We start from the raw sequence: 44,453 nt of genomic DNA on the forward strand, positions 1-44,453 counted from the left end.
ACCCACTCTTCATGAGAACGCTTAGTCATATTAACTCCTGATATCATAGTCAGGGGTTAACATAAGGGATCGATGAACACGGTTGAAGATGTACTTGCTCGGACGGTTACCCCTTGTGGATATTATGACATCTATTCATAATCCTGGAGATTATGAGGTGCGTGTGGACTGCTCAAAAAATGTATTTATTGGAGAAGGTAGATGTGAAGTGAGTCCAGGTCGTTATATGGAAGTTAAAGTTACTAAGAAAAACGCACTTCCTGGACAAGGAGGGAGTAAAACTCGAGTCTATAAAGTGACCGCACATAATAATAATAGTGCCTATATTTGTGATAAAAAAGGTGCGATAAAACGAGGTTATGCAGCAACATTCGAAGATTTTTTGTATGGTGAGGTAGAATATATGGCTGATGTTTGTACAACTGTAGCTGTCGTTGGTCAAACAGATACAAGATCAACCATAGTTGTTACAGAAAAAAAGAGTGGCCTTTACATAAAGTTTGAAAATGCTGGTCAACATTGGAAGTCAGTTGGATCGTTTCCTGATGAATCCAAAGACGTTGCCGTTAATTTCGATGAAGTAAGAAAAGGCTAAAAGAGAAAGGAATACTCTAGGTAGGCGTAGGTTCGTAATAGGGTCTACTTTACTACATGTATTACGTGAGCTTACGAGACGTTTTCTTTTTGCCTCTGCTGAGGGCTTGAAACACCTCCGTAGGGGTGAATTTAATATCCACGTCTTCCGACATACGGAGTATTTTGACATTGGATTTAGCAAGCGCTACGTCAGGCGGCATAGGCGAGTGTTGCACTTGCGAGTTGAATTCGCCTTTCAAGTTCAACTAGTAGTGCGACGACCCAGTAACCTTTTTCAATAATAGCAGGGTTTCCGAACACTAATACATCGGAAACCTCTAAGAACTGTTGTTTTAGTTTTTTCATAGTCAACTTAGTGCGTTCAACACTCTGTTACCAACAACCAACCTGCGATTGAAATGCTTTGGATCCCACGAGTAATGGACTGATGAAAGAATTTAGGTAATACGTTAAAAAAGAAACCATGATTTGATGAATCTTAATCTGTTAACTAGGCTTGAATGGATCACTGTGAAATTGATGTAATACCAATAACCATCATGATTTGCCCCCTTAAACTTTTAAAATAACTGACGGACTAATAAGTCATATAAAAAATTACTTAACACTATTATTAAAAACAAAAAGTTAATAAAGATGAGTGCCTTTTCTATGCTGTATTAGGCTAGATTTCACATGTAGCCTAATACAGCATAGAAAAGGAATAGCAATGAAAAAAAAGTATAGGAAATACTTGATAACGGCAAACTTCATCCTATTTTCAACAGGGAGCATGGCACAAGAGACTAATGCTCTGACGACCCAAGAACAATTGCAACAATTAAAAACACAAATGGCATTAATGCAAAAAAATTATCAACAACAAATAGAAACCATTACCCAACAGCTTAATGCGTTAGAAAAAAACGTGGTACTTCAATCTCAGCAGACCAAGCAAGATAAAAAAGATAATCAACAATCAAGCACTCATCAAGAAAATAAACTTTTTACAGCCCATCCAGATCAACAACATACTCAAGTAAAAAGCGATCAAGAAGATGATGAAAATATGACTCAAGAAGCGAGTCAATCTTCGGCTTATGCCGATCAATTAACCTCAGTAGAACATTTTATTTATGGGGGTTACTTTCGTTCTGGTTATGGCATAAATAAGCTTAGCACCGTCATGACAGCTTTTAAAAACCCCGATGCCCCCACAAAGTATCGGTTAGGTAATGAAGCAGAAACCTATGGGGAACTCATTTTAGGCTATAACAGTAGTATATTAGACCAACCTATTGACCCCTATTGGAAAGCTCAAGTGCGCTTAGCTTACCTGTACTCCCCTCCTTCTTCCGCTCCCTATAAAAGGGATGTAAATCATATTTATATCGCTGAATCGTTTGTTTCAGGAGCGAATATGTTTACATCTGATCCCGATGCGTCTGTGTGGGGTGGACAACGTTTTTATCGACTCGATGAATCGCTCATCAATGATTTCTACTTTCTTGATCTGAGTGGAGTAGGGGCAGGGGCTGAAAATATTGCTTTAGGAGAGACAGCAAAACTCAATGTGGCGTTTATTGGAGGACCTGATATTCCCGCTGATTCAACAACCGACTACTTAGGCAGTAATAATGGTAATCTGTCTAAAAGTAATCTCGATGTTCAAATTCATAATATTCAGATGGGAGATACCCATAGCATGATCTGGCTGAATGCCTCCTATGCCCGTGGTGGCACAGAACTGGCCTATAATTCAACCAATGGCAATACCTACTCCTATCAAACCAAAGCAGCGTCGGGTTTTGGGGTGGGGTTCTTTAATTTTAATGATCACTTTTTGGGAGGAAAAAATACTTTTGCAGCCATGTACGGAATAGGCAGCTCTTCCAACTTTAAAGCGGGTACCGATCAACTCACGCTGTCAGGTGAAAATGTTACCCCTGATATTTACGATTTAAATGAAGCCTATAGTTTTCGAACGCTGGACTTCTTTACCGTCCCTATCAGCCCCCAATGGACGTTAATCACATTGGGAATTTATCAATATGATCGCAATGGTAACATTGACCCCACTTATGGCAGTACCCGCCATTGGTATTCTTTTGGTATGCGGCCCACTTATATGTTCGACGACGTTTTTGGCCTACAGTTCGAATTAGGTATGGATTATGTTCGCTCAGATCAACTGAGAACATCGATTCGAGAGGGAGCATTAACCAAGTTCACCATTGATCCTTTTATGCAACTTGGGCTCAATACGCAACTTCGAAGCTATATCACCTTTGCCACTTGGTCAAAAGACTATGAGGCCGATGATATTGGTGGTAATGCCTATGAAGATGATACTTCTGGCTTTAACGCTGGTGTACAAATCACCACTTCTTGGTAAAAATTAATACCACGATGATAAAAACATTCTCACTCGAAATAACCTTACTGTGCTTAATCAGCTTTAAAGCAATCGGCTTGCCCTTCATGGTTATCGATGACACGATAATCGATCCTCAAGGGGACCCTTTTATTGCAAAAGGAGTCAACATCTTCGCCGATCGTAATGAAGACTATCACGCTATCGTCAATTGCTGGGGCTTTAATGCGATTAGAGTGGCACACTTCCCAGATAATCATTGGTATAACCCCACATGGGAATTTGATTTACTCGTCAACGATTTTGCCAACAAAAACATTGTCGTCATCTTTAATTTAGCCATGGATAGCCAACATAAAGGGCTAGGGATCGGCAGCTACTGGCCTGGATATTGGTCTGAATTAGTCCACCTTTATTCGCACTTTGCTTTACGGTATAAAGATAACCCTTACGTTTGGTTTGAAACCAGCAACGAACCGGGTACCACAGAGAGTTTAACCGCCAATCCAATAACGGAAGCGACAACTTGGCTCAATTTGAATAAAACGCTCATTCAAGCTATTCGAGAAACGGGCAATATCAACCCGATATTAGTGCAGGGTTGGTGCTGGGGACAAGATGCTTGTGATTGGTCAAGTAGCCTTGTCTCTAATAACAAAAGTGCCCTATTGTCTCAAAGCGATCCGTTACTCTCATCCAATGTGGACCCATTAAACAACCTCATTTTCAGCCAACATGTCTATGAGCAGTGGAATCATACCCGTCAAAATAAACTTTATCATTTTCAACACGCTATTCTTGACGCCAATAAGGCCTTAATTGTGACCGAATACGGCTCAGAAAATGCGTCAACACCGACCTTAAAAGCCACCAATGCCATGTTCGATTCGGCCCAAAAATTGGGAATTGGTCGTTTTGTTTGGCATTGGGGGGCCGATGATAACAACGATCTCACCCTCAGTGAAAAAGGCCACGGTGGTGCCATCAATCATTGCAAACACCCCACCAATTTAACGCCATTAGGTAAAAAGGTCTGGAACGACAATCATTCAAACTCAATGATACCTGCAATCATTGCTAAATAAACAAAGAAAAGCTGCATTTTTAATGACTAATGCTTTACCACTTCCCTTAGCCAACCTTTCTTTAACAAGCTATACGAAGACAAAATACAACCTTAACTTTCAACAAGTTAAATGCAGCTAATGTTAATGAGTATTGCCTTTAACAGGATCATTATTCCAGCCCATAACGTTATACACAAAATACCTCGCGATCCCGATATACTCATGGATAGCAAAATCTGTTATCGCAAAGTTATACCAAAGCGGTAACGGGGATATTTTTGCCGCCATATAATCCGCTCTAATTGGAATGGCATGAATACCAAAGTGAGTGAAATAAAGTTCACTACGGCGCAGATGAAAACCAGAGGTGATCAGCACCAAGTTATCAAAATGATCCGCCTCTAGAATACGATGAGTAAACTTAGCATTTTGCCAAGTATTCATACTGTTAGCTTCAGTGATAATATCGTTATCAGCCACTCCTGATAACGTGAGCGTTGCTTTATAAACCTCCGCTTCTGACAGACCATTGTTCATGGGATCTCCCCCACTGACAATGACTTTACACACTTGTTTTGAGCGCTGACAAAGCTGATACTGGATCACTGTTTCGCTGAGCCTGCCATAGGCAAAAAAAGGAGGCTCGATTTGATGGGTATAGGGTATTTTTTGCGTCCCAGCTCCCAGTAGAATAATGGCATTATTCTTTTGCCACTGCACCTCAGGTTTAAGCCGATAATCTTGTTGCAATTTATCTAAAAGATATTGTGGGATAATCCCTGTACCAACTAATAAAAAAAGTGCTAACGTAATAAAAAGTAAACTATAAAATATACCGCGCCAGCGGATAAAATAAGCCACTAACATCAATAGTGTGAGAACGGCAAATAAAATAAAACTCATGAAAAGCTATTTCCAATTTAAATAGACATCATTGAATATACATCGTCGGTGTAATAACCTCCACGTTATATCCCTTTTTAGGGCTCTTTTCTATCCCCCAATACTTAATAAAAAACCAATATTTAGTAAAAAATACAGTAATGAGTCATGATAGGCTGTTTTCCAATAACGGATAAGCCCATGCGGGCCAACAACAAGTAGAGTCCATTGTTTTTTTCATCAAACGGTCCTTTTTATTATTACTTTTCTTTAGTAGATTGACCGTTGAAATACCAGAATATTCATTGGATAATTAAATGAGAAAATTAACTAATAAAATTCAAAACGTAAGCCCTTTATAACCAGTCTTTCTTCAATAAAGCATACAGTGATAAATCATGATATTCCCCTTTCCAATAGCTATGCTCTCTCAATATCCCTTCCATCGTAAAACCTAACTTATTCAGAATGGTTTCCGAAGCAAGATTTCCCTGCATGACATAGGCTTCAATGCGATTCACTCGGTGCATACTATTTTGTGAAAACAAAAAATCAATCACTTCCGTTAGGGCTTCTGTGGCGTAGCCCATGCTGCTTGGCATAACTCATAGCCAATCACTGCCACATGCTTATCATGTTCAAAATGATTAACCCCACAGCCCCCTAAATAGTCAAGCGAGACTTTGCCCCTGATTGCCCACCTCAACATCTGCTTATTATGCTGCTTCCAAATATCATGATGAATAAAATCGCGTACAGCAGCCAGAGAGTCGAATGCCCCTAAATCATAAAACTGAGTCACTTTGGGATCAGAGAAAAGCGCAAATATATTATCGCTATCATCAAGAATTGTCTCATCTAATCTAAGACGCATGCTTTCTAGGATAGGCGTATCTAAAATGGGCGTTTCACCAATAGCCGTTTCTTGATCAGCCCCCCTATAACGACCGTGTTCAAAATCGGAGTGTTATTGCTCATATCCATCTTTACTTTCTTCCTTCCTCAAACTGACCACAGTGTCTGTCAGCTTACCCATTGTCTTTTTACTTTAAATTCATCGAGTAACGATGCACTAACCAATCACTCTCTTGAAGTTCTTTCACAAAGTGCATGCCTAACTTTTGTAATACATTAATGGATGCTTGATTATCCGCGACCGCGTCCCCTACCACTAAATCCAGTGGCATATGCTGTTTTGCATATTCAATACAGGCTAAATTGGCTTCGGTGGCGAAGCCTTTTCCCCAAAAATCAGGATGAAAACGATAACCAATATCGACTTCATCGATACGAGTCTCTTGCTTGAATCCACAAAAACCAATGACATCGCCAGTTTCTTTGAGTACTACCGCCCAGCGACCAAAGCCGATGGTTTGATACTCTTTAAGCCAAATATCAGTAATGATATTTTTGGCATCCTCAAGGCTTTCACACATGCCTGCATCGCCCGTATATAAATTCACTTCTTTCGGCGCATTAAAGTCATACACGGCTTGCACATCATCAAGATCGAACTCTCGAATAATCAATCTGGGAGTTTGGGTGATTATTTTCATTGTATTACGTCCTTTTATGCCTAATTCCAGTACAGCAAAATGACAACACTGACTGTTTATCTGTATTGGGTTTTATCTTATATAGTATTAATAAAGCAAAACATATACAGTTGGGTACAATAAAACCCAATACAGATCCATATGCTAACGCCCCCATTGTCCATCGAACTGTATTCTAGAAGGTAATGATTATGCCCGAGTTTAAATACCGTCTTATTGTTAATGATATTATTGAAAAAATTGAACAAAAAAAGTTAACGGGTAAACTGCAATCGGTCAGGCTGTTGGCAAAAAAACAAGGCGTTGGGGTATCAACGGTTGTGCAAGCCTATTATGAACTCGAAAAACTCGGATGGATTGAAGCGCAAGCTAAAGTCGGCTATTTTGTCATCGGTAAAAAGAGCATTCCTCGACCTAATTACGGCAAAAAGATACACTATATTAAAGCCGATCTCAGCTTAGACAGAGCGGTACAATTCTCCTTTAACGATCCCAACATTTTACCCTTATCTTGTACTGCTCCAAGCAGTGTTATTGACAATGAACTGCTACTCAATCGACTGCATAAAAAAGCCTTAAAACATCGACCTTATCGACTATTAATGCAAGATCCCATTGAAGGTTTATATGCGCTTAGGCATGAAATTACGCGTCATTTACTTAAATCACAACAAGTGTTTAAAGCCGAACAGATCCTGATCACTAATGGCCGTAATAGAGTGTTTACTCATCTCCCTGATCGCCACTCAAGCCTTAAGTGGTAACATTGCGATTGAATCTCCTATCTCTTTCTACTTTCAGTCTATTTTGAAGCAATTTAATGCGGATATTATCGAAATCCCCATCCAAAATCATTATCAAGATGAGCTTGAGTTACTCTCAAAAGCCCATCAATCACAGCCCTTTAATACCTATTTAATCAATCCTAACTTTGGCGATCCCACAGGTAGAGTTCTTTCAAATAATGAGAAACAGGCCTTAATTCTGTGGGCTGAAAGCCATGATGTCACCATTATTGAATACGACAGAGGTGAACTCCACTTTGGTGGCAATAGACCCTGCAGTATCGCCAGTTTAGTCAAACAAGATTCTACCTGCCGTATTATCACCATTATTGATTTTTATGACACCGTCTCACACACCATTGCCCTAGGTTACTTAATATGCACTAATACCTTAGAGTCTTGTTTATTTTCCAAGCAGCTCATCACTGAAGAGCCAAGTATTAACTTACAATATATGATGATTGAGTTGATGCAATCGAAACAATATGACCCATTAATGCGCCAATTGCATAGCCGTTTAAAAACCTGTTATACCTCGGCCTTAGATTTACTGTTACCGTCTTTTAATCAAATAAAAAGCAGTGATTTTTATTACAACCAAGTGGAAGGCGGGCCTTGTTTATGGATCAAGTTACCCGATAATTTAAGCAGCGAAACCTTATGGGAGATAGCGATTTCAGCCCAGCTTTCTATCGCACCCGGCGCCATGTTTTCCTTCAATCAAGATTATGATAATTATTTTAGGCTCACCTTCGCTCTGCCTTGGAATGCGCAAATGACAGCTGGGATCAAGCGCCTTGGGGAGCTGGTTTTAGCATATACTCAAACGCGTTAAACATTAAATGATCACCATTGAATAGGCGCTAATAACTCTCCTTCTTTGGCTTCATCTTCTAAAAGTAAGGTTTTGACTATCTTATTATTTTCATCTAATAAAATAAATCGCGGGATCCCAGCATTAGCAAACTGACGATAAAGGCTTTTATCTTTATCAGCCACTAAAGAGAAGGGTAAATGATACTCTTCAGCAAACTGGCTCAATGATAAAACCGTCTCCTCACGTCCAATGCCAATAATATCGATATTCGCAGCATTGATAAGATCCGATTGAACCAGCGCCTTCATTGCACGTTGGGAGTCAGGGCACCAAGTGGCAAACAATATCAGTAACTTCTTATGTTTAGATTGGGCTAAGTTTATTTGTCGACCCTGAATATCTGTCAATTGCATCACGGGCACACGTTGCCCAACTTCCACATAAGTTTGATACTTTGCCTCTATTGGCGCGGGGGCGGGATGTGTTGCAGTTGTTAATTGCCCCGTTGAATGACTGCACGCTGTTATAGATAGCGCCACGACCAATACACTTATAGAGTGAGTCAATTTCATTTTTCTCATACCGATATCCTTTCTCGTGATCTTTAAACCTACTCGTTTTTAACGTTTATTATTCTTAAAAATTATGCTTTAACCCTACCATGAAAAATAATCAGCAAGCCAATAACAAACACACTTGCTAAGCCATTTTTAACTTGATACTTTAATAGAGCAAAAAAAGGAATTTATGTTAATTGTTACATCATATCCTCAAACCTCTTGGGTGTAAGGATATTAAAAAGGAGTTTACTATGACAAAAAATCTAATAGCTGCTCTGCTCGTATTGCTCTCGCCTTTTGCTTGGTCTCAACAATCAACGGGATCGGAACCCGCAAAGCAATGGCTCACCATCATCGATACAGGCGCCTACGCTGAAAGTTGGCAAAAAGCCGGTTCACTCTTTAAAACTCAATTATCACAACAGCGCTGGGTAGAAACACTACAAGGTATTCGAGCACCACTGGGTGAAGTCATTTCTCGCTCTGAATTTAGTGCTGGTAATTTTTCTTCACTTCCTGGTGCCCCTGATGGCGAATATGTAGTACTGCAATACCAAACCCGCTTTCAAAATAAAGCCGCATCGACTGAAATATTAACCTTGAGTAAAAAAAGTGGTCAATGGCTCACTGTCGGCTATTTTATTAAATAAGAAATCTATGAAGTTTCTCGTTCCAGATGATAAGGCAAGCTTCATTTAGAAGCTTGCCTTATTTGAAACCCAACACCTGAAAGGTATCTACATTCCTTCAATAATGCGCCTTAATTTGAACAATTTGATCGACTCTGAAACTCGTATATTCAACTGGCTTAGGTATACTCACATTTTGATTATGTTTTATGTGATAAAAACACACTGCAAGTCGTTGCGGTTATTGAACTCGACGATAAAAGCCACCAGCGTAAAAAAGTGCAAGCTCGGGATGAATTTGTTAACCGAGCATGCATCTCAGCGGCTTTGCCCTTAATCCGCTTTAAGGCTAAAAGAGGCTATAGCATTCAGGAGATCATTCACGATATTAAGTCCGCAATTAAAACATGAATCCGGCTATCGATATCCCAGTGACATTAAAATATGAGTTTCATTTAGGAAAGATCTGTCATGTTAAGATGGTTCTTCTCGCTATTCCATCTTCTAGTAAAAACCAGCCTCTCTCTATTTTACTTCTCAACGCCGCATTCTTATTAACGCTATAATGAAACGAAGAATGAAAACTGACCATTGCAGGATTATCCCCCCATGAAGCAAAAAAACATCGACATCGAAACGTGGAAGCGCAAATCACATTTTAAATTTTTCACCAGTAGTGTTGGTTCCGTTCGCCTCAGCTTAACTCAGCCTTTAGATGTCACTCAATTAGTCACCTTTTGCCGACAGCAATCGCAGAAACAAAAAAAGTACCTTCCTATCGCAGACTTTATCCATCGCCATGATATTTTAAATATTAGCTGTTACCCATGGGGTGACTTTACCTGCATACAGGTAAAGCCGGTACAACAAGATACATGCGAGACTGGGATCCCTTTTATTGCTTGGGGGCAATATCAGCAACAAGACGAGCGCTTAATCATGTCTTTACATATGGAGGTAAATCATTGCTTCCTCGATGCCATTCATTTATATCAATATAAGGCAGCACTAGAAGCGAAGATTAATTCACTAGCCATTCGCCTATAGCATCAAATACCTCATCAATATACCGCTCAAATTAGTTATAATCACTGCCAGCTAACACTCGACCATCATATTCCCCATGGCTGTTAATATCACTTGCATTAAACGTCGCACATTCAATAGCATAGCCTGGCCAAAGCACAAAGGCATCAATAAAACCGGCAGAAATACTGTACTGAGAATACTGATCAAAATCAGGATCATGGTAGGATTTGAAATAATGACTATTAATATAATCTGCTGTGGTAGCCAGCTTACCCAGCCCAGTAAAACCTTGCACATTTTGTGCATAATTCATTAAAGACACTGGCGTGAATAATATCGGTGGCGTCCACTGCGGCAAAGTGGGATGCCCTCCTTGTTCAAAACTAGGCTGAGGAGCAATCACACAATAAAAATAGCTGGGGTTATGTATTGTGGTATGAGCACTTAGCATTAAACGAAACGATGTATCAGGGACTGAAGAACTAAGATTTGAACATCCTATTATCGGAAACGCAGCCATTAACGACGCTAAAAATAAAATCGATAAACTACTTTTCATTTTGTTTTCTATTGCCCATAAAAATAAAGATAAAATAAGCATAGACATAAATAATCGACTTCACAGAAAACCTTCATCTCTATGATTTTCCTTTCAAGCAGCATTATTAACAATCGAATATAAAACAATCAACATTTACAAAGTTGTAATATAAAAACATATCTACTTTAGTATACACTAATAACAATCCCCTACTACTAGACTAAATAACTACAAACAAGGTAATTAATGCATTATATCAACATATTAGTTTTAAGCTTATTTTCTGGCTTATTGATGAACCACGCAAATGCAAAGCAGCATGATCCATATCAAGAAACATTGAATATACTCACCAAAAATAACACTAATATACTCACTGAGATAATTAATGATACAACATTACAGAGCACAGTTAATGAAGATATTATATTAGGACAAGCAACTGACTCAAGCATTACGGTTAATTTGTTAGTCGAAGAAAATAGCCTCATTTATTGCGAATACGGTATCGATCCCGATAATTTATTTAATCATACCTCACAGATCACCGCGACAACGGCGAAACCTGTTGAAATTGAACTCTCTTCTTTAACCAATAATACGCGATATTATTACCGCATAATCCAACAAGCCGATGGACAATAAATACACTACGGCAATCAACATAGTTTTCATACCCAGCGTAGCATTGATCAAACCTTCAGCTTTGGGGTACAAGGCGATTCACACCCTGATAGGCCTAAATCTTTATATAATGAAGCGCTATATCAATTGAACATTGATAATGTTGCGGCAAATCAACCCGACCTATTTTTTATGCTTGGGGATGATTTCAGTATTGAAGATTTAATTTCCAGCAATACGATTAATCAAGATAACGTCAATGACATTTATGCCGCTCAGCGAGAGTATCTCAAAGGTGCCATGAATAACACTGCATTATATCTAGTGAATGGTCACCATGAGCAAGCCGCTCGTTATATTTATGATGGTAATTTTGATTATGACGAAAATTACTCTGATTTAGCTAATGCTCCTATATATGCTACAAATGCACGTAATTATTATTATTCTTTACCCGCCCCTAATGATTTTTATTCAGGTGATAAAACTCAATTAGAAAATATTGGCTTTTTGAGAGATTATTATGCTTGGCAATGGGGAAATGCTTTATTTGTCACTATCGACCCCTACTGGCATTCACCGGTCGTTGTCGATTCAGGCATTCCTCCTTTATATAAAAAAGAGAGTGATCCTTGGGCGATTACCATGGGTGATGAGCAATACCAATGGCTAAAAAAAACCTTAGCTAACAGTACCGCCAAATATAAATTTGTTTTTGCACATCATGTTAATGGTCGAGGGCGCGGAGCGGCCACTATAGTCCACAGTGCAGAATGGGGAGGCTATGATAAAAATGGTAAAAATTATGAGTTCAGTGAATATCGCCCCAACTGGGATCTCCCCATCCATCAATTAATGGTTAAAAACAATGTCACTATCTTCTTTCAAGGGCATGACCACGTTTATTCGAAGGAAATCGTCGATGGTGTCATCTATCAAAGTCTACCTAGTCCCGCAGATAACAGTGAAGATAGCTGGCTTAAATACGCGCATTATTATGCCCCCGACTCTATTGCATTACCCAATGCTAAATATGATCCTAACCTGAGCGTTATTTTGCCGCCATCAGGTCACCTCAATGTGATCGTCTCACCGGATAACGTTACAGTAGACTATGTTTCTTCTGTGTTACCCGAAGATGAAACTGACAACTTAAAAAATGGTGACATTATCTATAGTTATGACGTGAATGAACAATCATTGAATGCGCCTGAATTGAATGGCCTATGATTAAATAAGAGGATAAGTCGAGTATCCACTTAGCTTCCATTTTCTATAAAACCAGCCCTTCTTATTCGATAAAAAATCAACAGACAGAGTCCACTCGGATACACAACCAGAACGGCAAAACTTGCCGTTCTCTTTATCACTAACAACTAAAGCGCACTGCAATCCTCAGCAGTAATACTCGATTTCACATCAAACTCATTTCTTGTTTGGATATTCTCAGCATTACGAGTAGTACAGGCTTTAAACAGCATATAATCCGTTGTTGGACACGTCTCTAACGGATTATTGTTTATATAGTATTGTTTTAACTGAACTTGATCTTCATCAACAATTAAACTACAAGCTTGCTTTAATGAAATAAGTTCACTATTAGCAGTATTGTAATCTGTTTGCTGCTGGACAATAGCATCTAATTGTTCATTCGTTACAGCAAAAGCAGATGTTGACATTATTGACGCTAAAGTTAATGCACTAACAATAATACATTTTTTCATATAGACATACCTGTTGATTAAAAACTGACATAAATTTACTCTTTATACTTTTGTATAGGCATCGGGTGTTAACCTGAGATATGTTCACAATAAACAATATTTACAATAAGCATTGACAACGACTCGTAGGGTGAATATAAAATACTAAGCAACTTTTTAGAGCTAAAGAGGCAAGACTCGCGATAGAATCCACTTTCTCTCACAATTTAACCTTACCTTGTGAGCGCCAGCTCATTTATGTTCAAAATAACAACATCGACATTGCCAGTCTTTCCTCCCAAAGATAGACTCTTATGAGTATCCAATAATAAGTGAAAGCGCCACAATGACATAAAACTCTAAATTAATGTGCGCATTTTAAAAGATAAAAATAAGCCATTTGGCATATCATTAAACATGGAGAATAAGTGAAATGACTCAGTTTATTAATAATCTCGTCACTATGTTAAAGGCGAGCGCCACTCAGCTAGATGACTCCGACCTCTATAAAATCATGCTTAGTCATTATCAAACGTTGCGCTTAATTGATAATGACTTAAATTGGGCCTCTCCTGAATTATCTGAACTGTCACAGCAATTACTGCCATCTGATATCAATAGCCAAAGCGCCATTGATTTACTCGATGAGATGAAAACTCATATATTGGACAACCCCTATCTAGTCGACTTTTTTAACATGGCCGAGCACACCCATTTTACGCAATTAAAAGAAAAGTCGGCTCACAATGCCCGTCAAATCATTCCCTCCGTCATCGGCTACGCTTTAGTTCAACAACGTTTAACTCACGCTATGTATCAACACTGGTCCTTAATCAACATTTTAATGAAAATATGGGTCCCACTACGACAACAGTATGGTATTGAATCCCAACTCAGTACCTTCGAAAGCATGAAACTCGCTTCTATTGAAAAACCGATGAATGATTATATTCAATTTCACCATTCAGGTTCCGTGCCGCAGGATTATGCCCGTTTGGATCTCCCCATGAATATCTTCGAAGCGGTGGCTGAAGATTTAAGTGCGCATCGATTTGATAATGCTAAAGCCGGTACCGTCCTTGCCTTTCACTTACCCGGCGTTAAACCCGCCCGCTTTAGTCAAGATGAAAAGGGCATTTTACTCACTATGCCTCACTCCAAATCGTGGGCTGATCTGTATAGTCTTTGGAATATGGCGTTTGTCTCTCATTTAGGCCATTTTCCTTTTCTCATGGTTAAACTCCTGATCCCACAAGTCAATAACGTTAAAAGTAACCCCGAGCTCTATCTCTATAATCGTACATTAGCCTTATATACCCATTTGCATTTTGCCTTCTTTGGTCAATTCGATCGTTTGTTGACAAAGCAAGCTGACATGGACTGGTATGATGAAACGTTAACTCAATTACTCGGTCAATGTGCACTAAAAAGTGCGAAAGAATATGAATATGCAGTTAAAACCAATATGTAAGGAACCCGAATTCAGGTTAAGGAATAAACGGCTTTCACATCAAAAGAACATGAGGTCTAAAGGCTGCTGATATTTTATGGCAAATCGGCAGTTTTTGAACCTGACAATATCGATAGCGCTTTAATCAAGAAAAACAGCAATATTTTATTTAAGTAAAAACCTAGCACTTTAACCCTGACTAATCTTCACTCAAAAAAAGCTAAAAAAACAACCATTACTCAACTGGTTATTTCACCATTAACATGCTCACCCTACTGTATCCACTAATATATTCGTGAAGACTAAAGTACAATAACACTAATATTATTATAGCCTTATAATACTCGAAATTTAATATCATTCCTATTAACAAGGTAAGTGATGACTTACTGAATTTAAATTGAGAGCACTCATGAAAATACTTTTACGCAACTTATTCCGACTAAAGAAGCGGACTTTAATTACGACTTCGATCTTATTAACCTTATCAGCCATTAGCCAAGCATCAACGATTGAACCACTAAGTTCATCGTTTAAAATACCCTATGATAAGGGCCTTAACTCCAATGCCGCTTCAGCAGGTGGTCAATATATTCTTGAAGTTCATCAGTCTGAAAACTATCGCTCTTTACATGCCAACATACTAAAAATAGATCTTGATGGAAAAGTTGAATCAGTCAAACAGACATCATACGATTATGGCGTTCAACCTGCTATAGCATCTATGGGTAACGGTTATTTCATCGAAGTACATAAGTCTGAATATTTTAACCGACTTTACGCTAGTATCATCCAAATTAATGACAATGGTGATTTCAATATCATTAATAACATGAGTTATGACAGTGGCACAAATCCTAAAATCACCTCAATGGGAAATGGACATTTCCTAGAAGTCCATCAATCAGAAAATTTCAGTACACTTTATGCCAATATTTTAAAAGCTGATACCCACGGTAACTTAGCCATTGTTAAAAACTTCTTCTATGACTATGGGAGCCAACCGGATATTACCTCTGTCGGAAATGGTTATTTTCTTGAAGTTCATAAATCCTCAAGCTATGACATGCTGTATGCAAATGTATTCCACATTAACGAGCATAATGACGTCAAGCAAATCAGCAATACATTCTATGACTACGGTGTTACTCCAGCAATTGCAAGTGACGCTAATGGTTATGCGCTTGAAGTTCACAAATCTGCCTCGTATGATCACCTCTATAGCACTTTACTTAAAGTGGATAATCTTGGAAAAGTGCATCGCATTAAAAACCTAAATTATGATTTGGGTCTACAACCTTCGATAACGTCGACAGGAAATGGTTACTTTACTGAAACTCATAAATCTGAAAATAATGACTTTTTGTATAATCATCTCTTAAAAGTTAATACTGACAACTAATTGATACCCAAGCCTGAGGGATCGCCACTTTTTTCTGGCTCATAAACAATTAATACTGATTGTGAAGTGAGCCAAGTTGTAAAGCACATAACTATATTATTCTAAGGTGACTTCGTACCGCTCATTTTCTATCACTTCCCGACCGATATAAATTACCGACAACACAGCCCTATGCTAAATTGTATTTGCCTGTAATGTTTGAAGTGGCAGTACTTTTCCGACTTTAGCTTGAGCAAACCATTGATAAGCCGTTGCCCAATTATCCTTATCTTGAGATAAAGAGACTCTTCCTCTCACACGATTAATCCAGTACCAATCTTTCTTTTCCACAATGTAAAACCAAGGAACGCGAAAAATGGCATCTGCCATAATGATGGGTTGACAACCTTCAGGTAAAATCGACGCCAACTCACCTAAAAATTGGGCATGAGCTTCGCTGGTATTTAATGCACTTTCTTTAAACGTTCACTCATATACCCGTGTGACCTAAAGATCCACGGGGCTTAATTAAAGGTATGATTAAAACAATTGCTTATTCCCTCCTTTTTGCTTTATCTTAATTTATCAATCACAACGTGATACTTCAGAAGGGAAGTCATGACATTGAGCATGGTAGGTTTAATCGGTGGGCTCGTGTTACTCATAATATTCACTCTGCGTGGGATGAATATACTCATTGCCGCCCCCTTGTGTGCACTAATCCTGGCGCTCACCAGTCATATTCCCATTATTCCGCCCCTTGCCGATCATTTACCCAGTTTCACCGTTAGCTACATGACGGGTTTTGCCTCTTTCTTACAAAATTGGTTTATTGTTTTTTTACTGGGTGCGATGTTCGGCAAAGTGATGGAGGTCAGTGGCGCAGCCGATAGCTTAGCGCATTGGATTATGCGCACATTCGGATCAAAACATGCCCCCTTTGCAGTCGTGATCACTTGCGCCATTTTAACTTATGGCGGTGTCAGTGTTTTTGTGGTCGCTTTTTCAGTCTTCCCGATGGCATTAAGTTTGTTTAAAGATGCCAACTTACCGAGGCGATTTGTCCCAGCCGCTTTAGCATTTGGCTCCATTACTTTCACTATGACCTCAGCAGGCTCTGTCGAAATTCAAAATTTCCAACCCATGCAATATTTAGGAACCAATCAGTTTGCTGGCTGGCATGTGAGTCTTGTGGTGGCTCTTTTTATGGCATCTGCTGGCATGTGGTTATTTCATGTGATGATAAAACGTGCAGTCGCAAACGGCGAACATTATGATGAGCGCGAAGGTGATCCCACACCAACGTCATCACACTTATTACCCCCACCTTTTTTAGGCTTTATTCCATTAGTGCTCGTACTCGGCAGCTCTTTTTATTGCAGTGTCATCCTCAATTTTGGCCGTTCCTCTTTAATCATCGCCTTATTGATTGGCGTAATAAGTGCCGTCATACTGTATTGGAAACGATTCGAACACTTAGGCAGCGCACTGTCTATTGCGACTTACAGTGCATTGATTGCCATTGCCAATACTTGCGCAGTCGTCGGATTTGGTAGCATAGCTAAGCTCACTCCAGCGTTTAATCATACCTTGATACAAATGACCGCTTTGCCCGGTAATGGCCTCATTAGTGCCGCTATTGCCATTAGTGTCATTGTCGCTTTAACAGGTTCCGCATCGGGAGGCCAAGCCATTGCCTTGCCGTTAATCGCCCCCCATTACCTAGAAGCTGGAGTCGACCCAAATGCACTGCACCGAGTCATCGCAATCACCTCTGGCGGACTTGATTCTTTACCCCATAATGGCTACGTCATTACCACCATTAGGGTCATTTGTGGCGAAACCCACCAAACCGCTTATCTTCCCCTTGGCGCTTTAACGGTGATTATTCCCTTTTTTGGCGCCATATTAGCCATCATCTTATTTATGTTAGGCATGTAATACATAACGCTTTATAATACGGGACATATACCCGTGGAAGATACTTGCAGTGATATTTCATCTGTATCAAATAATCATTGTGTCATTAAAGCAAGCATCATTCAGTCATCAACATATTGTGACGATACGATTTACGCTCAATGAGCGTTATTAGAGAGGCTAGATTGTCCCACACTTACATTCCATTAGAACAATACCCACGTAAATGGATTTTTAATCATAAAGATCTTCCTGTGAGCGAAAAAGATAAAGGTCATATCCATCCCCTAACCCAAAAAAGTGCCATGCTTGTTTGGAATAAATGGATCAGCAATAAAAGTAGCCGCAGTGAACAATTTGATAACGGGGATTGGGCCGCAAAACAAGATGCTTGGAAAAATATGGATCATTGGCAAAGTGCTTGGGACAGTGAAGCCGCTGAATTACCTGAACTACTGACACACTTTATCGATTGGCCCGACAATGCTATAGTTTATTTTTGTTATGATAAATACCAAGTAATTGAAACGACTTGGGAAGTATTCGTACGAAATTGGAAATGTTTTTTATTCTTTGATGACGGCCCTTTGTTGATATCTCCAAAACAGAAACAGGCAGTTTTGTTTCATCAAAATGGTCAATATCAAGTTGGACACAGAGGCTAACGACTAACCTACCTTTTATGAGGCTCTATATGAAACGATTGTCCGCCCTACTCTTCTTGTGTGTCTGTTTTTTATCAAGCGCACAAGCAAAAGAAGTATCAGACGTCAAACTGGCTGATACACTCACGCTCGATAATCAAACACTGATCCTCAATGGCGCAGGTGAGCGAAGTAAGATGTTTTTCGATCTTTATGTCGCCAGTCTCTATTTACCCAATAAAACCCATGACACTGCCAATGTATTAAGTGCATCTCGTGCTGTTATCAAACTGAATATCACTTCAAGTATGATCACTGCAGAAAAAATGAAGAAGGCTATCGAAGAAGGTTTTAATACTGCAACGGGTGGGGATATCGGGGCTATCCAGACTCAAATAGATCAATTCACCGCTGTTTTTTCAGATAAAATTTCTGAAGGTGATCAATTCACTTTTGATACCAGCCCAACTGCAGGTGTCACTGCGTCTAAAAATGGTAGCGTCAAAGTAACTATCAACAATGATACTTTTCGGCAAGCATTGTTGAATATTTGGTTGGGTGATGATCCGGTGCAATCAAGCTTAAAAAACGATTTACTCGATAACTAATACCAGCTTGATATAGGTTCAATAAAGAGGCGTAAGTGTCGCGCCTCTCATTATCACTGTCGCTTATTCCCTATTAATTCTCCCCTCTAAAAACTAAACCTCGCTTCTAGTGCTGCTCCACCTTGATTTTCAATCGTTTCATTTGTGTCCTCTGGGTTGAGCTCAAGTTCACCACTAAAAAAATATCCAGCAAATGCTGATATTGTGATCTTTGGCGTCCATTTCCAGCTCGCCCGTAAATGGCTCACCCACTCATCGATTTCAGCCGTATTTTCATTATCAGCAATCAAAAAACGACTAGTACGCTTAGACACACCCAAACCAAATTCCCAATCAGGAGTCGCTAAATAACTTAACTCAATGCCACCAGGGCCACTAAAGCCGACAGAAAAAGGATTCGATAAATACCAAGCATCATTGATTTGCCATCGAAAAGCCAAATAAGGTACGGTTCGGACCTCATCAATATCATTTAAATAAGCCACACCTACGCCAAATAAATGCCCAGATGAAAAACGATGTATCGCTGAAACCACCACCCCGTAACTTTGTGCTTCACTTGCCGTGGCCGTATCGGCATAAGCATATTGAAGTCGTGGCGATAGCATAAAGATCCAATGCTCATCGGGGCGATACACCACCGAAACCCCCGCCCTAAATCGGTGAATATCATCCCAAGCATAGTCCGTTTCTTGCCCTGAAGGACTCTTCCAATCATAATCTAATTGGTCATAACCTAAATCTAGCCCCAAAATCCATTTTTTCGATACTGGCATCTTAGCTTTAAAGTTAGTGAGCCACTGATCGCGTTGTAATTCATTGCCATCATTGCCGACATCGGCATTACCAATAGTGACTCTAGAAACACTAAAGGTAAATGGAGCAAAATCAGCAGGAGGTTTAGCCTCAACATATGAGGAAAATAACAACGTTGAAATGAGTGGCAGTTTAACCACAGAATGATAGTTCATGTTTCTCCCTAAACATATGATATTTATTTATTAATCTTAATAATTAAATATGTCTAATATTCTCGACTAATGTATCCGGCTCGTAAAATACCCATTATCCTTCCTCATAAATCTAGCCGATTAACCTAAAGATAACAGGATAAGACCATTGAATATACTCAAACCACTCTATCTTATAAACATAACTATTCATGGCCTCTTATTCGATACGCCCGAAGAAACATGTCGACACTCGATTGAATATACCTATCTCGACTCACCACTAAATCGTCAACATTGATGCCTAAATCTAATTTTAAGCGCATTTCACCAAACAACATTAAACACAAACGTACCGCGCAGTGACGAGGAACATCAAATTGATAGTCCCCTTTTTCTGCCACTTTTTTAAGATAATCGCTAAGCAAAGATAATATACATTCAGGCCCATTTTCAAAGAAAACCTGCGCAATTTCAGGGTGTCTATCGGCATGAGTCACACAAGTTTGGTAAATCGCTAACGCCTCTTCACTCACCATGAGTCGCCCAAATTGTTCGGCAAAATACGTTAACGTTTTCTCGGGCTCATCAGGATCAGAAAACACATCACTATTGAGCTGATAGCTATCGGCTTTCGCTGATATTGATGCAGCAAACAAGGTGTTCTTACAGCCAAAATGGGAATAAAGCGTTTGTTTCGATACGCCGGCTTTTTTAGCAATTTCATCCATGCTGGTATGAGGGAAGCCCTGTTCACAAAATAATACGTTCGCAGCCGCTAAAATACTGGCGTGCTTTTGCTCACGTTTAGTGAGGTTTTGACTTTGCAATGAAGTCGATGCCATCAGTGAGTCACTCTCAAGAGAAGAAATGTTAATAGCAGTTATTAAATCATAAAATAGACTGCGTAGTCCATAATCACAAAAACAAGACTAGACAGTCTAGTTTTTCATGCTTAAACTACACCCGTATAACAACAAAAAAACAACATAACACTTAAAAAATAATAACGCGATATTGGGATCAATAAATGGATATTACACCACTCACCAAGTCAGTCATTGTCATAATAGGATTAAGCTGCTTAGGTTTATTAAGCGCTTGCCAAAAAACAGCGGCCCCATCAACAGCGCAATATCAAACGGTGAGTACGCGCTCATTTATTACCGCACCTTCTTATCAACAAACGCAACAATTTTCAGGTGTCGTGAGATCCAGTAATACCACCGCAATCGGCTTTGAACTTTCAGGTAAAATAAACCAATTAAATGTCGATATTGGCGATAAAGTAAAAATGGGACAATTATTGGCCAAACTCGATACGCAATTATTACACACAGAAAAAAACGAGCTCAAAGCCAACCTCACACAGAATCAAGCCGAACTAGACTTAGCCAACAGCACCCTTAAACGTAGCCTCTCTTTAAAGCAAAAAAATTATATTTCCGAACAAAAAATAGATGAACTTAAAGGTCAAGTTAATCGGCTAATGGCTGCCCGAACCCAATTAAAAGCCGCTTATGCTGCCAATCAGTTAAAAATAGAAAAATCCAATATCATCGCCCCATTTAACGGCATCATTAGTCAAAGGCATCACTATATCGGTGAAGTCACATCGACAGGCACTCCCATTTACACCTTAGTGCAATCCAATAGCCCACAAGCTTATATTGGTGTTCCCTCTGATATTGCTAAATCATTAACCATTAATAAACAAGCCAATATCCGCATAGCTAACCATAATTACCTCGCTAAAATTAAAGGGATCTCTGCCGAACTCAACCCGATAACGCGAACGGTAGAGTTGAGGTTCACTTTGCCACAAGACAGCCAAGTCATTAATGGTGAAATCGCTTATTTCACTCATATAAAAGATGTTGAAATGCTCGGGTACTGGGTACCTATTAGCGCACTCACCGACGGCATAAGGGGTCTTTGGAATATTTATGTGCTCACGCCCAGAGCCGACAAGAGCTTTAATGTAGAGCGCCGAGATATCGATATTTTATACAGCAATCAAGATCAGGCTTATATACAAGGTCCTATCTCCGATAGCCAGCTTTACATTGATCAAGGCTCTCACAAACTGGTTGCGGGTCAAAAAGTCAATATCATTAAAAAATTGGTGAAAAACAATGATTAAAGCCATCGTTGAAAACGGCCGTTTACTCAGCCTAATGATAGCCCTAATCATCGTTGCCGGACTCGGGGCGATCTCTAGCCTACCGCGTATGGAAGATCCTATTATTACCAACCGATTTTCATCAGTTATTACCCATTATCCCGGTGCTTCTTCAGAACGAGTCGAAGCACTCGTTACCCAAGTACTAGAAAATCAATTACGCCGCATAAAAGAGTTAAAACTCATCTACTCAACCTCGAGACCCGGCATTTCCGTTATTCAGCTTGAACTAAAAGATGATGTCATTGATACCGCACCGATATGGTCTCGAGCGCGAGATTTCATTGCCGATTCAACCTATTTACTGCCAAAGGAAGCACAAAACACCACTCTGGATGATCAAATGGGCTATGCAAACACAGCCATTTTAGGACTGTCTTGGCAAGGAAACTCGCCTATTCGTATTGATGTATTAAATCGCTATGCAAAAGAACTCGAAAGTCGCCTTAGAGTATTATCAGGCACGGATTTTGTGAAGCTATACGGTGAACCAATCGAAGAAGTTTTAGTGATTCTAGATGCAAATAAAGTCAATCAATTGCAACTCACTCCCGCTTCCATCGCCACTATTTTACAAAATGCCGATCCTAAAGTCTCCGCGGGTGAAATTAATAATATTCATTTTAAAGCCTTAGTGGAGGTGTCTGGCGAACTAGACTCTCTGAATAGAATAAGACAAGTCCCCTTAAAAATTGATGCTCATGGACAAATTATTCGTCTCGGGGATATCGCCGATATTAGACGCCAAGCAAAAACACCTGAAACCAGCGTTGCCTTACTCGAGCAAACACAAGGGATCATGGTGGCAGCACGTATGCTTGATGACACCAGTGTTGACACTTGGCTGCACAATGTACGCCAAGTCGTCGATGAATATCAAACCAGCATCCCCACTAACGTCAAAATTGAATGGTTATTTGATCAAGAAGGTTACACTACGGAGCGCTTAGGAGGCTTAGTGGAAAATCTACTCTTAGGCTTTATTATCATTCTCGTGGTATTAATGCTGACCTTAGGACTAAGGAATGCCATCATTGTCGCCGTATCGCTACCGCTAACGGCTTTATTCACCCTTTCTTGCATGAAGTTCATTGGATTACCTATCCATCAAATGTCTGTTACAGGTTTAGTCGTGGCACTTGGGATCATGGTTGATAATGCGATTGTTATCGTCGATGCCATCGCACAGCGCCGCCAGCAAGGCATGAGTCGATTTAACGCCGTGAGCGGAACATTGCAGCACTTATGGTTACCTCTAGCGGGATCCACCCTCACCACGATGCTCGCTTTTGCCCCTATCGTACTGATGCCCGGACCTGCTGGGGAGTTTGTCGGCGGCATTGCTATCTCAGTGATATTTGCCTTATTAGGCTCCTTTATTATTTCTCATACCATTATTGCAGGGCTTGCAGGCCGCTTCGGCAGCCAATCACACGGTCATCGCTGGTATCATCATGGCATTGAACTCCCTAAAGTGAGCCACGCCTTTACTCAATGCTTAACCTTCGCCCTTTCTTACCCAAAGCGAACGGCCCTGTTAATCGGTCTGCTACCACTATTGGGCTTTATCGCCATGGGGAAAATGACAGAGCAGTTTTTCCCGCCATCGGATCGAGACATGTTTCATATCGAGGTCTATTTGGCTTCCCATGCCAGTTTAGAACATACCCGTCATTTAATCGAAAAAATGGATGTCAATCTGAGGCAACATAAAGACATCACGCGTATCGATTGGATGGTAGGTAGCAATAGCCCTTCTTTTTATTACAATATGATGCAACGCCAGCAAGGTGCCAGCAACTATGCACAAGCGATGGTCAAGGTCAGTGATCTAAAAACCGCCAACACCCTGATCCCTATATTGCAAGCCTCCCTTGATGGGGACTATCCTCAAGCTCAAATTCTAGTCAGAAAATTAGAACAAGGGCCGCCATTTAACGCCCCTGTTGAACTTAGGCTATTTGGGCCGAATCTCGATCAATTAAAAACCTTAGGCGATCAAGTGAGACTCATCTTTAGTGAAACGGCCAATGTCACCCACACTCGTGCGACACTCAGCGCCGGCTCGCCTAAGTTGTGGTTACAAATTGATGAAGATGCCAGCTTAATGAGTGGCCTTAACTTAACCAATATCGCCAACCAGATTCAAATGGCGACCACAGGATTAAATGGCGGTAGCATTCTAGAACAAACAGAATCTTTACCCGTTCGCGTTCGATTAAACGACAGTCAACAGCAAGAACAAATGAAAATCGCTGAACTGAATTTAGTGTCTAATACTGCAACGGGGATCCCTCTCTCAGCCCTATCCAGCAGTGAAATAAAAGTCAGTCGCGGCGCCATTCCCCGAAGAGATGGACAAAGAGTCAACACTATTGAAGCCTACATAACTAATGGCGTGTTGCCCCAAACGGTACTCGATAACACTAAAGCCAAACTCGATGCCCTCAAATTACCCATGGGTTATCGAATGGAATTGGGAGGAGAAAGTGCCAAACGTGACGAAGCGGTCGGTAATCTCTTATCCAATGTCCTACTGGTGATCACCTTATTATTAGCCACCATCGTATTATCTTTTAATTCATTTCGATTAACAGGGATCATCTTATTAAGCGCAATACAATCGGCAGGTTTAGGTTTACTATCGGTTTATGCCTTTGGTTACCCTTTTGGTTTTACCGTGATTATTGGTCTCCTAGGCTTAATGGGGCTGGCCATTAATGCCGCCATTGTGATTATTGCAGAGCTTGAGGTCGAGCCTCTCTCACGCCAGGGCGATATCAGCACGATCGTTCGGCTGGTCAGTAGCTGTGGTCGCCATATAGGCTCAACCACCATTACCACCATAGGCGGCTTCTTACCGCTCATCATCGCTGGCGGTGGATTTTGGCCACCGTTTGCCATTGCCATTGCTGGCGGAACCTTACTCGCAACCTTACTGTCACTCATCTGGGTGCCCACCATGTATAAACTCATCATGAGGCCCAGAACAATGACAACGCATAATGAGTTTGCTCATGACGTCAATTAATACGAAATCATAGCGCAAAAAAAGCCTCGTTAACACGAGGCTTTTTTAATAGATTCTACGGATTAGTCCGATTTATCATCAGAGTGCCTATCCATATTCTCACTGCTTTCCAGCCACAGCGCATTAATAATACCGAAAGAGCAGGCTAGAAACAGTCCTAATATCCAAGTGAAATACCACATAACTTGCCCCCTTAATAAAGTGACGTTGAATTGTTTTCAATATGTTGACGATTTAAACGGCCAAACATCTTGTAATAAGTCCAAATGGTGTAGCATAAAATCAGCGGAATAAAAATCGCCGCCACGACCGTCATCACACCTAAAGTCCCTTGGCTCGCTGTTGCATCCCACATGGTTAAGCTCACATTAGGATCAAGCGATGATGGCATCAAAAACGGAAACATCGCTGCGCCACACGTTAATATCACCATAGCAACGGTCAATGAACTGAACAAAAAGGCAAAACCAGAACGATGAAAGCGACTGGCAATTAACACCAATAACGGCAATATCAAGCCCGCTATAGGAAATAGCAGTGTGATGGGGTATTTTTGATAATTAGCTAACCACGCTCCCGCTTCTACCGCCACAGTTTTCAATGCTGGATTAGAAGGACCATTATGATCGATTGCCGAGGTGATCACATAGCCATCGACACCATTAACCAAAAATAAACCTGATAAAACAAAAAATACCAGAACGAAAATAGCTGCCACTTGAGAGGCGCCTGCAGCGCGCACTCTCAGCTCCCCTTCCGTCTTCATTTGCAACCAACTGGCGCCTTGCATGATGAACATGCTGACTCCAACAATGCCGGTTAATAAAGCAAAAGGATTTAATAAGCCAAAGAAGCCACCATAATAAGTCGCACGCAAATATTCATCAAAGTTAAACGGCACACCTTGCAATAAGTTACCAAACGCAATACCAATCACTAATGGCGGAACAAACCCACCTAAAAACAGCAGATAATCCCACGTTTTTCGCCACCTTGGATCTTCTATTTTTGAGCGATAGTCAAATCCAACTGGACGTAAATATAGCGCAAATAACACTAGCATCATGGCTAAATAAAAACCAGAAAAGGAGACGGCATATACCGTTGGCCAAGCAGCAAATAATGCCCCCGCAGCAGTAATTAACCATACCTGATTGCCGTCCCAATGAGGGGCAATCGTGTTAATCATAATACGACGTTCGGTATCATCTTTACCAATAATCGGCAGTAATGCTCCGACGCCCATATCGAAGCCATCTGTTACGGCAAAACCGATAAAGAGAACCCCAATTAATGCCCACCAAATGAATCTTAGCATTTCATAATCAAACATAATCGACTCCCCCGTTAGTCTGCTAGCTTTTCAAAATGATAACGGCCCGTTTTTAAACTACTGGGACCCCGGCGAATAAACTTCGTCATTAAGAACAGCTCAACCACTAACAGTACTGAATAAAACAAGGTGATATAAATAATACTCGTCCAAACATCACTCGGGGTTAAGCTCGACGCGGACATAAAGGTCGGTAACACCTCTGAAATGGTCCACGGTTGCCGCCCATACTCAGACACAAACCAGCCACATTGAATGGCTACCCAAGGCAGAGGTAAACTCACAAGCGCCGCTCTCAGCACCCATTTATTTTCTTCAATACGATGACGAGTGCTTTGCCAAAACGCAGCAGCAAACACTAGCAACATGATCAGCCCTGCACCCACCATGACCCTAAAACTCCAAAATATGGGCCACACATGAGGGATAGAATCTTTGGTTGCCGCTTGGATTTGTGCTTCTGTAGCATCAACCACTTTATCGGTATAAGGCTTAAGCAATAAACCATAACCTAAGTCAATTTTTGCTTTCTCAAAGTCTGCTTTTAGTTGGGAAGACTCATCCCCTTGGCGCAATTTATCTAACATGGCATAAGCTTTCATACCATTGCGAATACGCGCTTCATGCGCCACCAACAAGTCTTTCAAACCCATTACTTCCTTATCTAAAGAGCGCGTTGCGATAATGCCCATCACATAAGGAATTCTCACTGCATAATCCGTTTCCATGGTTTCTTGATTCGGCAAACCAATGACCGTAAAAGACGCGGGGGCTGGCTCGGTATCCCACTCAGCTTCAATGGCTGCCAATTTCACTTTTTGCACTTCACCCACTTCGTAGCCTGAGTCATCCCCTAACACTAATACCGATAAAATCGATGCCATACCAAAGCTAGCCGCAATCGCAAAAGAGCGACGAGCAAAGGGTAAATCACGCTTTTTGAGAATATAAAAAGAGCTAATCGCCAATACAAACATGGCGCCAGTCACATAACCCGATGCAACGGTATGCACGAATTTAACTTGCGCCACAGGGTTGAACACCACATCGGCAAAACTGGTCATTTCCATGCGCATGGTTTCATAATTAAACACTGAACCAACAGGATTTTGCATCCAACCATTGGCCACTAAAATCCACAACGCAGACATATTGGAAGCGAGTGCCACTAACCAAGTCACAGCGAGATGCTGTCTCTTACTAAAGCGATCCCAACCAAAGAAAAACATTCCCACCAATGTTGATTCTAAGAAGAAAGCCATTAACGCTTCAATCGCTAGCGGTGCGCCAAAAATGTCACCGACGTAATGAGAATAATAAGACCAATTGGTTCCAAACTGGAACTCCATAGCTAAACCAGTGCTCACACCAATAGCGAAGTTGATGCCAAATAACTTACCCCAGAATTTAGTCATGTCTTTATACACTTGCTTATTGGTCATCACATAAAGTGATTCCATTATCGCCAGTAACAACGCCATCCCTAACGTTAGGGGAACAAATAGGAAATGATACATGGCTGTTAACGCAAACTGAAAACGCGAGAGTTCAACCACCTCTTGTACAATCATTCGTGACTCCTTAATTAGTACGATACATAGCAATAATTAACCATTATTAACTATAGCAAAATGTATATATTGAGGAACATTTGTTAATCATGATATTAATTGATTAACTAAAAATCGTATTCGACACAGCAGGTCATACTGAAAAGTATAATACGAAACAAAATACATAAAAGTAATCTTATTGATACTTTTATTTCACTTAAAGTCCTTATTACACACTGTTAAATCTTTTTTTTAACAGGTGATAGCTACCCGTTACACATAGTCATTTCATTACAATCCATAATGTTTTTATACGCCCCAGTTAGCGACTAATCAATCAAAGCTGCAGCTTTCCATGGGTTTTGCGGAGCAGTACTCATTTCACACGGACAGTATTGACAATAGAAACATTTCGTGGAATAGACTTTGCTAATATTCAAGGTAATACATGTTACAAAAGCAACGGATGACTTATTTCACATTGGCCTCAAAACCCCCGCCTGTCTTTTCAAACATGTGAAATGCGCTCTCAATACAAGCTACCGACTTCGACTCTGCTGATTTGGACTTATGATAATAAAATAAAGCCATAAAAAAGCCGCAATAAATTGCGGCTTATGTGCGTTTAGGTTTGCACTTAAAGTTTAAACTACCCGATCGCTTTTCTCACATTGCGGAACATGCGCATCCAAGGGCTATCTTCACCCCACTCATCGGGATGCCAAGAATTCGCCACGGTTCTAAACACTCGTTCAGGGTGGGGCATCATAATAGTGACGCGCCCATCCACACTCGTGAGTCCGGTGATCCCATCAGGTGAACCATTCGGATTTTGAGGGTACTGAGTCGCCACCTTGCCATAACCATCAACATAATGAAGCGCAATGGTGCCAGAGGCTTTTGCTGCAGCCAACGCATCAAGGCTAGCAAACTCGGCTCGCCCCTCTCCATGTGATACAGCAATCGGCATACGCGATCCTACCATTCCGTCAAAAAATAGCGAAGGAGTCGATTGGACTTCAACCAAACTAAAACGCGCCTCAAATTGCTCAGAGCGATTACGCACAAAGTGTGGCCAATATTCAGTCCCTGGAATGATGGCTTTTAGATTTGACAACATTTGGCAGCCATTACACACCCCCAACGATACACTCTGATCTCGCTCGAAGAAGCGGCTAAATTGCTCTCTCGCCTTTGGATTAAATAAAATAGATTTTGCCCAACCTTCCCCAGCACCGAGCACATCACCGTAGGAAAAACCGCCACAAGCGGCTAATCCTTGGAATTCATCAAGCACAATTTTGCCGCTCAATATGTCACTCATATGCACATCACGGCTATCGAAACCGGCCCGATTAAAGGCGGCAGCCATTTCAATATGCGAGTTAACCCCTTGTTCACGCAAAATGGCCATCTTAGGCGCCAACCCTTTTAAAATATAAGGGGCAGCAACATCTTCATTGATGTCAAAACTAAGATCAGCGCTTAACCCTGGTTCGAGAGGGTTTTGTTTTAAGGTAAACTCTTCGAGGGCACATTCTGAGTTGTCGCGCCTTGCTTGCATTTGATAAGTCGTTTCAGCCCAAGCGGTTCGTAAAGCCGTTCGAGAGTCAACAAAGACCTCTTTACCGTCACCGATGATCCGGATCGAATCCGCTGTATTCAAATGGGCGATCGGGTGGCAAACCAGCCCTTCTTTAGCAAACTGCGCAATAATGCGTTGCGCACTATCGACGCTCACTTGTAAAACAGCGCCTAGCTCTTCGTTAAATAAACACTCGATATTCGTTCCTTTAAGCGGACTAATATCAATATCAAGACCAGAATTACCCGCAAACGCCATCTCAACCAATGTGGTAAACAGGCCGCCGTCACTGCGATCGTGATACGCCATCACCGACTGTTTAGCAACCAATGACTGCATCACCTCGAAAAAGCCCCTTAATGTAGCCGCATTATCGAGATCCGGCGCAACATCACCCAGTTCACTGTAAACTTGTGCCAGACAAGACCCGCCTAAACGGGGTTGCTCTGCGCCCAAATCCACCAGCAATAATACTGACTCACCTTTATCTGTTCTCAACTCAGGCGTTACAGTATTACGAATATCTTGAACACGGCCAAACGCGGTGATCACCAAAGACATCGGTGATGTCACGGCTTTTTGCTCATTGCCGTCCTGCCAAGCCGTTCGCATCGACATCGAGTCTTTACCCACTGGAATGGTGAGTGACAGCTCGGGACATAGCGCTTCGCCGATGGCTTTAACCGCTTCATATAAACCAGCCCCCTCTCCAGGGTGGTCAGCTGCAGACATCCAATTGGCCGATAATTTTATATGCTTAAGATCCCCAATATCCACGCCTGCAATATTCATAATCGACTCAGCCACCGCCATGCGCGCTGATGCAGCAAAATCCAATAAAGCCAACGGCGTGCGCTCACCCAAAGACATGGCCTCACCCACGTAAGCATCATAGCTTGCCGCCGTCACCGCGCAATCAGCAACAGGTACCTGCCAAGGACCCACCATTTGATCTCGATTCACCAGCCCAGTGACACTTCTATCACCAATGGTGATCAAAAAGGTTTTTTCAGCCACCGCAGGTAAACGTAAAATACGTGATACCGCCTCTTTGATATCGATGCTCGATTGTACTAACGCAGGAGATTGAGCTTGTAGCGTCTCTGCCGTCCGGATCATTTTAGGCGCTTTTCCTAACAATACTTCAAGTGGTAAATCGATAGGGTTATCATTAAAATGTGTATCCGATAACAGAAGATCTTTTTCTGCTGTCGCTTCTCCGACTACCGCAAACGGTGCTCTTTCACGCTCACAAATAGCGCTAAAGGTTGCCATGTTTTCAGGGGCCACCGACATGACATAACGCTCTTGGGATTCATTACACCAGATTTCGAGCGGACTCATGCCCAGCTCATCCGAGGGGACATTACGCAGTTCAAAACGTCCACCTCTATCGCCATCATTGACCAGCTCAGGAAAAGCATTCGACAACCCTCCTGCGCCCACATCATGAATAAACTGAATCGGATTAGCTTCACCCATTTGCCAACATCTATCGATGACTTCTTGGCAGCGACGTTCCATTTCAGGGTTTTCACGCTGAACAGAAGCAAAATCTAACGCCTCGCTAGATTGACCCGATGCCATTGATGAGGCTGCGCCGCCGCCCAAACCAATGTTCATCGCGGGTCCACCTAAAACAACAAGCTTTGCGCCGACGGTAATTTCGCCTTTTTGTACGTGCTCTGCACGAATATTACCTAAGCCCCCCGCCAACATAATGGGTTTATGGTAACCCCGAACTTCCAAGCCATTATGGCTATCCACTGCTTGCTCGTAGGTTCTAAAATAACCGAGTAAGGCTGGGCGACCGAATTCATTATTAAAGGCCGCCCCGCCTAATGGGCCTTCGGTCATAATATCCAATGCGCTAACAATGCGATCAGGTTTACCGTAATCGGTTTCCCAAGGTTGCACAAAGCCAGGAATATTCAAATTAGACACACTAAAGCCCGTTAATCCCGCTTTAGGTTTAGAGCCTCGTCCCGTTGCACCTTCATCACGAATTTCACCCCCTGATCCAGTCGCCGCCCCAGGATACGGACTAATTGCCGTTGGGTGATTGTGCGTTTCAACCTTCATGAGAATATGCATGGGCTCAATATGATAAGCGTACTCTCCGTCTTGTTTCGGGAAGAAACGCCCAGCGGTTGACCCCTCCATCACAGCGGCATTATCTTTATAAGCTGACAATACATGTTCAGGGGTTTTCTCAAAGGTATTTTTAATCATTTTAAACAGTGATTTGGGCTTTTTTTCACCATCAATAGTCCAATCGGCATTAAAAATTTTATGACGACAGTGCTCTGAGTTAGCTTGCGCAAACATCATGAGTTCAACATCGTTTGGGTTACGTTTTAAGTGAGTGAAATTTTCCACTAAATAATCAATTTCATCGTCCGCGAGGGCTAAACCCAAGGTGATATTCGCCTCGACTAACGCCACTTTCCCCTCACCCAATACATTGACACTCTTTACTGGCTTAGGTGTGGTTTGCTGAAATAAAACCTCGCCATCGGTCAATGCATTCAATACCACTTCAACCATACGATCATGAAGTAAATGCAGTAATATTTGCTCTTGCTCAACGCTTAAAGGAGCTGAGTCAATGTAATATGCAATACCTCGCTCTAACCTTTTCACTTTATTCAGCCCACAGTTATGGGCAATATCGGTAGCTTTAGAAGACCAAGGAGAAAGGGTACCTGGACGGGGCGTGACAAAATAAAGCGTTCCCTTGGGAGAAGATACCTCAATGGATGGGCCGTATGTCAATAGCGTATTAAGTTGCTGCTGTTCATCTAAAACTAATGCCGCATCGATATCAGCAAGATGAATAAACTCTGAATAAATTGCTTGTATGGGCAAAGACGCTGCTTCACAAGCTTGCATTAATTTTTGTACTCGAAACGCTGAAAGTGCTGGGGCTCCGCGGATGATCTCCATCACGTTTTTTCACCTTATCATTGATTATTGCAGGGTCAAAATCTGGCGCCATTATAGGGAAATGTCATAGACAAAGCACCCGAACTCTATGAGCAAAACAGTGTTTCCTGCTGAGTGTAAAATCCACTAAGCAAGGGTTATAAAAAAGAACAAAAAAACACAAACATCAATACCAGACTAATTGATAGGAGGGTGATTTTTGTTCGAAACAAGGTTTTGTGCTATTATCGGCGGCTGTTTTTTAGAGATGTGTCGAAAAATAAGCTAAATTTATGAAAAAACTGCTATTCCTATTTTGTCTCTTCCTCTCGCTTGCAGGCTGTCAAAAAGCGCCTGTAACGCCATTTAATACGGAGACCGTGAACCACACCTCAAAAGGAATGAGCAGCGACAGTAGTGAGATGGACTCTCTTGCGAAGCAAACGAAGAAAAACAATACTAAACCTTCTCTTGAAGACACCACAAAAAATATTCCAGTCTCAAATGATGTCCCATCATTAAGAGTCGGCACCCTATTTGGCCCGAGCATTTACTTTACCACGGATCAGGGCAGCTCAGGTTTTGACTATGAAATGGCACAATCTTTTGCCCACTATCTTAAGCAAACACTCGTCATTAAACCTTATGCCAATATTGATGAACTCTATCAAGCAATGGCACAAGGCGATATTGACATTATCGCAGCAGGGTTAACTGAAACACCTGAGCGACGTAAACACTACCGCATTGGCCCTGTACTGTACCGAGTGGATCAATTGTTAGTCTACAAGCAAGGGACTAGCACACCTAAAAAGGTGACTCAATTAACCCGTAATATCACGGTAACGGCCAATTCTGCTTTTGCCGACACCTTATCAAACCTCAGTAAAGACAATCCTCAACTGGCTTGGCAGCAAGTCAATAACAAGGATAATGCTGAATTACTGGGCATGATAGACAGTGGCGATATTCCTTATACGATAGTCAACTCTACCACCTTCAATATCAACCGTCGTTACATGCCAGAGCTACGAGCCGGTCCGATACTGAAAAAGCAGCAAGCCATCGCTTGGCTTTTACCCAAAGAAAATAGTGATAAATTAATGAGTGAGTTACTCAGCTTTTGGCATCAAGAACAAAAAGCGGGTGTGCTCGCCCACTTAAATGAAAAATACTTTGCCCACGTTCAACGTTTTGATTATGTCGATACCCGTGCTTTTATTCAGGCCATAGACACTCGATTACCTCAATATCAAGATACCTTCCAAGATAATGCAGGCGATCTAGACTGGCGAAAACTTGCCGCTACCGCCTATCAAGAGTCCCATTGGAAACCCAATGCTCGCTCTCCAACCGGCGTTCGTGGCTTAATGATGCTGACCTTAGCCACCGCAAAGCAGTTAGGGATTAAAAACCGCTTAGATCCCACCCAAAGTATTGAAGGTGGTTCTAAATACTTAAAAGAAATTCTCGATAGATTACCGGACTCCATTCCCGATAGTCAGCGTATGTGGTTTGCCTTAGCTTCATATAATATTGGCATTGGTCACCTTGAAGATGCCCGAAAGTTAGCCCAATCTATGGGACTCGATCCCAGTGCATGGCGAGATGTTAAACAAGTATTGCCGCTATTGCAGCAGCGTCAGTATTATAAAAAAACCCGTTATGGTTACGCCAGTGGCAACCAAGCGGTCCATTATGTGGACAGTATTCGACGTTATTACGACACCTTGGTCTGGGTCGATAATCAAAATATGCAACTCGGTGATAATAGCCAAGCGACACAAACGGCCGACATCACTGATAACAGCAATAATAAGCTCTCACAGCAAAACTTATAGCGCTTTATTTCGTCATCATGCAGAGTCATCATTATTCACGCTATCGATCTTTCGGGATCGATAACGTGTCATACCCATCTGCCTGATAGATGATCCTTCAGCTGGAATTCAAAACACGCTAGGCAAGGTCCTTAATTTCTGCATTAATGACAGTCTTCTTGAACCGATAACCTAGTGATTCTAAGTTGATGCTCAGTCACGAAGCATAAAAGAGTTTCCTATTTATTATCAATAATATTGCCTATAATTAGCGTGTTAAATAGTCCACGTCTGTGTTGCATCATATCAAAAGGTGCCTACATTCTTTCACCCTTTCTTTTACAAAGAATGCACCTTGAATTGAGCCATTTTACGTACTCTAAAAACATACACTTTCAATGAGCTTGGATATATATTAGGTGTGTAGTTCTGTTATTATCAAAGTGCTGTTATTATTGATATACCAGCATTAAACAGCAATAACATTGCGGGGACGAATATGAAAAAGCCTAGAATTAATAATTTCGCCGCGAGACGCCGTTCTCTCAGAAAAAACCACCACAATAAAATATTGAACAGACAAAAACATTTTTTGGCTATATCAAAGGACAACGAGCCTCAGCCATTCTTACCGCTAAAACGAGCCTAATGCATACTTAACCTAAACTCGGTTTTGGCCGTGCTGCTTAATCGCGTTAAAATATTGATGATATCCCTTACCTTCTTGATTATGAAGGTAGATGATAAATCAATATTGACACTCATTAAACCGAGTTCAGGTTACTTATAAAGTGGATGGTTAAACAAGTGACTGACATAAAGTTCGATAACGATATTAAAGGCTAAATGTCCTTTAAAGGCTTATCTGAAGTAAGTTTAGCTTTCTCGGCAGCCTTACTGACTTTTTTTTCTTTTCGTCGGCGACGAAAAAACTGACTCAATTGCTCGCTGCATTCACTGGCTAATATGCCCGATGACACCTCAAGTTGATGGTTAAACGCTGGATGCCTCACGATGTCTACCACGCTGCCTGCAGCCCCCGTCTTTGCATCACTCGCACCAAACACTAAACGAGCCACCCGAGAATGTACCATTGCGCCCGCGCACATAGGACAAGGCTCTAAAGTCACATACAAGGTTGTGCCTAATAGTCGATAGTTTTCCAATAACTGCCCGGCTTGACGTAAGCATTGCATTTCTGCATGCGCACTGGGATCATGCAAACCAATACTGAAATTAAAGCCTGTACTAATCACTTGCCCTTCTTTCACTAATACGGCGCCTACGGGGACTTCTCCCTTTGCTTCTGCTTTTTTGGCCATCTCTATTGCCATTTGCATAAAATGTTGATCTTGCGCTAACTGTGACAAACTACCTCCACTGATCTGTACTTATTGAGGATCGCTAATGTAACGTACTTTGACTTAATGTGCGTTATCGGATGAGTTATCGGTTGCATACTGATAATCAAACTTTGGCATCCCCCAATGATAACGTATTGCCAATAATCTGAAACCAAAACCCACTGTCAATGACACTAATAAATTAACCCATTCAACGACATCATAAAATTTCATCGTAATGTAAAGCGATGCGGTTAATATCGCCACCAAGGCATACAGTTCTTTTTTGAAGATAAGGGGCATTTGATGGCATAAAATATCTCGAATAACCCCACCAAAAACCCCCGTCACCAGCCCCATGACCACAGCAACAACGGGGCTAAAGCCTAATAGTAACGTTTTTTGAGCCCCAATGATCGAAAACACCGCTAAGCCTAAAGCATCTATCACTAAAAAAACTTTCGATAAATACCGCATAATGGGCGCAATCATCACAGTGAATAACGAAGCCAACGCAATCGCTAATAAATAGTGCACATTTTCAACCCAAATTAATGGGTAATTACCGAGTAAAATATCGCGCAGCGTTCCCCCTCCAATGGCGGTCGCACAGCCAATAATAACCACGCCAAACAGATCCATTTTCTTTTTGCCCGCGGCTAAAGCACCGGTCATCGCCTCGGCTAAAATCCCGATTAACCACAATGCGCTCATCAATTTCACTTCAAGCATGTTTATCACGTTAGGTTATCTACATCTGGGTGCAATTCTGCCCTATTTTGGGCCAAAACAAAATCAAACAAACAGCAATATGCATGAATTTAATTAATGCATATTTGAATATAATTCCGATTATTGGTTTTCTTGCTTCAAATAATCAATATTATTCCATTTACAGGCTCCTGTACTATTTATCACTTTTTACCAATATGACTAAACAAGATAGCGAAATGAACATACTCGTTACTGTCCATATATAAATTAAGCACTGTCAGTTAAATAATATTGGCACTGTCTTTTATTAATTAAATACAACACATTACACATCAAAAAAAACACTTACACACTCTTAACGCTCAAATTTATTGCCTCGCTATTATCTTATTATTCCCTGATTAAACATATCAATCGACCGCCAAAAGAGACCTATTTGATAAAAATAAACGGAGAATATCTACAGCCATAGTACATTACAAAAACAGATTAGATAATCTAATGCTTTATTAGTGATTAAAAGCATCCAAACACTCTTTAAAAGAAGAATAGAAAAAAGTAGGCTTGTGTTTTATACATATTTCATCGCAACCAAAACCATGGCAAACATAGGCACTATCGGCCCCAATAGCTTTTGCATAGTCAATGTCGATTAACGTATCACCAATATGTAGCATTTGCTGAGGTTGCAGCTCAGGAAAAACGGGCATAATAATGTCATAGTAACTCTCAGGCGAGGGCTTTTTCATTAAGCCTTCTCGTTCACCAATGACCAAATCAAAAGTCTCCGCTAAATGATGCTCATATAAAAAATCATGCAGTGCCCCTTCCTCTTTATTACTGACTATGACTAAATGACAACCTTGAGAGCGAAAAGTCCGTAATAATGAGGCCGAATAAGGATAAAGAGACTGTAAATGTGCACACTTATTATGATACACATGACAAAACTCATCATATAAACGAAAGAGTGTCTCTTCAGATAACTTTGAGTGACTCAATGATTGCAATACACAAGTAAAGGCCTCTCCTGACATTAATTTTCCAGATAAATCACTGAGGTTTGCGTCAGGAATAACAATAGCAAGCGCAGCTTTAATCGCATCAAAGCTATTGCATAAGGTACCGTCAAAGTCAAAACTAACTAATTTATATTGCATCGTTCCTCCTCTTTTATTCCCATCATATTGCACTCGAATTAGTATTGTAGAAAAAACACACAGCCGCTACTCGAACAAGAAACATTGTAACTTTAACATTTTAATTCATATTGATAGATATTAGCCTTCACCATCGATGCATGTTTTTTGAGGTACGTGTGTAAAATAATCTTTAATTAGGACATAAAACGGACGGCATATAACAAAGGACAAACATGCTAAAAATCAATATCCAAGAATAGCCTACTCTTTCTTCAACCAAAAATCCCAACATCAAGCACATATACAAGATACTTTCGGTCATATTCCTTTCGTGAAGGAAAGACAATGGTCCAAAACCGATATGCTCTATAAATTAAAACAAGATAATAATGAATTAATTAGAATCGCAGGTTTAAGTCATGTCATCACACCAAAGAGCACTGAGAAAAAGGATATGCTTCACCGATATTAACTGAAGGCTTTCGCTCCTTTTTAGCCTACTCAACATCAAACATGGTTTGTTGTTATGTCAGGATGAGCTTATTCCGTTCTACCAACAGCTGAGCTGGTACGTCATTAACGCCCGAGTTGTTTTCATGCAAAAACAAGGAGCCGAGCATTATCACTCTAATACTTTACTGTTAAGTGCAGGTGCGCCTCTCAATCCAACAGGCATAGATTTAAAAGGATCACCTTGGTAAGGGGGATTATTTAAACATAAGCGTAAAGCTCTATACTTGCAAATAACACACTACACTGCCTTAATTAATTTAATAAGACTAACCTATAAGAGCAGGTTTAAAAGTTCATATTGGAAATAACGATATAAAATAATGATTTAAAAGTATTGATTTAAAAGGACTGAGTATACTATGTTAAAAATCGACAATTACCATAGTTTAACCACAGAAGAAAAACAAAGACAGCAAGTGTATATTCACGAGGTTTTCGGTGACGTTCCCTTTATTCAGCAACGCCAATGGGCTCAGCCAGATTTTGTTTTTGCCTTCAGGCAAGATGATGATCTATTTTCATTTTTTAATCTCATCATTAGAGATGTTATTTTTGACCGTAAAAGAACAAAAATTGCCGGTGTCAGTAATGCCGTCACCCCAAAAAATTATCGTGGTAAAGGCTATGCCTCACAATTGTTAACCCAAGCCTCGCCGGTTATTTTTAATCAACTCAAAGTTGAACATGCACTTTTACTCTGCAGCAATGATTTAACGGATTTTTATCAACACTTAGGTTGGTATAAAGTCGACAGTAAAGTGCAATTTGAGCAACGTAACGGTATAGAGCATTATCAGTCCAATACACTCTTGTTAAGCCCCAATACCCCTGTCAACCCCGAGAGTATTGATTTAAATGGCTTACCTTGGTAAAACTGAAGAGGTATAGTTAATTTGGCCACCTAATTAGAGACTGTATAATCTGTCTCATATCAACATAGGTGACACAATGACAAAGAGAAAAGGTCGTAATTTTACTCCTGAATTTAGGCTTGAAGCAGCGCTATTGGTTTTAGAGCAAGATTACTCAGTAATAGAAGCCGCAGAAGCCATGAATGTCGGTAAATCAACCATGAGTGGTTGGGTAAAACAACTTAAATATGAATATGATGGCATCACTCCTAAAGCAACACCAATGACGGAAGATAAGCTTAAAATTCGTGAGCTAGAGAAACAAATTAAACGCATTGAAATGAAGAAAGAAATCTTAAAAATACTCAAGGGGCACACCGAGGCTACAGCTCTTTTGATGTTGGATTCACTCAGCACTGTACTTTAGTTAATGAATTAAAAGCTTATTACCCAATGTCTATTCTCTGCGACACCTTTGACATTCATCGCAGTAGTTACAAATATTGGGTAAAGCACCCCAAAACATCATCAAAAGAGCATCTAGAACTCATCAATAAAGTAAAAGCGGCACATGAAACCAGCAATGGTTCTGCGGGAGCAAGAACCATTGCTGGCATCGTAACGACAGATGGCTCGCCATTAAGTCGATATAGAGCCTGTAATCTTATGAAAAAATTAGGATTAGTAAGCTGTCAAATTAAGAAACATCGTTATAAAAAAGGGACTAAAGAGCATATTAGTATTCCGAATATATTGAATAGGCAGTTTGCTGTTATTGATTTATTTGCAAGAAAAGTGATTGGTTGGGCGACCTCTAAATCACCCAGCTAAAGCTCTTTCAATGGCCTTTGAAGCGAGAGGTAAGCCAAAAGGAGTCATGTTTCATTCAGACCAAGGATGCCATTATACAAGCAAACAATTTAGGCAGTTACTGTGGCGTTATCAAATAAAGCAAAGCATGAGCCGCCGAGGAAATTGCTGGGATAATGCGCCTATGGAACGCTTCTTTAGAAGTTTTAAAACCGAATGGATGCCAATAGCAAGCTATTCTTCATTTTATGAGGCTAAGATCGCGATTACTGAATATATCATTCAGTATTACAACCCAATCAGGCCTCATCAATATAATGGAAGCTTAACACCTAACAAATCAGAGCAATTGTTTAAGAGTGAACATAAATCCGTGGCCAGAATTAGTTGACCACTTCAACTCTCACCCACTAGAAGAGATAGATTATTTTTGCTTAGCGCGATAACGATAGGTTTACTGACGCTATTAGGGAAAGCGGGTGAGGATGCGGATTTAGAGAATATATTGAAGGCGAATACCAGCAAAACGCGCACTTATTCATTATTCCGCCAAGGGTGTGAATATTATGAATTGTTACCTGAAATGCGAGAAGAATGGGCAAAGCCATTGATGGATAATTTTAATCGATACCTTGAACAACATCATATATATTGATCAATATTCGGCATTATTTAAAGATCAAAAAATGAGGAGGTCTCCAAGGTCATTAACATAATAAAACAAAGCCACCATATAAAACACTAAACACTAGCAGCGATCAAAAAACAAACACAATTTACTTTATTTCATCTCTTAACAATAATGATTATAATACCGAAACAACATCAATTATTGCGCTTGTACCTTCATGTCATTTGAAACATAAAATCATTTGCTATTTGCTGTTCCAGATCTAAGATTAAAATAAAAAGCATCCAACACACTTTTTGAGGGCATCACAATGAATCAATTCACCGCCATTGCTTTTGCATTAATCGCCGCTATTGGCAATGCCTTTTTTGTTATTGGACAAAAAAAAGCCATCGAATTAGCCAATCCCTTTACTTTCATCACTATCAGCGCCGTTTTTTGTGTGCTACTTACACTACTCTCGGCCCCTCTGTTTGGTCCCCCCAAATATGTCGAAGTAATTAAAGTCAATGGAATATGGGCGATTGTCAGTGGTGTCGGGCTTTTTTTAACCTATCTAGGGTTTAATTTGCTGTATTCCTCATTTGGCGCTTCCAGCTATATTCTCTATGCCGTGCTGTCTATCCTAACCACAGTCATCATTGTCAGCGGCTTGATATTTAAAGAGACCTTTAATATCTATCATTGGTTAGCATTGCTTTCAGCTATCATTACAGTCACCTTATTCAGTTTGGGGAACAGCAGATAATATTCACAAGTTCAACTCAGGTTATTTAAGTTCACTTAGCTAAAAATTAAAGACAATACAATGGGAACGGTAACAGGTTTAGGGGGGATCTTTTTTAAATCGCCCGATCCGAAAAAACTTGCCGCTTAGTTATATACCCGTGATACTTCTTTTGGCAGCTGTGTATTTCATGTCGATAGATCGGCAAAAAATGCCTATAACCTATGGTCTCCTTTCAAAGAAAACACTGATTACTTTAAGCCCTCAGATAATACCTATATGATTAATCTCACCGTCGATAATTTACAAGAGGTCATGCAACAAGTTAAGCAAGGGGGGGGCGCAAGTTTTCGATGTGACCGAAGAACCGAGTCTTGGTCACTTCGGTTAGTTTATTGATCCTGATGGTAATAAAGTCGAGTTATGGCAACCCGTTTAAAATGAGTAGTCATTCGTTATAATGGTGAGCATCCCCTTTAACATACCCAAGTAACATGAAGGTCCACGTTTAGCTTGGGTATAGAAGGATGTTTAGGGCATGCAAGTTTTCATACGCTGCCCAAGTCAATCATTTTCCAGCCTAACGTTGAGTCATATCTGCTCTGTGGGTATATTCAAACTCCTTTTACTTTCAACAAGTGTTTTTTTCCATAAACTTGATCGATAAGGAGCCAGTTCCTGAAAAACAAAATCATGCTTTTTATAACCTTTAACTTCAGAAAATAACCCCATCTTAATTTTTTTATCATATTTATCCCCATTGATGAAGGTGCCGTGCAAAATATCAAAAATAACCACCATCAAACCAAAATTGGCATTGGCTTGTTTTGGGTTTTTAGAATGATGAAACCGATGGTTTGGTGCCGCACTAAAAATGTAATTAAAAAAGCCCATTTTAAAATCAGCATTAATATGTTGATATGGTGCCAGCAATATGAAAATACTGAAACGGAATATTAGAAACTCCTTACTGATCCCCAGCAAATACATTGGCGTATAAACCAGCGCAAAAGCCACTAAATAGCTCAATAAATTATTACGAAAATTGTTAAGCCAATACATAGAGGTGGGACTATGATGCGTCGCATGCCCTCGCCATAATAAAGGTTGAGTATGCACTAAACGATGAGCCCAATAACTGAGATATTCCATCAATAGAAAACCAATAATAATTTCCCAATAAATGGATAAGCTGGATAAAGAAAATGAGTGCTGATAATCCAAGGCCTCTATCACCCAAAAACAGAGTGAAATATGAAAGATGGCAATCGCTGGGACTAACAGAAAATTATTAGTGATATAAAAAAAAGTATCCGTTTTTAATTCATTTTTTTCGAATGGTTGAGCCTTATCAAAAGGAATAAAGTACTCAAAAGATAAACAAAATATAGCTGCAATCACTCTAAGGATTAAAAAGTAGAGAACAACACTGAGGCCAGGGTCTAATGTAAAAAGTTGCCATGAAATCAACGTAAAAAGCGTCAATGATACGGGGAAGCCTAAAATGGATATAAACTGGTATGAGATGTTTCCTTTCTTCAACATGATGAGTTCCTTTATAATTATTATCGTTTACCAACCACTAAATTTTTGATGCACTTGCTTAACCCCACGATGAAGGCTGTCGCATTCAGCTCTATAAAAACTAACATAGCCTCACCCTTACTGTAATGAGGATTCATTTTGTTAAAAAATAAAGCAAATGGGCTAGAAGTCAGTTTTTTAGAACGCTCTAGTTGACTTATGTTTTTTGGGGTCGCCTGAGAAAGTGCTAAGCTTTTCTCTTGATTAATAATGGAAATCTTTCTTGCATTAGCCGTTTCTGCAAAAATATGCTTCACGTATTCAGGAGTGGGTCTATCCGCAACGGGATAAAGTTTATAAGCATTCTCAGCAAGCAATGTATAAACCGCAGGATTAGAAACTAAAGTCACATAACTAATTGGAGTGGCCATATGGCGAAATTTGAACTTTAAAAATTGTGAAAAACCAAATAGTACTGCCAGCTTCCCACCTTTATATCCGGTTTTAAAAAAGACTCCGGCACAAAAAACAGCATGTTCTTTACCCTTCACATCTTTTATCGATAATGTTGAAACATTGATAAAGCCAACGAGTTCTTTCGTTTTATTGTAAAACACACAAAGCTGAACAGCTTCAGTATTAAAAAAAGCATCTCTAAAAGCTACTTTAGTGAGGGTTAAAGATGACTCTTGATAAATGCTATAGATATTATCAAGTAATTTTTGTTGTGATTGAGAAGAAAGAGATTGATAAGATAGCGTACTGACTTTTGAAATATTCTTAGGTTTATTACTAAAACGAAGAAAAGGTACACTTATTTTCAACAGCATGGTGTAAATCCTTATACATAGAATAATAAGTTATTATTACTGGTTTAATCGAATTAAACTCATTCGTAGAGGATTTATATCATCTAATTTAAAAGGATGTCAATCATACCTCTTGATAATAAACAACAGGCAAGTAAGTTGATATCATGCTATTAAGGCGACATTAAAATAATAATAATTAATTAAATTCTAAACACCCATTAACAATATCAGAGTCAACAAAAACAGTTGGCATTAAATTAACCACCATAAATAACACATTGGATTAATATTTTATGATAACTAAAAAACGCGTATTTTAAATTTAATAACAACAATGTTTTATTAAAAATAAATATTTCATTTAATATTAACAATATACATTTATGTGATAATTTTAATAATGAACTAATCTCGCTCGATAGACATATTAACTCGATATACTGTACGACTCGCTTGACAAGCATCACCAAAACGCTTGCTCCCCTCATCACGCATGGCTTTAGCATAAGTATCAAAATAAGCTTGTAAGTCTACCTCTGAAATCAAGTGATAAATGACACTAAAATGGCTAAATCCCTTATCGATTAGATCAACGCGTTCGCACAGTTCAGCGTTTAAAAAACCTTGAAATGTCATCATTTTCTCAATATGGGGCTTTAACCAAGACAAATACTCGACAAGTACTTCATTTTTTATTTTTAAATCAACTTGATATATAATCATATTTCATCACCTGACTTTCCCCATATCATGATACCCCGCACTAAAACTGGACACTCAATTAAGCGACTTTTTGCTGTTCATAATGCAGTGGGCTTTGATACCCAATTGCACTATGCCTTCTTGTTCGATTGTAATCAA

Annotated in this window: 37 protein-coding genes and 5 pseudogenes; 22 read left to right on the forward strand and 20 right to left on the reverse strand. The window is 40.2% G+C overall.

The window, feature by feature from the left end; genetic code table 11:
- The first annotated feature begins 115 nt into the window (after positions 1-115).
- Positions 116-595 carry a hypothetical protein gene (locus L2764_RS11235; RefSeq protein WP_248940308.1) on the forward strand — a complete coding sequence of 160 codons (480 nt, stop codon included), beginning with the start codon at positions 116-118 and terminating at the stop codon, positions 593-595.
- A gap of 191 nt (positions 596-786) precedes the next feature.
- Here L2764_RS11235 and L2764_RS11240 read toward each other — a convergent pair whose 3' ends face one another.
- Positions 787-942: a hypothetical protein gene (locus tag L2764_RS11240; protein WP_248940309.1), complete on the reverse strand. Its 156-nt coding sequence runs from the start codon at positions 940-942 to the stop codon at positions 787-789.
- Between the two features lie 364 nt (positions 943-1,306).
- Here L2764_RS11240 and L2764_RS11245 point away from each other — a divergent pair, with 364 nt between their 5' ends.
- Positions 1,307-2,971 (forward strand): carbohydrate porin, encoded by a 1,665-nt coding sequence (locus L2764_RS11245; RefSeq protein WP_248940310.1) that lies wholly within the window; start codon positions 1,307-1,309, stop codon positions 2,969-2,971.
- A 14-nt stretch (positions 2,972-2,985) separates the two neighbouring features.
- Complete coding sequence (locus tag L2764_RS11250) at positions 2,986-4,035, forward strand: cellulase family glycosylhydrolase (RefSeq protein ID WP_248940311.1); 1,050 nt, start codon at positions 2,986-2,988, stop codon at positions 4,033-4,035.
- Positions 4,036-4,158: 123 nt separating this feature from the next.
- On the opposite strand, the gene L2764_RS11255 is transcribed toward L2764_RS11250, so the two are convergent.
- From L2764_RS11255 to L2764_RS11270, 3 genes and pseudogenes are all read right to left on the reverse strand, one after another.
- Positions 4,159-4,920, reverse strand: a complete 762-nt coding sequence (locus L2764_RS11255) for a YdcF family protein (RefSeq protein WP_248940312.1) — start codon at positions 4,918-4,920, stop codon at positions 4,159-4,161.
- A 335-nt stretch (positions 4,921-5,255) separates the two neighbouring features.
- Positions 5,256-5,773, reverse strand: a pseudogene (locus L2764_RS28230) (GNAT family N-acetyltransferase).
- Positions 5,774-5,942: 169 nt separating this feature from the next.
- On the reverse strand, positions 5,943-6,455 hold the full coding sequence (locus tag L2764_RS11270) for a GNAT family N-acetyltransferase (RefSeq protein WP_248940315.1): 513 nt from the start codon (positions 6,453-6,455) through the stop codon (positions 5,943-5,945).
- 191 nt (positions 6,456-6,646) lie between these two features.
- Between L2764_RS11270 and L2764_RS11275 the strand changes: the two genes are divergently transcribed.
- A complete protein-coding gene (locus L2764_RS11275; RefSeq protein ID WP_248940316.1) occupies positions 6,647-7,219 on the forward strand; it encodes an aminotransferase-like domain-containing protein in 573 nt (190 codons plus the stop codon).
- Entirely contained in the window at positions 7,161-8,075 is a 915-nt protein-coding gene (locus L2764_RS11280) for an aminotransferase-like domain-containing protein (RefSeq protein ID WP_248940317.1), read from the forward strand. Before L2764_RS11275 ends, L2764_RS11280 begins: the two co-directional genes overlap by 59 nt.
- 11 nt (positions 8,076-8,086) lie before the next feature.
- Here the strand turns inward: L2764_RS11280 and L2764_RS11285 are convergent, their stop codons facing one another.
- Positions 8,087-8,638 (reverse strand): TlpA family protein disulfide reductase, encoded by a 552-nt coding sequence (locus L2764_RS11285; protein ID WP_248940318.1) that lies wholly within the window; start codon positions 8,636-8,638, stop codon positions 8,087-8,089.
- Positions 8,639-8,868: 230 nt separating this feature from the next.
- Between L2764_RS11285 and L2764_RS11290 the strand changes: the two genes are divergently transcribed.
- The 3 genes and pseudogenes from L2764_RS11290 to L2764_RS11300 all read left to right on the forward strand — a co-directional run bounded on the left by L2764_RS11290 (position 8,869) and on the right by L2764_RS11300 (position 10,293).
- Positions 8,869-9,267 (forward strand): DUF4019 domain-containing protein, encoded by a 399-nt coding sequence (locus L2764_RS11290; RefSeq protein ID WP_248940319.1) that lies wholly within the window; start codon positions 8,869-8,871, stop codon positions 9,265-9,267.
- A 180-nt stretch (positions 9,268-9,447) separates the two neighbouring features.
- A pseudogene (locus L2764_RS11295) lies at positions 9,448-9,657 on the forward strand (DUF2726 domain-containing protein); the annotation flags it as partial.
- 198 nt (positions 9,658-9,855) lie between these two features.
- Complete coding sequence (locus L2764_RS11300; RefSeq protein WP_248940320.1) at positions 9,856-10,293, forward strand: CatA-like O-acetyltransferase; 438 nt, start codon at positions 9,856-9,858, stop codon at positions 10,291-10,293.
- Between the two features lie 31 nt (positions 10,294-10,324).
- Here L2764_RS11300 and L2764_RS11305 read toward each other — a convergent pair whose 3' ends face one another.
- Positions 10,325-10,882 (reverse strand): hypothetical protein, encoded by a 558-nt coding sequence (locus L2764_RS11305; RefSeq protein ID WP_248940321.1) that lies wholly within the window; start codon positions 10,880-10,882, stop codon positions 10,325-10,327.
- A gap of 228 nt (positions 10,883-11,110) precedes the next feature.
- Here L2764_RS11305 and L2764_RS11310 point away from each other — a divergent pair, with 228 nt between their 5' ends.
- Together L2764_RS11310 and L2764_RS11315 are read left to right on the forward strand one after the other, a co-directional pair.
- Positions 11,111-11,461 carry a hypothetical protein gene (locus L2764_RS11310; RefSeq protein ID WP_248940322.1) on the forward strand — a complete coding sequence of 117 codons (351 nt, stop codon included), beginning with the start codon at positions 11,111-11,113 and terminating at the stop codon, positions 11,459-11,461.
- Between the two features lie 126 nt (positions 11,462-11,587).
- Positions 11,588-12,670, forward strand: a complete 1,083-nt coding sequence (locus tag L2764_RS11315; protein ID WP_512701017.1) for a metallophosphoesterase family protein — start codon at positions 11,588-11,590, stop codon at positions 12,668-12,670.
- A gap of 146 nt (positions 12,671-12,816) precedes the next feature.
- On the opposite strand, the gene L2764_RS11320 is transcribed toward L2764_RS11315, so the two are convergent.
- Positions 12,817-13,164, reverse strand: a complete 348-nt coding sequence (locus tag L2764_RS11320) for a hypothetical protein (protein WP_248940323.1) — start codon at positions 13,162-13,164, stop codon at positions 12,817-12,819.
- A gap of 412 nt (positions 13,165-13,576) precedes the next feature.
- Here L2764_RS11320 and L2764_RS11325 point away from each other — a divergent pair, with 412 nt between their 5' ends.
- On the forward strand, positions 13,577-14,614 hold the full coding sequence (locus L2764_RS11325) for a hypothetical protein (protein ID WP_248940324.1): 1,038 nt from the start codon (positions 13,577-13,579) through the stop codon (positions 14,612-14,614).
- Between the two features lie 391 nt (positions 14,615-15,005).
- Positions 15,006-15,995, forward strand: a complete 990-nt coding sequence (locus L2764_RS11330) for a hypothetical protein (RefSeq protein WP_248940325.1) — start codon at positions 15,006-15,008, stop codon at positions 15,993-15,995.
- Positions 15,996-16,187: 192 nt separating this feature from the next.
- On the opposite strand, the pseudogene L2764_RS11335 reads toward L2764_RS11330, so the two are convergent.
- A pseudogene (locus L2764_RS11335) lies at positions 16,188-16,460 on the reverse strand (IS4-like element ISPpr2 family transposase); the annotation flags it as partial.
- 132 nt (positions 16,461-16,592) lie between these two features.
- Between L2764_RS11335 and L2764_RS11340 the strand changes: the two are divergent.
- From L2764_RS11340 to L2764_RS11350, 3 genes are all read left to right on the forward strand, one after another.
- On the forward strand, positions 16,593-17,915 hold the full coding sequence (locus L2764_RS11340; protein ID WP_248940326.1) for a GntP family permease: 1,323 nt from the start codon (positions 16,593-16,595) through the stop codon (positions 17,913-17,915).
- Between the two features lie 164 nt (positions 17,916-18,079).
- Complete coding sequence (locus L2764_RS11345) at positions 18,080-18,559, forward strand: DUF2947 domain-containing protein (RefSeq protein ID WP_248940346.1); 480 nt, start codon at positions 18,080-18,082, stop codon at positions 18,557-18,559.
- A gap of 29 nt (positions 18,560-18,588) precedes the next feature.
- A complete protein-coding gene (locus L2764_RS11350) occupies positions 18,589-19,146 on the forward strand; it encodes a chalcone isomerase family protein (protein WP_248940327.1) in 558 nt (185 codons plus the stop codon).
- A gap of 86 nt (positions 19,147-19,232) precedes the next feature.
- On the opposite strand, the gene L2764_RS11355 is transcribed toward L2764_RS11350, so the two are convergent.
- Together L2764_RS11355 and L2764_RS11360 are read right to left on the reverse strand one after the other, a co-directional pair.
- Positions 19,233-20,117: a DUF6268 family outer membrane beta-barrel protein gene (locus L2764_RS11355; protein WP_248940328.1), complete on the reverse strand. Its 885-nt coding sequence runs from the start codon at positions 20,115-20,117 to the stop codon at positions 19,233-19,235.
- A gap of 185 nt (positions 20,118-20,302) precedes the next feature.
- Positions 20,303-20,941, reverse strand: a complete 639-nt coding sequence (locus tag L2764_RS11360) for a TetR/AcrR family transcriptional regulator (RefSeq protein WP_248940329.1) — start codon at positions 20,939-20,941, stop codon at positions 20,303-20,305.
- A 185-nt stretch (positions 20,942-21,126) separates the two neighbouring features.
- Here L2764_RS11360 and L2764_RS11365 point away from each other — a divergent pair, with 185 nt between their 5' ends.
- Both L2764_RS11365 and L2764_RS11370 read left to right on the forward strand, forming a co-directional pair.
- Positions 21,127-22,239 (forward strand): efflux RND transporter periplasmic adaptor subunit, encoded by a 1,113-nt coding sequence (locus L2764_RS11365; protein WP_248940330.1) that lies wholly within the window; start codon positions 21,127-21,129, stop codon positions 22,237-22,239.
- The gene (locus L2764_RS11370; RefSeq protein WP_248940331.1) at positions 22,232-25,309 is read left to right on the forward strand and encodes an efflux RND transporter permease subunit; all 3,078 of its coding nucleotides are present in this window, start codon (positions 22,232-22,234) and stop codon (positions 25,307-25,309) included. Before L2764_RS11365 ends, L2764_RS11370 begins: the two co-directional genes overlap by 8 nt.
- 62 nt (positions 25,310-25,371) lie before the next feature.
- On the opposite strand, the gene cydX is transcribed toward L2764_RS11370, so the two are convergent.
- The 4 genes from cydX to purL all read right to left on the reverse strand — a co-directional run bounded on the left by cydX (position 25,372) and on the right by purL (position 32,726).
- The gene (gene cydX, locus L2764_RS11375) at positions 25,372-25,491 is read right to left on the reverse strand and encodes a cytochrome bd-I oxidase subunit CydX (RefSeq protein WP_248940332.1); all 120 of its coding nucleotides are present in this window, start codon (positions 25,489-25,491) and stop codon (positions 25,372-25,374) included.
- Positions 25,492-25,502: 11 nt separating this feature from the next.
- Positions 25,503-26,642, reverse strand: coding sequence for a cytochrome d ubiquinol oxidase subunit II (cydB, locus tag L2764_RS11380; protein WP_248940333.1), 1,140 nt, complete (start codon positions 26,640-26,642; stop codon positions 25,503-25,505).
- Between the two features lie 14 nt (positions 26,643-26,656).
- Positions 26,657-28,213, reverse strand: coding sequence for a cytochrome ubiquinol oxidase subunit I (locus tag L2764_RS11385; RefSeq protein ID WP_248940334.1), 1,557 nt, complete (start codon positions 28,211-28,213; stop codon positions 26,657-26,659).
- A gap of 631 nt (positions 28,214-28,844) precedes the next feature.
- Positions 28,845-32,726 (reverse strand): phosphoribosylformylglycinamidine synthase, encoded by a 3,882-nt coding sequence (gene purL / locus L2764_RS11390; RefSeq protein ID WP_248940347.1) that lies wholly within the window; start codon positions 32,724-32,726, stop codon positions 28,845-28,847.
- A gap of 272 nt (positions 32,727-32,998) precedes the next feature.
- Here purL and mltF point away from each other — a divergent pair, with 272 nt between their 5' ends.
- Positions 32,999-34,546, forward strand: a complete 1,548-nt coding sequence (gene mltF, locus L2764_RS11395; RefSeq protein ID WP_376708404.1) for a membrane-bound lytic murein transglycosylase MltF — start codon at positions 32,999-33,001, stop codon at positions 34,544-34,546.
- Positions 34,547-35,367: 821 nt separating this feature from the next.
- On the opposite strand, the gene tadA is transcribed toward mltF, so the two are convergent.
- From tadA to L2764_RS11410, 3 genes are all read right to left on the reverse strand, one after another.
- Positions 35,368-35,895, reverse strand: a complete 528-nt coding sequence (gene tadA / locus L2764_RS11400) for a tRNA adenosine(34) deaminase TadA (protein ID WP_283106986.1) — start codon at positions 35,893-35,895, stop codon at positions 35,368-35,370.
- A gap of 54 nt (positions 35,896-35,949) precedes the next feature.
- Positions 35,950-36,600, reverse strand: a complete 651-nt coding sequence (locus L2764_RS11405) for a trimeric intracellular cation channel family protein (protein ID WP_248940335.1) — start codon at positions 36,598-36,600, stop codon at positions 35,950-35,952.
- Positions 36,601-37,091: 491 nt separating this feature from the next.
- On the reverse strand, positions 37,092-37,742 hold the full coding sequence (locus L2764_RS11410; protein WP_248940336.1) for an HAD family hydrolase: 651 nt from the start codon (positions 37,740-37,742) through the stop codon (positions 37,092-37,094).
- A gap of 854 nt (positions 37,743-38,596) precedes the next feature.
- Between L2764_RS11410 and L2764_RS11415 the strand changes: the two genes are divergently transcribed.
- From L2764_RS11415 to L2764_RS11430, 4 genes and pseudogenes are all read left to right on the forward strand, one after another.
- Positions 38,597-39,109, forward strand: coding sequence for a GNAT family N-acetyltransferase (locus L2764_RS11415; RefSeq protein WP_248940337.1), 513 nt, complete (start codon positions 38,597-38,599; stop codon positions 39,107-39,109).
- A gap of 76 nt (positions 39,110-39,185) precedes the next feature.
- Positions 39,186-40,289: pseudogene (locus L2764_RS11420) on the forward strand (IS3 family transposase).
- 12 nt (positions 40,290-40,301) lie between these two features.
- A pseudogene (locus L2764_RS11425) lies at positions 40,302-40,553 on the forward strand (IS4-like element ISAs18 family transposase); the annotation flags it as partial.
- A 286-nt stretch (positions 40,554-40,839) separates the two neighbouring features.
- Entirely contained in the window at positions 40,840-41,277 is a 438-nt protein-coding gene (locus L2764_RS11430) for an EamA family transporter (protein WP_248940338.1), read from the forward strand.
- 570 nt (positions 41,278-41,847) lie between these two features.
- On the opposite strand, the gene L2764_RS11435 is transcribed toward L2764_RS11430, so the two are convergent.
- From L2764_RS11435 to L2764_RS11445, 3 genes are all read right to left on the reverse strand, one after another.
- Positions 41,848-42,801 (reverse strand): sterol desaturase family protein, encoded by a 954-nt coding sequence (locus L2764_RS11435; protein WP_248940339.1) that lies wholly within the window; start codon positions 42,799-42,801, stop codon positions 41,848-41,850.
- A 20-nt stretch (positions 42,802-42,821) separates the two neighbouring features.
- Positions 42,822-43,610, reverse strand: a complete 789-nt coding sequence (locus L2764_RS11440; RefSeq protein ID WP_248940341.1) for a hypothetical protein — start codon at positions 43,608-43,610, stop codon at positions 42,822-42,824.
- 387 nt (positions 43,611-43,997) lie between these two features.
- Entirely contained in the window at positions 43,998-44,315 is a 318-nt protein-coding gene (locus tag L2764_RS11445) for a DUF4286 family protein (protein WP_248940342.1), read from the reverse strand.
- Positions 44,316-44,453: the final 138 nt, after the last annotated feature.

It is taken from the genome of Shewanella surugensis, from assembly GCF_023284005.1.
Classification (GTDB): Bacteria; Pseudomonadota; Gammaproteobacteria; order Enterobacterales; family Shewanellaceae; genus Shewanella; species Shewanella surugensis.

What these genes read in the sequence shown, in the direction of transcription:
- L2764_RS11240 (WP_248940309.1), bottom strand. Translation starts at nt 942, where the DNA reads ATGAAAAAACTAAAACAACAGTTCTTAGAGGTTTCCGATGTATTAGTG.
- L2764_RS11245 (WP_248940310.1), top strand. Translation starts at nt 1,307, where the DNA reads ATGAAAAAAAAGTATAGGAAATACTTGATAACGGCAAACTTCATCCTA.
- L2764_RS11250 (WP_248940311.1), top strand. Translation starts at nt 2,986, where the DNA reads ATGATAAAAACATTCTCACTCGAAATAACCTTACTGTGCTTAATCAGC.
- L2764_RS11255 (WP_248940312.1), bottom strand. Translation starts at nt 4,920, where the DNA reads ATGAGTTTTATTTTATTTGCCGTTCTCACACTATTGATGTTAGTGGCT.
- L2764_RS11270 (WP_248940315.1), bottom strand. Translation starts at nt 6,455, where the DNA reads ATGAAAATAATCACCCAAACTCCCAGATTGATTATTCGAGAGTTCGAT.
- L2764_RS11275 (WP_248940316.1), top strand. Translation starts at nt 6,647, where the DNA reads ATGCCCGAGTTTAAATACCGTCTTATTGTTAATGATATTATTGAAAAA.
- L2764_RS11280 (WP_248940317.1), top strand. Translation starts at nt 7,161, where the DNA reads ATGGCCGTAATAGAGTGTTTACTCATCTCCCTGATCGCCACTCAAGCC.
- L2764_RS11285 (WP_248940318.1), bottom strand. Translation starts at nt 8,638, where the DNA reads ATGAGAAAAATGAAATTGACTCACTCTATAAGTGTATTGGTCGTGGCG.
- L2764_RS11290 (WP_248940319.1), top strand. Translation starts at nt 8,869, where the DNA reads ATGACAAAAAATCTAATAGCTGCTCTGCTCGTATTGCTCTCGCCTTTT.
- L2764_RS11300 (WP_248940320.1), top strand. Translation starts at nt 9,856, where the DNA reads ATGAAGCAAAAAAACATCGACATCGAAACGTGGAAGCGCAAATCACAT.
- L2764_RS11305 (WP_248940321.1), bottom strand. Translation starts at nt 10,882, where the DNA reads ATGTCTATGCTTATTTTATCTTTATTTTTATGGGCAATAGAAAACAAA.
- L2764_RS11310 (WP_248940322.1), top strand. Translation starts at nt 11,111, where the DNA reads ATGAACCACGCAAATGCAAAGCAGCATGATCCATATCAAGAAACATTG.
- L2764_RS11320 (WP_248940323.1), bottom strand. Translation starts at nt 13,164, where the DNA reads ATGAAAAAATGTATTATTGTTAGTGCATTAACTTTAGCGTCAATAATG.
- L2764_RS11325 (WP_248940324.1), top strand. Translation starts at nt 13,577, where the DNA reads ATGACTCAGTTTATTAATAATCTCGTCACTATGTTAAAGGCGAGCGCC.
- L2764_RS11330 (WP_248940325.1), top strand. Translation starts at nt 15,006, where the DNA reads ATGAAAATACTTTTACGCAACTTATTCCGACTAAAGAAGCGGACTTTA.
- L2764_RS11340 (WP_248940326.1), top strand. Translation starts at nt 16,593, where the DNA reads ATGACATTGAGCATGGTAGGTTTAATCGGTGGGCTCGTGTTACTCATA.
- L2764_RS11350 (WP_248940327.1), top strand. Translation starts at nt 18,589, where the DNA reads ATGAAACGATTGTCCGCCCTACTCTTCTTGTGTGTCTGTTTTTTATCA.
- L2764_RS11355 (WP_248940328.1), bottom strand. Translation starts at nt 20,117, where the DNA reads ATGAACTATCATTCTGTGGTTAAACTGCCACTCATTTCAACGTTGTTA.
- L2764_RS11360 (WP_248940329.1), bottom strand. Translation starts at nt 20,941, where the DNA reads ATGGCATCGACTTCATTGCAAAGTCAAAACCTCACTAAACGTGAGCAA.
- L2764_RS11365 (WP_248940330.1), top strand. Translation starts at nt 21,127, where the DNA reads ATGGATATTACACCACTCACCAAGTCAGTCATTGTCATAATAGGATTA.
- L2764_RS11370 (WP_248940331.1), top strand. Translation starts at nt 22,232, where the DNA reads ATGATTAAAGCCATCGTTGAAAACGGCCGTTTACTCAGCCTAATGATA.
- cydX (WP_248940332.1), bottom strand. Translation starts at nt 25,491, where the DNA reads ATGTGGTATTTCACTTGGATATTAGGACTGTTTCTAGCCTGCTCTTTC.
- cydB (WP_248940333.1), bottom strand. Translation starts at nt 26,642, where the DNA reads ATGTTTGATTATGAAATGCTAAGATTCATTTGGTGGGCATTAATTGGG.
- L2764_RS11385 (WP_248940334.1), bottom strand. Translation starts at nt 28,213, where the DNA reads ATGATTGTACAAGAGGTGGTTGAACTCTCGCGTTTTCAGTTTGCGTTA.
- purL (WP_248940347.1), bottom strand. Translation starts at nt 32,726, where the DNA reads ATGGAGATCATCCGCGGAGCCCCAGCACTTTCAGCGTTTCGAGTACAA.
- mltF (WP_376708404.1), top strand. Translation starts at nt 32,999, where the DNA reads ATGAAAAAACTGCTATTCCTATTTTGTCTCTTCCTCTCGCTTGCAGGC.
- L2764_RS11405 (WP_248940335.1), bottom strand. Translation starts at nt 36,600, where the DNA reads ATGCTTGAAGTGAAATTGATGAGCGCATTGTGGTTAATCGGGATTTTA.
- L2764_RS11410 (WP_248940336.1), bottom strand. Translation starts at nt 37,742, where the DNA reads ATGCAATATAAATTAGTTAGTTTTGACTTTGACGGTACCTTATGCAAT.
- L2764_RS11415 (WP_248940337.1), top strand. Translation starts at nt 38,597, where the DNA reads ATGTTAAAAATCGACAATTACCATAGTTTAACCACAGAAGAAAAACAA.
- L2764_RS11430 (WP_248940338.1), top strand. Translation starts at nt 40,840, where the DNA reads ATGAATCAATTCACCGCCATTGCTTTTGCATTAATCGCCGCTATTGGC.
- L2764_RS11435 (WP_248940339.1), bottom strand. Translation starts at nt 42,801, where the DNA reads ATGTTGAAGAAAGGAAACATCTCATACCAGTTTATATCCATTTTAGGC.
- L2764_RS11440 (WP_248940341.1), bottom strand. Translation starts at nt 43,610, where the DNA reads ATGCTGTTGAAAATAAGTGTACCTTTTCTTCGTTTTAGTAATAAACCT.
- L2764_RS11445 (WP_248940342.1), bottom strand. Translation starts at nt 44,315, where the DNA reads ATGATTATATATCAAGTTGATTTAAAAATAAAAAATGAAGTACTTGTC.